The sequence below is a fragment of the Falcatimonas sp. MSJ-15 genome (genome assembly GCF_018918265.1).
Lineage (GTDB): Bacteria > Bacillota > Clostridia > Lachnospirales > Lachnospiraceae > Falcatimonas.
The window spans coordinates 1-57,671 of record NZ_JAHLQC010000010.1 but is presented as its reverse complement, the minus strand read 5'-3'; the positions used below and the strand labels follow the sequence as shown (position 1 = coordinate 57,671).

The window sequence follows — 57,671 nt, the reverse complement described above, 5'->3', positions numbered from 1 at the left end:
TAATACCGAGGTTACGGCTGTTAAGGAACAGTAAGAGAAATACTATATAATATAAAATCGCCATGAGAGCATGGGAAGCTGTAAAAATACTCATAAGTAAATCTCCTTTTATGTTTTAATAGATAATAAGCGAATGTAGAACTCATATTTAATAAGCAGACCTGCAAATATACTATATTGTAAGTAGTGTTTATTAAATATGAGTTGTAAAATCACCTAATACATATAAAATATCGGTATTTATGTAAAATATTGTAAGAAAAAATTAAAGTTTTATATAAGCTATACTGTTATAATTAGAAAAACATAGTGCAAAAATATATAATAGAGGAATACAATAGGTTATTCCGTATGACGAAGTAAGGAGAAAAAACCATGGCTGATGACAAAAAATCAAAGAAAAAGAAAATAGGATTTACTGTGCTTGCAATTGTAGTGGTTATTGCATTGTTTTTGCTGATATTTGGCAAGAAAATTTTTTATAAGATAGCAGCTCATTATATCTACAGTAATGTTAAGAAAGTTGAAGAACAGACAACGCCTGCCGCAGAAGTTGCTAATGAGACAGAATCTAATATAAGTGAGACAGAAGATGCCGGTATTGATATGACTGATATAGGAAGTGGAGAATATGATGTAAGAGATGAAGATTATATAACTAATTTTCTTATAATAGGTATAGAAGATATAGAAGGTGCATCTAATACAGATACAATGATTATTGCAACAGTTGATACAAAGACTGATGAGATTAAACTTACATCACTTATGAGAGACAGTTATGTAGAGATTCCCGGATATAAGAGTAATAAGCTCAATTCAGTATATTCAAAAGGTGGAATAGAGCTTTTAATTGATACGATAGAACTTAATTACAAGATTGCTATTGATGGATATGCAACAGTTAATCTTGAAGATTTTGAGAATGTAGTTGATGTTCTTGGAGGAATAGATATTGAACTTTCATCAGAAGAAGTTGAATATCTTAATACAACGAATTACATCTCAGATTATAGCAATCATACTTTAAGAAAAGGTATGAACCATTTGAACGGTAATCAGGTTGTTGGATATTGCAGAGTAAGAAAAGTTGCTACAATCGAAGGCGATGACAGTGATTATGGACGTACATTAAGACATAGAAAAGTTCTTCAGGCAATATTTGATCAATATATGTCTAATGATATATTTGAACTTTATAATATAACAGGCAAGTGCCTGTCTTATGTAACAACTGATCTGTCAGAGAGTGAGATTGAGAAAGTCATATCAGAAGTTGTTGATAATAAGATTATGACAATGGATACTTCAAGACTTCCGGTTGATGATGCATATACAGATACCAAAGAAGGTGGTCCAATACCATATTCACTTATATATGACTGGGATGTTAATGTGATTGAACTTTACAAATTTATCTACGATGATACTTATGAAGAAGCAGTTGATAAATATAATATGGTATTAAAATCAAGAGGCGAAGATACAATAGAAGCTACTTGTGAAGATACAGAAGATGATGATTTACAAGGTTCATCAGGAAGTAAGAAGAATAATGTAGAATCAGAAGAAAGTGGATATAAGAAAAAAGGTTATTAATCTGTGACAAGAATCCATAGGCTTGCCTGTGGGAGCACCAGTAGAATATAATCTACAATAAGAAGAACTAGGATAGAAATAGAATAAAAAATAAGAAAAATGCAGTATGCAAGTGTAATATAGTATATATACATTTGGATGCTGTATTTTTTATTGATTTTTAATGATATCAAAAAATATTAACAAGTTAATAAAATTTGTATATCATAATGTGTGTACTAAGAAAAAATATGTGGTAAGATAAAAGAAAAAAATATTTCCGGAGGCAGTCTATGAAAAAATTACTGATTTACCTAAGGGATTATAAAAAAGAATGTGTGCTTGCGCCTCTTTTTAAGATGCTTGAAGCATCATTTGAACTTATAGTTCCTCTTGTAATGGCAGTCATAATCGATAGTGGTATAGCAAAGTCAGACAAAGGACTTGTGGTTAGAATGTGTGGTGTGCTTGTACTACTTGGAATTATAGGACTTATAACATCCATTACAGCACAATATTTTGCAGCAAAAGCAGCGGTCGGATTTGCGACTAATCTGCGACATGCACTTTTTAAACATTTACAGAGTCTTTCATTTACAGAGATTGATACACTTGGAACATCGACCATGATTACAAGAATGACAAGCGATGTTAACCAGGCACAGACTGGTGTTAATATGGTGCTTAGATTATTTCTTCGTTCACCATTTGTTGTATTTGGTGCGATGATAATGGCATTTACAATAGATGTAAAGTCGGCACTTATATTTGTAGTAGCGATAATTCTTCTCTCTATAGTAGTATTTGGAATTATGTTAATCAATATCCCTATGCTAAAAGATGTTCAGAAGAAGCTTGATACAGTTCTTAATATTACAAGAGAGAATCTCTCAGGTGTAAGAGTAATAAGAGCTTTTTGTAAAGAAGAAGAGGAGATTGAGAGATTCACAAGAAAAAATGAGGAACTTACAGCCAAACAGCAAAAGTCAGGAAGTTTCTCAGCACTTATGAATCCGCTTACTTATGTAATAATTAATCTTGCAATTCTCTATCTTATATGGACAGGAGCATTACAGGTTCATGCAGGTGTTCTTACAAAAGGACAGGTTGTATCACTCTACAATTATATGTCACAGATATTAGTAGAACTCATAAAACTTGCCAACCTTATTATAACAGTTAATAAATCAGTTGCATGTGCGAACAGAATACAGGATGTATTTGAGATTAAGACAAGTATGCAATACAAAGAGAGTCTTAATGAGAATATGAAAGCTGATAATAGTAATGCAGTTGAATTTAAGCATGTGGCACTTACTTATAGTGGAGCAGGTGATGAATCACTTACAGATATTGATTTTACTGTTCGAAAAGGTGAGACAGTAGGTATTATCGGTGGTACAGGTTCCGGTAAGAGTTCACTTGTTAATATGATACCAAGATTCTATGATGCTACAAAAGGTGAAGTACTTATCGATGGTATTAATGTTAAGGATTATCCAAGAGAAGTACTTATGAAGAAAGTCGGAATAGTTCTTCAAAAAGCAGTTTTATTCAAAGGAACTATTGAGAGCAACATAAGATGGGGCAAAAAAGATGCAACTAGTGAAGATATTGCAAAAGCAGTAGAGATTGCACAGGCAGCAGATGTAGTTAATGCAAAAGGCGGAACAGATGCAGTTATAGCACAGGGAGGCAAGAATCTGTCAGGAGGACAGAGACAGAGAATGACAATCGCAAGAGCACTTGTAAAAAAGCCTGATATACTTATTCTTGATGACAGTGCATCAGCTCTTGATATGGCAACAGATGCAAGACTTAGAAAGTCTATTAAAGAGCTAGATTATAATCCGACAGTATTCATAGTATCACAGAGAACAGCAGCAATCCAGAATGCTGATAAGATAATAGTTCTTGATGATGGTAAGATTGTCGGAATGGGAACACATGATGAACTTATTAAAGATTGTGAGATATATAGTGAGATCTATTATTCACAGTATAGAAAAGGTGGTGAGAATAATGGCAGGTAATAAAAACAGTGTCACAAGTGGATCAAAAGACAGCTCAAAGAGACAGAAGAAACAGGAGACTTTATTAAAAGTACTAAGCTATGTAAAGAGATATATAGGACTTATGGTAACCTCTATTATTCTTGCAGGAATTGTTGTTGCACTTACACTCTATATACCAATAATAGTTGGTAATGCGATTGACTGTATAGTTGACAATAGAATTGATTTTGATGCGATAAAAGGTATTCTTCTAAAAGGTATTATACTTATTGCACTTACAGCACTCGCACAGTGGATTATGAATGTAATCAATAACAAAGTAACTTACAATGTAGTAAGAGATATAAGAAATGAAGCGATAAGAAAAATAGAGATTCTCCCATTAAAATATATTGATGGACATTCGTATGGTGAGGTCGTAAGTCGTGTAATAGCTGATGTTGATCAATTTGCAGATGGACTTTTAATGGGATTTACACAGTTGTTTACAGGAATTATAACAATACTTGGAACACTTGGATTTATGTTATATTTTAACGGATGGATAACACTTGTAGTTGTATGTATAACACCACTTTCACTTTTTGTTGCCAATTTTATAGCAAAAAAGACATTCTCGATGTTTAAATTACAGTCAGAGACAAGAGGTGAACAGACAGCACTTATAGATGAGATGATAGGTAATGCCAAAGTTGTCAAAGCATTTGGACATGAAGAAGATGCACTTAAGGAGTTTGATGAGATTAATGGAAGACTGCAAAAATGTTCACTTAGAGCTATATTCTTCTCATCAATAACTAATCCTGCGACACGTTTTGTTAATAGTGTTGTATATGCAGCAGTTGCACTTACAGGCGCACTTGTTGCGATAAGTGGAGGAATGACAGTTGGTACACTTTCATGTTTTCTAAGTTATGCAAGCCAGTATACCAAGCCATTTAACGAGATATCAGGAGTTGTAACAGAACTTCAGAATGCACTTGCATGTGCGGCAAGAGTATTTGAACTGATTGAAGAAGAACCACAAGTTCCGGAAGTGAATAATGCAGTTGTTCTTAATAATACAGAAGGCATTGTTGACTGCGAGAATGTTAACTTCTCTTATGTTCCTGATAAAAAACTTATTGAGAACTTTAATCTTCATGTAAAACAAGGTCAGAATATAGCTATTGTAGGACCTACAGGTTGTGGTAAGACTACAATAATCAATCTTCTTATGAGATTCTATGATGTGAATTCGGGTAAGATTAAAGTTGACGGTAATGACATACAGGAAGTAACAAGAAAAAGTCTTAGAAAGTCTTATGGAATGGTGCTTCAGGATACATGGCTTAAACAGGGTACTATAAGAGAGAATATTGTTATGGGTAAGCCTGATGCAACAGATGAAGAAGTAATAGCAGCAGCTAAAGCTGCCCATTCACATTCTTTTATAAAAAGACTTCCTAATGGATATAATACAGTAATTGGTGAAGATGGCGGAATGTTATCACAGGGACAAAAACAGCTTTTGTGTATCACAAGAGTAATGTTATCTCTGCCACCTATGCTTATTCTTGATGAAGCGACATCATCAATAGATACCCGTACAGAACTTAAGATACAGAGTGCGTTTGCAAAACTGATGGAAGGCAGAACAAGCTTCATAGTAGCACACAGACTGTCAACAATCCAGAATGCAGATATCATTCTTGTTATGAAAGATGGTAATATAATCGAACAGGGTAACCATGAAGAACTGCTAAAACTTAATGGATTCTATGCTAAGATGTATAATAGTTAGATAAATTAGTTAACTAGAATGTATGGATTAAGTAAGCAGATAAATAATTAATATACAGATAAAATGGGGCAGTTCATAGTGAACTGCCCCTTCATTATGTGTTTTTGTTTAGGTATTACGGAGCATCTTATCCCCCCTGGTGGGTGCCATTGTAACATGGATGTTTTGAGGGTGTCAAGGAAAATGTTACAAAAATGTTACATTTGTTTCTTACATTTGTTTTTCCACCATTTTTGATAAAAAATTAGAGCGTATAGGTTTTCCCATACACCCTAACGCTGTGTTGATATTTAGTTATGTGTGGTATTAGTGTTGCACCGACAAACTGAAAGTTTCACATCCTCGGAATTGGAATTTGTCAGTTCATTACTTTGTACCGTAATCGCAAATACGAGTTCTCTAAAACCACACATTCCTCTATTTTCAGTGCCCTCAACTGGGACAACTCGCTTTCAGACATCAACGATTGTCCATCAATCAGTGTTGATGTATCTTTGCCGCCTATTAAAACAGGTGCAACAACAACATCAACATAATCGAACAATTTTTCTCGAAGGAACAGACTATTCAATGTACCACCACTTTGTATGGTAATTCTCTCGCATCCGAACTCTGCTTTGAGTTTTGCAAGTGCATCTGATAATGATAATTGTTTTTGGCAAATGATATGCAAATTGCTTTCCTGAACACTAAAGGCTGGGTGAACAGCATTCGTTGTAATCAGCACGAATTCCTTTGATAAAGCACAAAAATAACGCACTCCATGTTCACTCAAATGCTTATTGTCAATCAACACAAAAGAGACTGGGGTTTTATCTGGTAGCGGCTTCGTATTGACACCCATTTTTTCTTGCACTCGTCCTGTGTTTAATGACCATAAATCCGTCGTTTGTTCAATTTCGTAATATTGATGTAAGCCTTCGCTTACCCCTGTAATTTTAGGAAAATCTTTGTCTACATCTAATTCATCTGTTGCACCTGTGCTGATTTTTCCGTCAACAGACATCAGCATAAATAGTGTTGTAATAGGTCTTTCCATCTCACTCCTCCAAATTCAAAGTTAACATTTATTATTTATAGCCATATATGGTATAGACTTCGTTTTCGCTATCATATTCATATGGAATATAATACTTGTCCATTAAGCAAAGAAACTCCTCTTCAAAATCGCAAAGTTCTTTGTCATCCTCGACCAACCTTCCATTATGTTTACTGACATAAAATTTCGGTTTAACCTTTACCCATTCAATTGCTTTTAATTTATATCCTAAATGCTCATCATCAAAACCCGCTGTAAAAAATGGACCCGATCCAAACAACGTCAAATAGTCACATGGTATCAACACGGGCATTTCCTCATTTATAGCCTTAATAAATTCCTTCCACTTCGTATTATTCATACATGCAGTTAACTTTCTGTCCCTGATAATTTCGGCTATCTTCTCACTCTCTGTTTTCTTATGGTCAAAATCTCCGTTCTCAATTTCATTCACCAAAAGTTGTATTTTGCGTAGAAGCGTTTCGTCATTCCTCTTAGCCCAATAACTGCTTGATACCTGTTCTCCATTTCGCAAAACATAATATAAATATTTACCAGACCATCTGTTCACACACAAAACAAAATGAACATCTTTTTTCCAGCGTACATCCAAAATTATACCATTATTGAATTGAACCTCATTTATTTCTCGAAGAATTCCATTTTTGAAATTTATCTTTTCGCAAACTTCACGTTTTATTTCTTCTGCGGTTTGTTCAAATGTGTTCTGGTCAATAATGTGACCATATTCGAATCTATTTCTTTCCATGTTCATTTTCTTATCCTTTCAGTGAAGAAACTTCAAATTTTCATGTGTTCGACAAACTGGAAGTTTCCATTTATTTCTTTTTGCGGTATTTGGGTTCAATACCTACTACATACGCTACCATAGCCGCAATACTAATAAGCATTGCACCCAATATAGGTATAATAATCAAACCCGAATTCTGCCCATCTAATAAAGGCAATCCAATTAACGTAAACAAAACACCATACACGCACCACAATATGCCCAAAGCACGATTATAGCCTTTCACATCTTCTATGGGCGCTACCTCAGCATTTGCCCAAAAACCGAAAGGTTTTGCTTTCTTGGAATTAAAATCATAAATGCCCATTACAATAAATAATACGCCGATTATTACCCAAATAACAAATGCTATTAATCTTCCTTCCATAATATGTATCCTTTCTTTGTAGTTCTGTAAATTCCGATTTGTAAATCTCTTTTTCCCATAATACCACACGTTTTTCATCATTGCACTGCTTGAGTTTCCGTACTTTTATCCACAAAGCCTCGTTTTCATAATCATCGTCATAAACAACTTTTAAAAAATGTCCAAAATATAAGGAATCCTTTCCTGTTTTGTAGTAAAATTAAGGTGTCTAATCAAAAAGATACTAAACAAAAATCAGGAGGACTCCTTATGCTTAATTCTATAACAAATACTTATACTTTGAAACGGGAAATTTTAACTTTTTCAAATAAAATTTCAAAAAACTGACAGATTGGTGCTTTGGGAAGATATAAGTATTAAAAAGTCAAGTATAAAAAATCTAAAATGATTATTTATAAAAAACTCTAAAATAATTATTAAAAGAGAATTATGGTCTTAAGCCCATACCACCTTCAAGTGTGATAGTCTCACCGTTCATATATTTGAAATCTGGTGATGCAAGCTGTACGCAGGCACGTCCGATTTCTGTCTCTACATTGCCATAATGACCGGCTGGTGGCATCTTAACGTTGGCATCGAATGCTTCAGGATAAGCCATCTTGAACTTCTCAAGCTGTGCAGTCCATGCAAGAGGACATACAACATTGACATTAATACCATCAGCACCCCATTCTGTGGCAGCAACTCGTGAAAGACCACGAATACCTTCTTTGGCAGCAGCATAAGCACACTGACCAAAGTTACCAAATAGACCTGCACCGGATGCGAAGTTGATTACAGAACCTTTTGTCTCTTTAAGGTATGGATAGCAGGCTTTCATATAATAGAATGCAGCATATAGACCTGAATATACAGCAAGGTCAAACTGCTCTGTTGTATGGTCAGCGATAGTTACGCCTGATGCAGATGCCTGTGCATTGTTAATTAATACATCAATGTGTCCAAATTCTTTAATAGCTTCTTCAACGACATGCTTAGTTACAGCTTCATTGTCAGCTTCCTTGCTTACATCTGCCTGAACTGGTAATACACGAATACCATATAGGCGTTCAAGTTCTTCCTTGGCATCAAGTAATTTTTGCATATTTCTTCCTGTTATAACTAAGTTAGCACCTTCTTTTGCATAAGCTGTTGCGATACCATATCCTATAGAACCACAACTTCCGTCTGTAAGAGTAGCACGTCCTCCTCCTGTTATGATAGCTGTCTTACCTTTCAAAAAACTCATGATGAAATCCTCCTTGTATTAAAATTATAATAATATAAAAACACACTTCCATTAAGTAAACCTTTATCGTATAACGACTGGGCTTATAAAAAAATAAAAATTCAGGTTATTGCAAAAGGTCACTTATTCGTTGCAATAATGTTAACAGAAAAAGTATGTGAAAGCAATATGAAATATTGATAATTTTCAGTCAATACTGTTAAAAAATTATTTTAAGGCGAATTGTAAAAGTAAAATATCTTGAAAAGGTTAGAATGCCACAATATAATTATATATAGCATATAGATTAGATAATAGAAAGGTTGTGTGAGATATATGGATAATAATGTAAGATATAATTGGGCAACTTATGGTGTAGGTGTGATTGGCAATGAGCTTGCAGGTGCGATGAAAGCACTTGGTGGTAATCTATATTCAGTTGGCAATCGTACACATGAGAAAGCAGTTTCTTTTGCCAAAAAATATGGAATTAGTAAGGTATATGATGATCCGGATGAGATGTTTGAAGATCCGAAAGTTGATATTATATATGTATCAACACCACATAATACACATATTGATATCTTAAGAAAAGCATTAAGTTCCGGTAAGCATGTTCTGTGTGAGAAGTCGATAACACTTAATTCGAAAGAACTGGAAGAAGCAGTAAGACTTGCTAAAGAGAATAATGTTATCCTTGCAGAAGCTATGACGCTATATCATATGCCGATTTATAATAAACTTAATGATATAATTAATACAGGCAGACTTGGAAATCTTAAGATCATTCAGATGAATTTTGGAAGCTACAAAGATTATGATATGAACAATCGATTTTTTAATCCAAATCTTGCAGGTGGCGCACTCCTTGATATTGGAGTATATGCTTTATCTTTTGTAAGAATGTTCATGGATAAGACACCAGATAAGATTGAGGCACAGGTGAAATATGCACCAACAGGTGTAGATGAACAGATGAGTATGCTTCTTATGAATGAATCAGGTCAGATGGCAACAGTAATCATATCACTTCATACCAAACAGCCAAAGAGAGGACTTCTTGCATTTGAAAATGGATATGTTGAGATATATGAATATCCAAGAGGTGAGAAGGCTGTGATAACATATACTGCAGACGGAAGTCGTGAAGTTATAGAAAGTGGAGAGACAAAGAGAGCACTTGAATATGAAGTACTTGATATGGAAGAAGCTGTAAGTGGTGGCATGAATAATATGAAGCTACAATATACAGAAGATGTGATGGAGATAATGACAGGACTTCGTGAGAAGTTTAAAATTGTATATCCGGAAGAAAAATAATATAAAGTTGTCTAGTTACTAGATAAAAAATGTCTAGTAACTAGATGAAATATTGTCTAGTCACTAGACAAAGAAAAATATATATAATACTAGGCGAGAATAATAAGCCACAAATTAGTATTAGAAGATAGTTAACTTCGCAACTTTTTTTCATTTTAATAGTTAGTTAAAAATTATATAATCTGTATCAACAGATAGCAAAAACGGGAATTGCAGGCAACTGTGAAATCCCGTTTTTTGTTAAAAATATAATTAAGGAGATTGAGATTATGCCAGATTTTAGAAAATTAATAGATTCAGACAGATATAGTTTTTTAAGAGATAATGACCGTTTAGCAGACAGAATTATAATTCTTGGACCAGGGGGAAGTTATGCTTATGGTACGAATAGGGAAGACAGTGATATAGACCTTAGAGGTGTAACATTGCAAAAGCCAACGGATCTTATAGGACTTACTTCATTTGAACAGTTTGAGGACAGAGAGACAGACACAGTAATATATTCATTTATGAAGATTATAAAGCTGCTTATTGAATGTAATCCTAATACTTGTGAGATACTTGGACTTCCAAGAGAAGAGTATGTAATACTTACACCGATTGGAGAAGAACTTATAGATAACACACATCTTTTTTTATCAAAAAGAGCGGCAAGATCATTTAGTGGATATGCCGGTGCACAGTTAAGACGTATGCAAAATGCACTCGCAAGAGGAAAGATGGAGCAAAGCGAAAAAGAAAAACATATAATGAATTCGGTGAGTAATTCACTTAATGATTTTAACAGAAAATATAATTCGTGCAGATATGGTGACATTAAGCTATATATAGATAAAAGTACTACACCCGGATTTGAGACAGAGATATACACAGATGCGGTATATACACATATGCCACTTAGAGAGTACAAGGCACTTCTTGAGACACTTGGCAATGTAGTGACAGATTATGATAAGATAGGCAAACGCAATAAGAAAAAAGATGATAATCATCTTAACAAACATGCGATGCACCTTATAAGACTGTATATTATGGCGATTGATATCTTTGAAAAAGAAGAGATTATAACAAGAAGAACAAAGGAACATGATCTTCTTATGAAGATTAGAAATGGTGGCTTTATGAAAGAAGATGGGAATTTTGATGCAGAATTCTATGATATTCTTAGCGAATATGAGACAAGACTCAATAAAGCCGTAAGACTAAGTACACTTCCTGATGAACCGGATATGCATGCGATAGAACAATTTGTATGTAGTATTAATAGAATTGCTATTAATAGATGACAGGAAGAAAAAAGAGGGTGATATTATGAGAGATATAGAAGAAGAGATTAAGCAAAAGCTTCTTGAGATAGAAGCAAAAGAATCAGTAAAGATACTAATTGCTGTAGAATCAGGAAGTCGTGCATGGAAAGTAGAATCAACTGACAGTGATTATGATGTAAGGTTTGTATATATAAGAAAAAGGGAAGAATATCTTAGAATCAATCCTGTAAAAGATCATATAGACTGGCAGCTTGATGAAGTATTTGATATCAATGGCTGGGATGTTAAAAAAGTACTTGCGAATGTGTATAAAAGTAATACAACTCCGTTTGAATGGGGAAAATCTCAAAAAATATATATAAAAGATCCGCTTTGGGATAAGATATATGAGAACTTTGCACCCTATTATAATAAAAAAAATGCTATATATCATTATCTTGGTGTCGCAAAAAGTACTTATACTAAATTTTTACAAGGAGATGAAGTGAAGTATAAGAAATATTTTTATGCATTGCGTCCGCTTTTAACATGCAGATATATAGAAGAAAAAAATGAAGTACCACCAATAGAATTCGACAGACTCTTAGACACAGATATAAAAGATGAATTAAGACAGGCAATAGACAGGTTGTTGATGATTAAAAAAGATACTAAAGAGAGTGATCTTAATCCTCAGATACCGGTTATTCTTGAATTTATTAAATCAGAGATAGAATATCACAGTGAGATATTAAAGCACATTGAGAGCAAATCAAACGTAGACATTACAGTGCTTGATAAGGTGTTTCTTGATAGCCTGGCAGTTACATTTTAAGATAATTGTTAAAAAATATTCAATTTAAAAATCTAAGAAAACGTAATTCACTTGCTTTTACTTGCTTTTATATGCTATACGTTGCATAATATGAGAAGTATTATGAATTAGTGGCACCCCCACAGGCTTGCCTATGGGAGTAGTCAGGATTACAATGTAAAGGCAGGTGAGATGTGATGGCTTATCAGGAGCTTATTAAGAACTTTGAGAATATCAGAGGATATATGAATGAATTCTTTATATATGGTTTTAAGACCAGGGAAGAATATCAGGATAAGAGCAGCAGAAGTTACGACAATGAGAGAAGAAGAATAAAAAGTTACCTTGGAGATCTTGTTACATTCACACAGAATGCAAAAGGACGAGGTGTATTCATATCGCTTGATGCAAGTGCAACGACACGCAATCCTTTGTATAAGGCATTTAAGTCAAAAAGTTTTACAGCAAAAGATATAACATTACATTTTATTATGCTTGATATATTGTCGGATAGAAGAAAACATACATTAAAAGAGATAATAGAGAGAATAGATTCAGTATACCTTGATGCGTTCGAAGAACCGGTATTTTTTGATGAATCGACACTTAGAAAAAAACTTAATGAGTATGCCACTCTTGGAATTGTAGAGATTACAAAAGAAGGAAGATGTGTATCATATCAGATAAGCGAAGATAATATAAGGCTTGCAGATTATAATGATGCAGTAAGATATTTTGCAGAGATTAATCCATTAGGGGTTGTAGGAAGCTATATCAGAGATAGATTAGATGATGAGAATGTGAATTCTATGGATATATTTTCCTTTAAAAATAATTATCTTATGAATGCTTATGACAGTGAGATACTTGAAAAAGTATTTGAAGGGATACATGAGAAGAAGATTATAGAATTTACTAATATTAATATGTCAAAGACGGAAACTGAATGGAAAGCAATACCGCTTAAACTATATATAAGTGCAGATGGCGGCAGGAACTATCTCATGGCTAAAGATATAGAGTATGGACAGATGAGAGCATTCCGCATTGATTATATAAGAAAAATAAAAGTATGTGATTATGCAATTAATTATAACAAAGCAATAGAGGATTTTGACAAGATAAAAGAACACATCTGGGGTGTATCATGCCAGAATAAGACATTTGAACATATTCAGATAGACATACATGTAGCAGAACATGAAGACTATATAGTATCACGTCTTAATCGTGAGAAGCGATGTGGCAAAGTTACAAGACTTAATGATACTACTTATAGATTTGAAGCTGATGTATGTGATTGCATAGAGATGTTGCCATGGATTAGAACTTTTTTTGGAAGAATAGAGGATATTAAGTGCGATAATAAGAGAGTAATAGAGATACTGCTTGATGATCTTATGAAGATGGGCATATAGAATAAGAATATGTAATTGTGAAATTATATTTTAGAAGAGAGAATTACAAGCCATTTTATTATATTATCAGGCTGTTTATTTAGTAAAATATAAGTTTTGTAAGTAATTAAAATCAAAATATAGAATATAGAAAGGAACATCAGATAAATTATGGTTTTTAATGAGATATATGGGTGCTATTACAATGCAGTTGCAAAGATGATTAGCCTTGCAATAGATGGAGAACTTACAGAAGAGAATATGTATGATATCGCAAGAAAATATTGCTTTGAAGAAAGTGCGCTTACAATAATTCCAGCTATTAAGAATGAAGAATGGAAAGTTATTAATAGAGAGCTTGAGACACCTATTCTTAACAAACCAGTGTTACCGGTAACAGAGATTGAGAAGAGATGGTTAAAGACTATACTTATGGATAAGAGAATTAAACTTTTTAAACTTGATAATGATAGATTAACAGATGTCGAACCACTGTATCTTCCTGAAGATGTAGTATATTTTGATAAGTATGCAGATGGAGATCCTTATGATAATGAAGAATATATTAAGATATTCAGAACTATATTGCAGGCGATTAAGCTTAAGAAAAAAGTTGATATAGAGTATGCACCGGCAAAAGGAGATATGATAAAGGCAAGAATGATCCCTATAAGGATCGAATATTCAGATAAAGAAGATAAATTCAGAGTAGTAACTGCATTTAATAATATGCGTAAGTTCAATATTGCGAGAATTACAAGATGTGAACTCACAGACGAAGATGCCACAGGAATATCAAGATATGAGAACAAGCAGAAGAAACTTGTATTTGAACTTACAGATGATAAAAACGCACTTGAACGAGCTATGCGTAAATTTGCAAGATATAAAAAAGAAGCAGAGAAGGTAGATGAAGACAAATATATTATCAATCTGTACTATGATGCAGATGATGAGACAGCAGTGCTGATAGAAGTGATGTCATTTGGCCCTGTGATACGAGTATTAGAACCTGTTAGTATTAAAAGAGAGATGCAAAAGAGGATAAGTAAGCAGAAAAGACTTTTTGCACATCTTTTTAATGATATTTGATGCCTACGAATTGCTTCGTGCTACGCACTCCCACAATTCTACCGAGTATTCACATATCGTGGGATTATTATCCCGCTTTTATGCTCATATCGGTTAATAATAAAATATTGATTTAGTATGCAGATTTATTTATCGCAGTCAGCACGTTAATAGGGAAAAATTAAAAAGTGAAAAAGCATATTGAATATATGCTATCAAACATTTATAATTATAGTAAAAATATGTCGAAAAAGTGGGAATAATTAAAAATATGACATATCAAAATATGAATAAGTGGGAGAGAGCATATGAAAAAATACAGGTCAGGTATAGTGATAGTATTGTCAGCATTAATATTATCAGGATGTCAGGGAAAAGATGTCATTAATGAAGTAAATCTTAAGATTGTAAAGAATATGGTAAGAGATAAAGATAGTATTGATCAATATGAAAGCCTTGAAGAACAAGGCGAGATTGATGAGAATGGCAGATATAAAAAAGCAGAAGAGATATTAGCTGAGGATGAGTCAGATGAAGCTAAGACAGATAAAACAGATGTAAAAGATGTTCATGTAACTCTTGCAAGTAATAATAATCTTGATATCACTTACTACTATGATGCAGATATGACTAAAGAGGTGACAGGTAGCTGTTATCTTAACAAAGGTGAAAGTCTATATGCCAAAGTAAGTTCTAAAAAAGATGTTTCGCAAGTATATCAATTTGAAAAATATAAAATATATGAATACAATAATGGCAACAGAGAAGAAGTTACATTAGAAACTGGAAGCGATAATACAGTGCTTACAATTCCAAAAGATTACGAAGGAAAAGAACTTAGTGTAATACCTATTGGAAACTACAAAGAAAAAGAGATTACACTTAGCGATTATTATATGGATGAATCGGATAATAGATGTGAGCTTGACGGTGTATGGCTTGTAGGAGATAAGGAGACTAAAGATGAGATTATAACGGCACAAGCATTATCTTCAGACGCTGTTTCATATACTTATGACAATAATTTATACTTTTTTGTGGGAGCGAATCCACCATGCAGATATCAGGACGATGAAAGTGGAGCGGTAGTATTTGATAAACCGGAGTCTAATACTTCTAATCTGGAATATCAGATAGAACTTCATAAATATCTGGAAACTGAGATAAAATCATCTAAAGAATTCAGCTATAAGATTAATGATGGAAAAGATTCAGGCAAAGAAAAGACGCATAAAATCACAGGATTGAGATATGGAGATGTAATAACACTTACATCAAAGAAGGAAACTACATTTGATTATGATGAAAAATTCCTAAAGATGAAAGATGTTCCGACAGAGACATCAAAAGGATATGAATATATTTTTACAGTGAAACAGAATAATGGAATAAGATTTAATCCTATGGATTACAAGTATGATAATGGAGACATAGTATTTACATATCATGGTAAAAAAGTTACTGATGAGATATATGTATCAGAAGGTGCTAAGATACAGTACTCGGCGGAGAATGTAAGTGAAGATTATAGACTTCCTGATGGTGAACATGAGATAATAGTAAGCGACCTTGATACATTACAAAAAGATCTTAAAAATATACGATTATATAAGGAAAAAGATGTAAAAATATATCTGCCACAGCCAAAAGCGGGCGGTGTAATCAATTATTATGTTGATGATAAAGAGATAGAAGAAGACAGCATAACTGTTAAAGCCGGAACAGTAATAAAGATAGGATTCGAAAGCTACAACGGTTGGAGATGTGATACAGGAGATGTGACATATACAGCAACTGAAGAAGATGAACAGGAGATTACTATTGATGGTAAGAATGTAGATAATATTTTTAAGGAAGAAGACGAACACAAGCCAGAGCTTGAACTTGTGCTTAATGAATCAATAGAAAAAGAGGATCTTACATTTGATATAAAGGCATCAAGCTATGAAAAGAGTGGAATAAAATATAAATCTCAGATGCTTAAGAAAAATTATACCTATGATAAAATTGGCAATATAGGCACAGATGAACCGGTAACAATTAGTATAAAAGGTGGTTCGTTAGATAGTGGCAAAGCACTTAAGGTAGTAACGACAAAGACAGGCAAAAAAGGAAGTGCAACAGTTAAAAGTACAGAATATATAGAAAAATTACCGGAAACACTTTCATTTAACATATATGATATAGATGATGTGACAGACAAGGTAGCATCTTATAAAGAAGTTACAATAAAAGTCAGTCTTGTTAATATCAATGAATATGCACAATGCGAAGTTGATAATGCAACCACAACTCTTATATATGCAGACACAAAAGCAGAAGTAAAAGATGGTGATACGATAGACAAGAATCGCAAAGTTATATTTACAATAACACCGGATGATGGATATTATATAGTAGATAATAAGTCAGTTAGTGATGGCATATATAGTAAGTCTATGACTTATGGAGAATATAAAAAGAACCTTGAAGACATCCTTACTAAGAACGAAGTTAAGCCTATCGGTACGATAACACTCGATACATCAGATCCTTATGGAACAGTGACTTATAAGATTGATGGAAAAGAAGTAAGCGGAACTGTTAAGATAAAAGAAAAGCAGAAGATAACCATGGAGTATACGATAACAGAAGATGGTTATAAAGTGAAGAATAAGAAGTACAAAATAAAGAAATCAGACAAGAAAAAAGAAGTTACAATAACAGTATCTGAAGATGACATAGGTACAACAATAACAAGAGCAGATTATATAGATGTTGTAAAAAAGGGAGAGTAAGAGATGGGTACTAATGTAAAGAGCAAAGATAATACTAAAGGTAAAGCAGCTAAAGACAATAAGACTAAAGCCAATAAAAAGAATACAATAGGATTAAGTGTGCTTGGAATACTAGTTGTAATAATAGTAATAGGTATCAGTATGGTAGCATCATCAATGGGAGGTACAGCCGGTAAATATATCGGTACAATACTCGGCGGGATAAAGGGAATAGCTGAGTATAGTGAGAATTATGAAGAAGGCAAAGCTGAAGGATTAAGTGCCAAAGATACGCAAGTTGAGATTGGTAATTCGATTAGAAATGTCGCTAATCTTGAAGTTATGGTAGCAAGCGTTAAGATTGATAATTATCATACTTATGGTAAAGAAGACAGTACCAAATATGAAGCACTCTATCTTATGAATGCAGATGCAGTATTTGCAGTAGATCTCTCATATGCAGAAACTACACTCGATGAAGAGAATCACAGTGTACATATAACACTTCCACAGCCTAATGTAGAAGTATATATAGATGACAGTAACAAAGAAAAAGTATATGAATATTATGCTAAATTTTTTGATGGAAGTGCAAAAGATGGAATTACAGCATATATTAACTCTTATAGTCAGCTTGATGAAAAGACTAAGAATTCAATAGCAAGTGATGGAAACCTTATGGAGAGTGCAAAAATATCGGCACAAACACAGATAGAAGAGCTTGTTAAGAGCATTAATACAGACATTAAGACAGTTGAGATTGATTGGGAGTAGGTGATATATATGAGAATGGGTAATAAGAATACTGATGATAATAATGAAGTTATTAATATAACAGATAATGCAGAAGTTAAATTAGCAGATGCAATTTTTAAGAATGGTAAAGGTAGCTCAAAAGGCAATAATCCTGTAAAAGGATTTTTTAAAAAAATAGGTAGAAAACCAAAGATAATAGCTGGATTAGTACTTATTGTATTAATACTTATTCCAACAGCCGGAATTGCATATAAAGCGGCATATGAAGGAGCAAAGGAAGAGAATAAGGATGCAGTATCACAACAAATAGGTGAAAAAGCATATAAAGATGGTGAAGCTAATAATCATGTGAAAAATGATGCAACAGCTGTAATAGAAGACATAAAAAGTGTATCAAAACTTGAAGTATTAAGAGTAGGAGATATAGAATATGTTAAGAGTGATAATGAAGATAATGGTGAAGGAATAACAACAATATTTAAAGTGCCGGGAACAGGTGTATATGCAGTTGACCTTAATCAGAGTGAGATTGTAGTAGATGCAGAGCGAGATTATATATATATAAAAGTTCCAAAGCCACAGATTACAGAATTTAAGGTTAATTATAGTGAAGTAGAGATGATGTGCTTTAAAAATAATGCCTTTAATGACAGTGTTAAAGTAGGAGAAGATATAGCACAGTCACTTATCAATGAAGCATACGTGCTTATGCAAAAAGAATTCGATTCTAATGCAAGATATTATGATAATGCTGAAAAATCAGCAAAAAGACTTATTGAAAATATAGTAAAAGGACTTAATAATAATGTAGAAAATTTGCAAGTAGATGTAGAATTTGCAGAATAAAAGTAAATGGATGATTACAATCAATTGTAGGCAGATATGGACTTTAACATTGTTTAGATATGCTTGTATAACTAAAAATATATAACACAGGGGGAACAAAAAATGAACAAAGACAGCATAACAGCTAAGATCAATGTAGTAAGAGACAATATAAGTTCTGTAATAGTAGGTAAGGAGCATATAACCAATCTTTTAATAACTTCACTTATAGCAGGTGGACATGTATTATTAGAAGATGTTCCGGGAACAGGTAAAACTGTACTTGCAAAATCACTTGCAAAGTCGGTTGAATGTGAATTCCAAAGAATACAGTTTACACCGGATCTTTTACCATCAGATGTAACAGGACTTAACTATTATAATCAGAAGGAAGGCGAGTTTGTATTCAGAAAAGGTCCAGTATTTGCAAATATTGTCTTAGCAGATGAGATTAATAGAGCAACACCAAGAACGCAGTCAAGTCTTCTTGAATGTATGGAAGAAAAACAGGTAACAATAGATGGTATAACACATAAGTTAGAAGAACCTTTTCTTGTAATAGCAACACAGAATCCAATAGAGACAGCAGGAACATTTCCACTTCCAGAAGCACAGCTTGACAGATTCCTTATGCAGATACATATGGGCAATCTCAATAAAGATGAAGAACTTGCTATAATAGAGAGATTTCTAACAGACAGTCCGCTTAATACACTTAATGCAGTATGCACAAAAGAAGATATAAGAGAGATGATGGCAGCATCAAAGGAAGTATATATTCATAATGACCTGAGAGAATATATAGTAGACATAGTAAATGCAACAAGAAAGTCAGCAGATATTGCAATGGGAGTAAGCCCAAGAGGAACACTCGCTTTTGTCAATGCAGTAAGAGCGTATGCACTTGTAAGTGGCAGAGATTATGTTACTCCGGAAGATATCAAAGCACTTGCAGTACCGGTATTAGCACACAGAATTATATTACAAAGAGGAAGAGTAGGTGCAAAAGGCAGCGATGCAAAGATCTTAGAGACTCTTGCAGAAATTAAAGTTCCAACAGAAGAATGGAATAAATAATAAAATAAAATCGCCGATATAAAAAATAAATTGCCCAGATCTTTTGTTTGGTGTATATTAGAATATAGAACCGGAGGTGTGATTGTGGACGTTTATGGAGATTTAAACAGAATACTTGTAAGTCTTTTTAATGATCTTATAGATATTGAAGAGAAAGCATTGATAGTTGATGAATTTAAGGATATATCAATTAATGATATGCATATTATTGAAGCAATCGGAACCGGTGAGCCAAAGAATATGTCAACAGTGGCAAAAGCTATAGATGTTACAGTTGGAACACTTACTATAGGCATTAACGGACTTGTAAAAAAAGGATATGTTATAAGAGAACGTGGCACAGCTGACAGACGAGTTGTATACATTTCACTGACAGACAAAGGACTTAGAGCATACAGACATCATGAGCAATTCCATAAGAATATGGCATTGTCAATAATGGACAGACTGGATGAAGATGAAGCGGTGGTATTAGTCCGCTCGCTTAATAAGATGACAGATTATTTTAATAATCTTAAAGTACATGATAAGTAGACAGGAAGCTAGAATATATGCTATATAAGTTGTATATATGAGATATGACAATGAATATGCAGTAATATATTAAGCGAATTCCTGATGCTGATAATATGAAAGGATGGCTATAAATGGATAATAATGATGATTTATTAAAAATGGATGACCTCGCAGATGTACTTAAACAGTTAAACCAGATGGAAGATGTAGCAGAAGAAACACCGGATGAAGAAGAGATTGCTTCTCAAAGGCGATATGAAGAGATAATTAAAAAAAGAAAACAAAATAAGTAATAGTAAAAAAATACTTCTTAATCATAACTATATGTGACTAAAAAAATGATTAGGAGGTCATTTTTTTGTTTTAAATCTAAAAAAGGTTACCGATAATATATAATAGAAACCATATAATTGAGAATAGCAGGCAATGGGGGTATTAGTTGTGGAAATTAAGAAGTGTCAACAAATTGAAAAAAGCAGAATTATATTTGTACTTGGACTTGTAATTATAGGATATTCAACATTTATATCACTACTCGGATTTGCAGATAAAACAGCGGATATGGCGGTTGTAACACCAAGAACCATAGCCATAGTATTAGTATTTGTAGTATTTATTATACTTCATTTTAAGATGAAGGATACACCTTATGCCAATGTGACAGGGCTTAGCTGTATAATAATAAGTTACGCAATAACAGTACTCACACAACGACATATATATATGTATGCGTTAGTATATCCAATAATGATTTTGTCTATTGTATATATGGATGTTAAACTGACTAAGATAACAGCGGGTATATGTACAGCACTTGTATTAGTTTCAGGAATTAAAAACTTTGTAGCATATCCAGATACACAGGATCAGAGTTTTATGCAGGTATTTTATACAATAATATTCTGTGCAGCAGTAGTAAAGACAGTTATGGTACTAGCAAAACATACAAAAGAAGATGCTGATGAACTATTAAAGCAGATGAAAGAGACAGAACAGATGTCAGATGCGATAATTAATAACTCTGAAAGACTTGTAAAGAGTCTTGATGAAGCTAAAGATAAGTCAAAACATCTTACAGAAAGTATGCATGCTACACAGAATTCTGTTGATGAGATAGCAAGAAGTGTAAAAGATACAGCAGAGGCACTTGAAGTGCAGACTTCAAAGACTAATGACATTCAGAAAAACATAGATAATGCCGGTAAAGAAACAGAAGAGATGAAAGATAATGCGTCAGATTCAAAGAACTCAATAAAAGATGGAGTCGATATGATAATCTCATTAAGAGAAAAAGCATTACAGACATCACAGATTACAAGACATACCAAAGAAAGCACATTAGAACTTGATAATAGTATCAAAGAAGTAGAATCAATTATTGCGACAATTCTTGGAATATCAGAGCAGACCAATCTGTTATCACTTAATGCGTCAATCGAGGCAGCAAGAGCTGGAGAAGCAGGCAAGGGATTTGCAGTAGTTGCAGATGAGATTAGAAAACTCTCTGACGAGACTAAAGGGGCAACAGAACAGATAACAACAATAATAGAGAAACTTACAGCAACAGTATTCGAAGCTTCAGGCAATATGGAAAAGTCAGCACAGTTCGTTGAAGAACAAAATGATATGATTGATACTACTAAAGTTACATTTGATACAGTGACAGAGAAGACAGACTTCCTGTATCGAACAATCGAGAATCTGACAGGTGAGATTAGCGAGATACTTGAAGCTAATGGACATATAACAGACAGTATTACTAATCTGTCAGCAACAAGTGAAGAACTTGCAGCATCATCAGATAATTGTGAGACTATGTGCAATGACAGTATGGATGCACTTATAGATATGAATAAGATCCTTAATGAGATATTTGAGATATCAGAAGATCTTAAAAAACTTGTAAATAACAATAAGTAAAAAAGAAAATAGATAACTACATTTTGATAAAATATTTCTGAAAAATAAAACAATAAATTAGTGGCGGATTTCCATAATATGTAAAGGAAATTCGCCACTTTTAGATTTGTTTCAACATATAGTTAATATTAATTAACTTGTATAAGTTATGTCTTACTACTCCATATTAAAGTCTACGTTTTTTATTATAAATTATAACTATAAAATATTAATTACAATATAGATTACAAAATTAATCTATACCAAGTTTAGCACCGGCATATTTTTCTACTATACTAAATGGTGCAGGACCTACGGATAGAATTGCATCGTGAAAATCCACAAGTGAGAAGTTTTCGCCTAACTTTTCACTGAACTTCTCTCTGAGACTTTCGAATTCAAGATATCCTATAGTATATCTTAAGTAGTTGGCAGGTTCGCTTATTACATACCAATATAGGTCAGAGGCATATTCACTTGAAAAACCGGCTCTGTCGAGATAATTACCAAGGTCATCTACAGTCCATCCATAATAATTAACACCAATATCAGATTTAGCATATATTAAAAGTGTAAGAATCTGGTTAAGTTTAAGACATTCAGCTATATTTTTATCAATACCACTGTATCCATAAGAATACATCTCGACATACGAAGCAAATCCCTCTGCATATCCATTAAAGTTAAGCAGGCTTCTGATTGCATGAGGATTAGACTGTGCAGTATAGATATTCTGATAGAGATGTCCGGGATATCCCTCATGGCACAGTGTAGTATACAGGCTCTCGTTAGACGTAAGACTTGCATCATTAAGATATATACTGTTATTGTAAGTATCATCAATAGTAGGAATTATGTAAAATGCAGGACTTAGGTATTCACTTAATGAAGGATGTACATGCTTAATTGTATATGAAGCATCAGGTGCAGCAGGAAAATCATTAAGCATCTTTTTCTGGAGATCATTAAGAATCTCGTTAGGATCAGTTAGTGGAAAAGTAACACTATCAGCTTTGTCAAATATACTTGAATCTTTAATATAAAGTTTTCTAAGAGCCATAATAGCATCATCAAAAGATTCATTAAGAAGATCATCAAGATCATCAATGCTTCTGTCAGAACCTGTATTAGAAGATACAAGATATTCATAATATTTTTTGCCATCAGTAAAATTACACAGACCACCATCATTAGTGCCACTTCCATATAACTCTTTTATTCCATTAATAAGAATATTATAAGCTGGTATGAGATCATTAATAATGACATCTTTATTCTGCTCTTTATAAGTGTTTTTGGCAGTATCATCAAGAAAAGTAACAGCATCAATCTTATCATTAAATACATCAATCATATAATTTTCTTCGGGATTCTCGATAAAAGATTCACATTGATCAATAACCTGATCACATATATGATCATTCATAAAAAGTCCTTCAGAAGATTTCTTTTTCTCAAATTCCATTACACTATTAAAATAGTCATCAACCTGAGAACACAGAGTAAGATAATCCGTAATATCTTTTTCACTATTAAAGTCATATTCTGCAAGCATAACAGGTATATTTGACTGTAAGCCAAGATTAGGGCTTAAGAATTCAGAATAATAAGGAGATATTGAATCAGCATCCTTAGAAAGTTCATAAGTATAGGAGAGAATATCATAAGTAAGCTTCTCACGATTGCTAAGAGTGTTATAATCAAACTTAGTAAGCTCATTAATATCAGATTCATAAGTGCTGCTATTCTCAATATCATCAAGTGTAAAAGAACCAAGTGTTACAGGATAGTCAGTTATTCCATATGCGGCAGGATCTTTTAATGTAAAATGCAACGTAATAGTATCACTTGTAACAGAATTACAAAAAAGATCATTAAGATACTGTTCAAAGTCGGAATTATCAGGTATATCAGAGACAATGTCAGTATTGCCTGTAGTATCGGTGTTAGTCTCGCCAGTAGTCGCATCTGCAGAGTCATTTTTGTTATTGTCAAATAAAGAATTAAGCGAATTATTGATAAGACTGTTGTTATCAGAAGATGAACAGGCTGTAAACATTAAGCAGCTACTCATAAGTAGACTTATTGAAAATTTAACAGTTTTTCTCATAAAATATATTCCTTTCCAAAAGTATATACTTATTATACTATTCATTTACAACTTTGGATAGTACGCAAGGGCATTAAAAAAAGAAAAATAGTACATTTTTCCTATATTTATGCTCCTTTTGTACGATTGTTAAATACCTATATGGATGATATTATGTATGAGTAATACAAAATATAACATTCTCTAACAAATAATATGTATTATAAGAAATACCCCCCCTCGAATCAGGAGCTTCCCGGCTCCTGATTTTTACGTTGTATGGGGATTTTTTGCATATAGTGTAAAGTGGTATGATAATAAAAATAAAATAAACTTCATAAGTCAGGTTGACACTAAAAAGATCTTGTGATAGTCTTACTCTATAATCAATTAAAGTTTATATCAATGACAAACACTATGAAAGAAAGAGTAGATACAAACCGTAACAACAGAGAGCCCTGCAAGCTGGAATAGGGTGTTATATGAGTATTGAACATGGTTCTGGAGTGGCGCACCGAGACAATATAAGTTTAGGCTGCGACAGCATCTGCCTGTTATAGCAGAGAGGTATTATTTAAGTACCTGCAGAGGTTTATTTCGTGAGAGATAAATGAATAGAAGTGGTAACACGATAACATCGTCTTCTAACGCCCAGCGTTAGAGGACTTTTTTTGTGCGATACAAGCAATACAAACTCATCAGATTTTCATGCTTGCATGAAAAATCAGATGAGCTTGTATTGCGAACGGACATGAGTATGTAGCAATTTACGGAGTAAATTAGCGGAATACGAATGACCGTAGGAATGCGGGAGCCGAAGGCGGAGCATTCCGTAGTATCGGATATGGTTATATACAAACTCATCAGATTTTCATGCTCGCATGAAAAATCGGATGAGCTTGTATTGCGAACGGACATGAGTATGTAGCAATTTACGAAGTAAATTAGCGGAATACGAATGGCCGTAGGAATGCGAGAGCCGAAGGCGAAGCATTCCGTGGTATCGGGTAAGCGTATATTGCGAACGGACATGAGTATGTAGCAATTTACGGAGTAAATTAGCGGAATACGAATGGCCGTAGGAACAGATGAGCATATATTGCTTGTATCGCAGTAAATTTAGAAAGGAAAGATATTTTATGTGTACAAATTGTAAAAAACCATACTACATTTCAACAGCTATTGCCTATACATCAGGCAAACCTCATATCGGTAATACTTATGAGATAGTTCTTGCAGACAGTATTGCAAGATATAAGAGATTCGAAGGATATGATGTATATTTCCAAACAGGAACAGATGAACATGGACAGAAGATAGAATTAAAAGCAGAAGAAGCCGGAATTACACCAAAAGAATTCGTAGACAATATATCAGGTGAGATTAAGAGAATCTGGGATCTTATGAATTCATCATACGACAAGTTCATAAGAACAACAGACGAATATCATGAAAAACAAGTACAGAAGATATTCAAAAAATTATATGATCAGGGAGATATCTACAAAGGCGAATACGAAGGAATGTATTGTACACCTTGTGAATCATTCTTCACAGCAAGCCAGCTTGTAGACGGAAAATGTCCGGACTGTGGTCGTGAAGTTCAGCCGGCAAAAGAAGAAGCATACTTCCTAAAACTTGGAAAATATACAGACAGATTAATTGAACACATTAAGACACATCCTGATTTTATACAGCCGGAATCAAGAAAAAATGAGATGATGAACAACTTCATTCTTGCAGGACTTCAGGATCTATGTGTATCAAGAACATCATTCAAATGGGGAATTCCTGTAGATTTTGATGATAAACATGTCATATATGTATGGATTGATGCATTAAGCAACTATATCACAGGATTAGGCTATAATCTTGATGGCAATTCAGACGACAAATTCAATAAATACTGGCCAGCAGACCTTCATCTTATCGGAAAAGATATATTAAGATTCCATACAATCTATTGGCCAATCATGCTTATGGCACTAGATCTTCCACTTCCAAAACAGATTTTTGGACATCCATGGTTATTACAGGGTGATGGTAAGATGAGTAAATCAAAAGGAAATGTAATATACGCAGATGATCTTGTAGAACTCTTTGGCGTAGATGCAGTAAGATTCTTTGTTTTACACGAGATGCCATTTGATAATGATGGTGTTATATCATACGATCTTATGGTAGAGAGAATCAATTCAGAACTTGCTAATACACTTGGTAACCTTGTTAACAGAACAATCTCAATGTCTAACAAATATTTTGGCGGTGTTGTAACTAATACAGGTGTGTCAGAAGATCCAGATGATGATTTAAAGAAAGTTGTTACAGGAACACTTGCAAAAGTTCAGGAAAAAATGGACAAATTAAGAGTTGCAGATGCAATGACAGAGATATTTACATTATTTAAGAGATGTAACAAATATATTGATGAGACAATGCCATGGGCACTTGCAAAAGACGAGACTAAGAAAGACAGACTTGAAACAGTACTTTATAACTTAGTAGAGAGTATTGTAATAGGAACATCAATGCTTGAACCATATATGCCAGAGACAGCATCTAAGATATATGCACAGTTAAATACAAAAGCAAGAACATACGAAGAACTTGATAAATTCGGTCTTTACGAATCAGGCAACAAAGTAACAGATAAGCCAGAGATCTTATTTGCAAGATTAGACTTAAATGAAGTTATGGAAAAAGTAGAAGCTAAGAAAGCAGCTATGAAAAAAGAAGAAGAAAAACCAGCAGGTCCTGTAATAGACATAGAACCAAAAGAAGAGATTACATTTGAAGACTTTGGTAAGATGCAATTTCAGGTAGGCGAGATTATCGCATGTGAAGAAGTTAAAAAATCAAAGAAACTTCTCTGCTCACAGGTAAGAATCGGAAGCGAAGTTAAACAGATAGTATCAGGAATCAAAGCACACTATACACCAGAACAGATGGTAGGTAAAAAAGTAATGGTACTTGTTAACTTAAAACCAGCAAAACTTGCAGGAGTATTATCAGAAGGTATGTTATTATGTGCTGAAGGTGAAGATGGAGAACTCTCACTTATGGTTCCAGAAAAAGATATGCCGGCAGGAGCTGAGATATGCTAAATAAGATATTTGATACTCATGCACATTATGATGATGAAGCATTTGATACAGACAGAGATATACTTATAAGAAGTCTTAAAGAAAGTGGAATTATTAATGTTGTTAATGTAGGAGCGAGTATTGAAAGCTGTAAGAAGACAATAGAAGTAGTAAGACAATATGATTTTTTCTATGGAGCATTAGGTGTCCATCCATCGGACACCGCTCCACTTACAGAAGAAGATATGAAGTGGCTTCATGATGAACTTCTTAATGACAAGATGGTAGCAGTCGGTGAGATTGGACTTGATTATTATTGGGATGAACCATCAAGAGATATTCAGAAAAAGTGGTTTGTAAGGCAGTTAGAGCTTGCAAGAGAAGTGAACAAACCGGTAATAATTCACTCAAGAGATGCAGCAGCAGATACACTAGACATAATGAAAGCCGAGAAGTGCCATGAGATAGGAGGAGTAATACATTGCTTCTCATATTCAAAAGAGATGGCAAGAGAATACCTTGATATGGGATTCTATATAGGAATTGGTGGAGTTGTTACATTTAACAATGCTAAGAAAGTAAAAGAAGTTGCAGAATATGTTCCACTTGAGAGCATAGTTCTAGAGACAGACTGCCCTTATCTTGCACCTGTTCCAAACAGAGGAAAGCGCAATTCATCGATTAATCTTCCTTATGTAGTTGACGAAATAAGCCGTATAAAAGGTATTGAGCCAGACGAAGTTATTAATCAGACATATAATAATGCGTTGAGATTATACAGAATATAGATAGTATGGTAAAATTATAGAGGAATTTAGCTGCGAATGAATTAGGCAGCTACCTGATAATAATATATAAGGTAAGGTGAGATATGGGAACTTTAGGTAATCCAAAGAGTACTTTGGAGATTATTAATAAATATGAATTTGCTTTTCAAAAGAAGTTTGGACAGAACTTTTTAATTGATTCAAATATTGTTGAGAAGATAGTAAGAGATGCCGGAGTTACAAAAGATGATTTTGTTCTAGAGATAGGACCTGGTATCGGAACAATGACACAGTATCTGTGCGAATCGGCTAGAGAAGTGGTTGCAGTTGAGATAGATACTAAGCTTATACCTATTCTTAAGGATACACTTGGAGCATATAATAATGTATCAGTTATCAACGAAGACATTCTTAAGGTTGATATAAAAAAACTTGCAGAAGAGAGAAATGGTGGCAGACCAATTAAGGTTGTTGCCAATCTTCCATATTATATAACAACTCCGATTATAATGGGACTTTTTGAAAGCCATGTACCAATAGACAGTATAACCATAATGGTACAAAAAGAAGTTGCAGACAGAATGCAAGTAGGACCTGGAACTAAAGACTATGGAGCATTATCTCTTGCAGTGCAATATTATGCTAAACCACAGATATTAATTAACGTACCTCCAACATGCTTTATGCCAAAGCCTAATGTTGGTTCAGCAGTTATTAAGCTACAAAGATATGACAATCCACCGGTAACTGTTAAGAATGAAAAATTGATGTTTGACATAATAAGAGCATCATTCAACCAGAGAAGAAAAACTCTTCAGAATGGACTTAACAATGCACCAAATATCAATTATTCCAAGGAACAGATAGTAACAGCAATAGAGAAACTTGGAGTAGTGGCAACAGTAAGAGGCGAAGCACTCACACTAGAGCAGTTTGCAAAATTAAGTGACATATTATATGAGATGAAATAAATAGAAGAATATTCGGTAATACTAATCCCTCCTTCCGCATATATTGCAACTAGGTAATTACAAAATTATAATTTCGCTAGAGAACGCAAAAACTTTACTATATTACCACAGTAGGCGCTCTCGCTTCGTTGCAAACGCAACAGTACTAAGTTCGCTATACATCAAGATGTACAGCTTACTAAGTACTGGCGATTGCAAAGACTACTGTTTATAATATAGTATAGTTTTTGCTGTATGTTTGCAAATATAAGTTTTGTAATTATCTGATATTGCAGCATCAATTGTCAATATATGTTAGTAGGAGGGATTTCTATATGTCTGAGTATAGAAGACTGATATCATACCTGTATGCGTATGATGCAGGAGTCAAGACAATAAATGTAGGTTTTGCCAAAGCAGAATTAAGAAATGGAAGGTTGAAACTTATTGTAGATGTGAAAAATGTTATGTTTGGACAGAATAAGGCAGATATAAACTTTTTTTACAGAAAAAACAGCGAAGATGCAATAAAAAAAGAATATAATAAGATACGCATAGGTGAACTTAACCTTAATAGCGGACAGGGGCAGATGCAGACAAGAATAGATGAAAGTGAACTTGCGTCACATGGAATAATATTCGAGAATATAGCGGGAATACTTATAACAGAGAATGATAATATAGACTATGCTATAATATCATCATGGGGCGAAGAAAATATTAATCCTTATGAACTTGTTAAAAAAACAGATATTTATAGAGAAAATTATAATGGAAAAGAAAGCAAAAAAGAAACCGGAAAAGAAGAATTTTATAAAGAAAATTATAACGAAAAAGAAACTAGAAAAGAAGATATTTATAAAGAAAATCATAACGAAAAACAAAGCGAGAAAGAAGATTTTTATAAAGAAAATTATAATGAAAAACAAAACGAAAAAGAACAATTTTACAGAGAAAAATATAATGAGAAAGAAAAAGAAGAAACTTACAGAGAAAACTACAATGAAAGAGAAATATCAAAAATAATGGAAACTCCACTAAAAATAGAAAAATTACAAAAGCCAGATGAATTAAAACAATCGGCAATAGTAGAAAATTCAAATCAGAAAGATACATTAAAACCTAAAACTAATCAAGAGACAAAATTAAATACTGATAGTATCAGCTATATCAATAATTCAAATTGTAATATGGAAGTTACAAGTGATAAAGATATAGATAGATTACAATCAGATAAGGAAACTACCGACGATGAATCCATATATGAAGCGGCAGTGATAAAAGAGAATAATATGTTCTCAGACAGTGCAGTATATGAACTTAAGAAGATAAAACCTGATGAGCTTATGGAAACTGTATTAGGAGATATGAGCCAGATGGAAGCTATGAGTTTAAAACAGGATGCAAAAACAGGTGACATAAGTATAGTGAATAAAATAGACCATATTGTTAATAATAGTTTCTTAATGCATGGATATTATAATTATGATCATATTATAGTTGGTAAGAAATATGATAATGACAAAGATAAGGAACTTATATTAATAGGTGTCCCTGGAATATTCCATGAAAAAGAGCAATTTATGGCATCAATGTTTGGATTTCCACAGTTTGAAAAGATAGATAATGATTCATCCAAAGAAGAATATAATGGATATTGGTATACATATCTTGAGACTTGATAGTGGCAAAAACCCACTACCTTTAGGTGGTGGGTTTTCGCCACTTTGGCAATCTTATCATTTAATTTTGTCATTTTAGAATTCATAAAGTACATTGTTCTATAATGAATATTAAAATAAAGTTTTGTTAAAATACATTATTTATAATTTAAATATGTCATCATCCGGTGCAATATAGACATATCTTAAGTGATCATGCCATCCACTGGCAAGTCTTGCATATTTAAATGCCATTCCTTCACTTATAAATCCGACTTTTTTTGCAAGATTAACAGAAGCTATATTATCGGGGAGAATATAAGCCTCAATTCGGTGGATATTCATCTCATCTATTGCAATCTGAACAGCTTTTTTAACACTTTCGGTAGCATATCCTCTGTGAAGCTTGTTCTTGTCAAACTTGTATCCTATCTGGCAATTATGAAAAGCACCTCTGTTAATTGCATTAAAAGATATAGTGCCTATAATTTCATTAGGGCAGTCCTTTGTAAATACAAAAAAACGTACACTTTTTCCGGCAAGAAAATTCTTAAGCTCTGCACTAAGAAGCTTTCCCTGATACTTTTCAGTATAGAAATTTTCATCTTTTGGAGGCTCAAGAGGTTCAAAAATCTTTCTATTATTTTTATAAAATTCAAGCACAGATCTCGCACTGTCTTGTTGTAATACTTTTAAAAACAGACGATCAGTCTCGTAACAAAATAGCATGGCATTACCTCATTTCGCATAATTTTATGTATATAAAAACCTGATGTCCCAATAAATGCAAAATTATTTGGATCTTGTTTATGTATATAGTATCGACATACGAAAAAATAATTATTACGGAAAGTTTGCATAATAATAATATATGTGATACAAATAATTAAGCATAAAAGCATAAGATTTTAAAGCAAAATGTCAGAAACACTAAAAAGTTATAGGTTCGAAAGATGAATTGCATAAATCTAAGGTTATAAATTAGTGGTAAAGACACATTGTATAATCAGTTGTAATATAGTTAAAATATTAAAAGTGAGTCAAAAGGATGATGATATATTATATGGAGACACTTGATGAAAAGTACATGAAAATGGCTCTTAAATGTGCCAAAAAAGCATCTGACATTGACGAGACGCCTATAGGCTGCGTCATAGTCTATGAAGGACGTGTCATAGCGAGAGGTTATAATAGAAGAAATACAGACAGATCGACACTTGCACATGCTGAGATTCAGGCGATTAAAAAAGCAACAAAAGTACTTGGTGACTGGCGGCTTAGCGGATGTACAATGTATGTGACACTCGAACCGTGTCAGATGTGTGCAGGTGCACTTGTGCAGGCAAGAATTGACAGAGTAGTAATTGGAAGTATGAATAAGAAAGCCGGCTGTGTGGGAAGTATCATTAATATTCTTCAGATGTCAGAATTTAACCATCAGGCAGAAGTTACAAGAGGTGTACTTGAAGAAGAATGTAGTGAATTAATGAGTAGTTTTTTTAAAAAATTAAGAGAAAAGAAAAAAGAGACAGATATGATAAAAAAGACTCTTGCAACAATGACATTAACAATAGCTGGAAGAGGTGATAATAAGCCATACGGAATTATCAATGAATGTAAGGACAGAGGTAATGATTGTAAAGCATATTTTTTCCCAAAAGATAATAAGCAATACAAGGCAGGAGAAATTCTTCATGTGAAAGTAATAGGCGTTGCAATAACAGAGACAGAGAACATTATGATAGCAGTAAAAAGCGACAGAATGGTAGAATCACTTAGTGAGCTTACAACTAATGAGAGAATAAGACTTAACCAGATGTTCGCAATAAGCAACATCCAAAATGCATCTGCTAATGAAGAAACTATTGTATATGGTGATGTTTTTTATGATATGGAATATGCGAGAAGACTTATGTGGAAAAATAGCGAAAGTTAAGGGATACACAAGAAGAAAAATATAGAAAATGCTTTGCACCTAATGTGGGAAAATAGTGAAAGCTAAGATTTGGTAAATATAAGTGTAAAGCTAGGTGAAAGCTAGGAAAGCGAAGGGAAAATGAGGTGAAAGTGAGGTCCCTTAATATACAGAATTTAACATCTTTACATATTATAAAAAATATGGTATAATGTAGTTCACTGAATTTGTCATAAAACTTCCGTGCAGCCGGGGAGCTAGCGGTGCCCTGTACCTACAATCCGCTATAGATGGGGTGATATCCCGCCTAGGGTTTTCTATTGTAGAGCTGCCCGCTATAAGTGGCGTTGACGTTTGGGTCTTACGCAACAGGAATCCATGAACCATGTCAGGTCGGGAACGAAGCAGCATTAAGTGGAAGCTCTTGTGTGCCGTAAGGGTGCCTGGACTGAGTTAACTGTAGTGGTAACGTCTATGGTAATTACACGAAGCGGGATGCACGGATTATAATATATTGAACATCTTAGAGATGTTCTTTTTTTACAGATAGTACTCGAACACATGTACCATAAGTATGCTTAATAACTAATTCACAATATATTGGCACAATCTATTATATGATATAACATGACGATAAATAGTGTGATATTTAAGCAGGAAGCACTGAAACTTTAGCTTTATGTGCAATTTACGAATAATGCTTACAAAAAAATGTTTTTGACACCTTAAGGATGGACATACTATAATAAGATAACAGGAAAAAGCATTACAAAATAATAGAAGATAGGATGTGTTGGTTTATGAAAAGAATTGGTATGTTAACAAGTGGCGGAGACTGCCAAAGCCTCAATGCAGCTATGAGAGGTGTAGCCAAAGCACTGTATGGAAGCGGCGAAGAAGTAGAGATTATAGGATTTGAAGATGGTTATAAAGGTCTGATATATAGTAATTACCACGTTATGGAACAGAGAGAATTCTCAGGGATACTCACAATTGGTGGAACAATATTAGGCTCATCAAGACAGCCATTCAAACTTATGAGAGTTCCTGATCAGGATGGAATTGATAAAGTAGAAGCGATGAAGGCAACTTATCACAAACTAAAACTTGATTGTCTTGTAATACTTGGTGGTAATGGTACACATAAGACAGCTAATCTTCTAAGTGAAGAAGGTCTTAATATTGTTACACTGCCAAAGACTATAGATAATGACCTCTGGGGAACTGATATGACATTCGGTTTTCAAAGTGCAGTTAATATAGCAGCCAATGCAATAGATTGTATACACACAACAGCAGCATCACATGGACGAGTATTCATAGTAGAAGTAATGGGTCACAAAGTAGGATGGTTAACACTTCATGCAGGAATTGCAAGTGGTGCGGATATCATTCTTATACCAGAGATACCTTATAAGATAGATTCAGTTGTTGAAGCAATTAATAGAAGAACTAAACAGGGCAAGAGATTCTCAATTCTTGCTGTTGCAGAAGGCGCAATCTCTTATGAAGATTCACTTTTGTCAAAGAAAGATCTAAAAGAAAAGAGAAAAAAGAATCAATATCCTTCAATTTCGTATGAGATAGGTCATGAGATTGAAGAAAAGACCGGTCAGGAGATAAGAATAACAGTTCCTGGACATATGCAAAGAGGTGGAGATCCATGTCCATATGACAGAGTTCTCTCATCAAGACTTGGAGCAGCGGCAGCAAGTCTTATATTAAAAGATGATTATGGTAAGATGGTAGGAATTAAGAATGGAGAGATAGTAGGTGTTCCATTAAGCGAAGTTGCAGGCAAGCTTAAGATGGTATCACCTGATTCATCTATTGTAAAAGAAGCAAAACTTCTTGGAATAAGTTTTGGTGATTAATAAATAGTATACTAATAAATTAGAAACAGATTTATAACTATAAAAATATATATGTGTTAGAAATGAGGTAATTATTATGTCGTATATGGCCCTTTACAGAAAGTGGAGACCTGACGAATTTGAAGATGTTAAGGGACAGGAGCATATCGTAACGACGCTTAAGAATCAGATTAATGCAGACAGGGTAGGTCATGCATATTTGTTCTGTGGAACAAGAGGTACAGGTAAGACTACAATAGCCAAACTTTTTGCAAAAGCGGTTAACTGCGAGAATCCAAAGGATGGAAGTCCATGTGGTGAATGTGAGAGTTGTAAGGCAATAAAAGCCGGAAATAGTATGAATGTTATCGAGATAGATGCTGCGTCTAATAATGGCGTTGATAATATCAGAGAGATAAGAGAAGAAGTAGCTTACAGACCAACTCAAGGCAAGTATAAAGTATATATTATTGATGAAGTTCATATGCTTTCGATAGGAGCATTTAATGCACTTTTAAAGACACTTGAAGAACCACCATCATATGTAATATTCATACTTGCGACAACTGAAGTTAATAAGATCCCTATAACAATTCTGTCAAGGTGTCAGCGTTATGATTTTAAGAGAATCAGTGTTGATACAATCGCAGACAGGCTAAGAGAACTTATGACAGCAGAACAGATAGATGTTGAAGATAAAGCACTTATGTATATAGCTAAGACGGCAGATGGTTCATTAAGAGATGCATTAAGTCTCCTTGAACAGTGTATATCATTTAACTATGGCAAGACGCTTACTTATGAAGCGGCACTTGATGTTCTTGGAGCAGTTGATGCATCTGTATTTGCAGATATGCTTAAATATATACTTGCACAGGATACTGCAAAAGCAATATCTTTACTTGATGATGTTATAATGCAGGGACGAGAGATAAGTCAGTTTGTTAATGACTTTACATGGTATTTAAGAAATATTCTGCTTATTAAGAATGCAGGTGACAATACAGACATTGTAGATATGTCAAAAGAAAATCTTTTAGTACTTATGGAGATTGGAAAGAGCATAAGTGATAATACACTTATGAGATACATAAGGATTCTGTCAGAACTTTCCGGTCAGATTAAGTTTGCAATGCAAAAGAGAATACTTGTAGAGATTGCAATTATTAAGATGATAAAGCCACCAATGGAAGAGAATCTTGAAGCACTTATTAACAGAGTTGAGAATCTTGAGAGACAGCTTGAAGAAGGCGTTGTCCTTAAGTCTAAGGATGCCAGTTATGCTGACAGAGAAGATAATATAAGAGAAGAACAGGTTAAGAAGATTGATATTAATGATATACCACAGGCAAGCAGAGAAGATATACTTAAGGTAGCTGATAAGTGGGCTGATATAATATCAACATTCGCTATGCCTACATCAAGATTTTTAAAAGCATCAAAGACAGCACTTGGCGATAATGGTAATATTATGCTTAATTTTAGCGATGAAATGGGATATAATTATTGCAACAAAGAGAGTGTTATTAATGAATTAAAAGGGTATATTGCGGCTAAATGTGGTGTAAGCGTAGAGATACAGATGAAGCTTAATACAGATAAGACGCAGAGAACAGAAGATTTATTTACAAATCTTAAAGAATGCGTTAAAATGGATATAACTGTCGATGACGATGATAAGGAGGATTTTTTTTAGATGGCTAAACGTGGAGGTTTCCCAGGCGGAGGAATGCCTGGAAGTATGAATAATCTAATGAAGCAGGCTCAGAAGATGCAAAAACAGATGGAAGAAGCAACAAAAGAGCTTGAAGAAAAAGAAGTAACAGGTAAAGCAGGTGGCGGAGCTGTTGAAGTAACAGTTTCAGGTAAAAAAGAGATTACTGCTGTTAAGATATCAAAAGACTGTGTAGATCCTGATGATGTTGAGATGCTTGAAGATCTTATTATGGCAGCTACTAATGAAGCATTACGCCAGATTGAAGAATTTTCACAGAATTCAATGAGTAAGATTACAGGAGGCCTTGGTGGTCTTGGAGGAGGCTTTCCATTCTAATGGAGTATTTTAGCAGCCACATAAGTAAACTTATCGAGGAGTTCCAAAGACTTCCCGGAGTAGGTGCGAAGTCTGCACAGAGGCTGGCATTTCATGTGATTAATATGCCAAAAGACGAAGTTATGGGTCTTGCAAAGTCTATTATAGATGCCAAGGAGAATGTATGTTACTGTGAGAAGTGTTTTACACTTACAGATACTAATATATGTCCAATATGTCGTAATCCAAAGCGAGATGCATCTACAATAATGGTTGTTGAGACTACAAGAGATCTTGCAGCTTATGAAAAAACTGCCAAGTATGATGGAGTATATCATGTTCTTCATGGAGCAATATCGCCAATGCTTGGAATAGGACCTAATGACATAAAGTTAAAAGAGCTGATGGCAAGGCTTACAAAAGATGATATTAAGGAAGTTATAATTGCAACTAATTCAAGCCTTGAAGGTGAGACAACAGCAATGTATATCAGTAAACTTGTAAAACCTACAGGAATAAAAGTGACCAGAATAGCAAGCGGTGTTCCGGTTGGAGGAGATCTTGAATATATTGACGAGGTTACACTTCTAAGAGCATTAGAAGGAAGAGTAGAATTATAGATTATCAGAATATCAGGATGGGGGCATCCGCTTAGTGCGGGTGCCCTTTTTTACGCAAACTAAGAATATTGACATTTTATGCAAATTAAGATTGATAACATTTGATATAATTGTTGCTTAGAAAATATAACAGACTAATAGATTTATCAAAAAATAGTATTTTACACAATTTTGCTGAATAATTCACTGAGAAATATAAGTCAGTAATTATTTATTATAGAAATAGGGAGGAAAAAGCGTGAGTGAAGAATATACTCTTATACAAGAGATAGTTGAAGAGCATAAAGAGAGAATGATGAATATAAGAAAATATTATCCATTTTTCAAACTTTCATCAATTCAATTTACAAATTATAAAGATGGTGCCTATGATATGCTTGATATGGGGTATATTGTGATGGCAGTCCTTAGATTTTTTATAGAACAGAATAATTTTAATGATCAGGATGTTACATATTCAGAGTATGAAGAATTTACTGCGAGATGTTTAAAGAGAGATTTTAATATAGAATATAAAAATATAGAAGATGAAAAAGAACTTATAGCATATATATTTGATAAGATACGTAACGATGGAAGACCTTTTTCGTATGAATATTATGATCCTTATGAGAAAGAGAAAAAAATATCAAGGATAAGGCTTATTGAAAGCCATGTTACAGAGAATTCACTGTTTTATTCGATAACTTCTGATGGAATAGAATTCTACCTTGATACTAAAGAGATTAAGGATGAGAGTACAATAAGTGTGCAGCAGCTTCTTTTACAGAAGATGATAAAAGCACAGAATTTTAAGGGTGGAACAGAAGTAATTAAGAGAATTAATAATGAAGTAAGAAAATTGATGCTTCGTAAAAATGAAGTTTTAAATATACTTGGTAATGATATATATGAAGGTCTTGAAGCTTATGAAGATTTTGTTGAGACAGGCATAAAGTGGTTTGATGATGAACAGAGGCTTTTTGCACAGAATACAGAACTTATTGAGATGGCACTTAAAAGAGCAGAAGGCGGAGTATATGAGCAGGGAAGTTTTATGGCACAGACTGTTGAAGATATACATAATCTTGAGAATGAATTAAAAAGAGCGACCAACAGACATGCTTCACTTCTTAGCGCATGTACTGATCTGCAGATAAAAGTAGATGATATGGTAAGACGTGCCAAAGTTAACAGACTTAAAAATACAATGGATTTTAAGAGTATTCTTAATAAGATAATAAGACAAGACAGACCGGAACTTCTCTATGAGATGGTAAGACCACTTATGGGAATTAAGACAAAAAAGACATTTGATACAAAGAAGATAGATGATATACTCACATATCGTTATGAAAAGGAAGAACAGGGAGAACTTATACAGGAACAGACAGAGTCAGAGATAAAGTTTGATGATGAGATAGAAGATGAACGAATCGAGAACAATTATGTCCTTATAATGTCTGCATTATTATATTGTATAAGCAGAAAAGAACGTATAAGCCTTGTAGAATTCAATGAATATCTTAAGAAGAGTTTTGGAGAGAAGATATTTAAGAATGGAGATTATTATTCTTTTATTATTCATCTATGCCAGAAAAAAGAATATAATCTTGCAGAACTTAATAGAGAACCGGATACTTTTCTTGAAGGAATTATTAATAATAATATGAGAAGAAAAGTCTATGATGAGTATATGAATCTGCATTTTATAATAGAATTTGCAGATGGTGAAGAAAAGACAGTTAAGATTAATGATATGTTTGAGATAAGTAATATAGAATTTGTGAGAAAGGATGACTAATATGGAAGATCGCAATCTTGAGACAGCACTTCTTATAGCTTCAAAACTTATTAATGGTGAAGAGATAAGTAAAAATGGTGATAATGTAGCACTTTATGAGAAATATTCAACTAATGCACAGGTATATGACATTCTTATGTCTGTTATGAAGAACTTTAATCTTAATTTTTATGATTACAATGGAAAACTTTTTGTTACAGCAGGTGAGAATAACAGAGTATTTGGATATTCTAATGAAGAACTAAAGAGAATACTCGGTTTAAGACTTAATAAAGAATTGTTTATGTGCTATCTGATTATATATAGTGTTATGACACTTTTTTATAATGATTCAGCTAATTATACATATCTTGAGAATACAACAGCACCTCAGATATTAGATAGTGTGGATACACTTGTAGCAACACTTACATCTGAAAAGGAAGTGTTTAATATGACACAGACAGAATCAGAGGGATTTAAGGCGATATGCCTTCTTTGGAATGAACTTCCAAGGATAGCAGGAGATGATATAAACCAGGTGAGGGCATCTAAGAATTCAAGAGCAGGATATATAAAACTTGTAATGAATTTTCTTATGACACAGGATCTATTTATTGAAGAGAATGACAGATATTATCCAAAAGACAGAATGAGAGCACTTATAGAGAATTATTTTGAAGAATATAAGGGAAGAATATACGAGATTCTTAATGGAGAGGAGAAAGAGAATGCCACACATTAACAGAATAAGAGTAAATAATGTAAAATACAATTTTGGAACGCAGATATATGACGATTTTGTAATGAGATTTTCATGTAAGAATACAATATATGATCTTGCCAATGGTGGTGGTAAGAGTGTACTTATGCTACTATTATTACAGAATCTGATACCTAATTCAACACTTGATGAGAAACAGCCAATAGAGAAACTGTTCAGATCAGGCAATGATAATACTGTAATACATTCACTTATAGAGTGGAAACTTGATAATTGTTATGTAAAAAATGGTTATAAGTATATGACAACAGGATTCTGTGCAAGAAAAGGACGTGAGAGTGCAGATGAAAGTGAAGAGAATACTAAGAATGTAGAAACTGCCACAATAGAATATTTTAACTATGTAATATTCTATAGAGAATTCAATGATAATGATATGCGTAATCTTCCGCTTAATAATGGAACAGAGAAGATTACATATTCCGGTCTTAAGAACTATCTTAAAGAATTAGAACGTAAGAATTTCAGCCTTGAAGTTAAGATATTTGAGAAAAAAGGGGAATATCAGAACTTCATAAGCAGATATGGACTCTATGAGAGTGAATGGGAGATTATAAGAGGAATTAATAAGACTGAAGGTCATGTAAGAACTTACTTTGAGACTAATTACAGAACTACAAGAAAAGTAGTTGAGGATCTGCTTATCGAAGAGATAATAGAGAAATCCTACAATAATAAGATTAATTCAGGCGAAGACAATGTAAGTGATATAGCACAGGTACTTATAGATATTAAGGATAAGCTTATGGAATTGTCTAAGAAAAAAGATGAGATAGACAGATATGATATGCAGATAGCACTTATAGATGAATTTGCAGATGAATTCGCAGATCTTAGGAATGTCTATGTAAGAAAAGCAGATCTTGAAGAGAAGATAACATCATATTTTATTGCCGCTAAACAGAACCTTTTGAAAAAAGAAGGAGAAAAAGAGCAGATTCTTAAGACAATAAGTGAACTTAATTATAAGACTGATGAAGAAGAAAAAAACATAATGCGTGCAAAAGTCAAAGAAGAGATAGTAGCAGGTGAGGAGATAGACAGACTTGTAGCTGATACTCAGAGTGATATAGATAATATGTCACAGGAAAAATCAGAATATGAGAAGAATATCTCTATAAGAGAAGCAGCTAATGAATACAGCGACTATATAAAATATCAGGATAAGAGTAGAGAGATTAAGACACTTATCGATAATCAGAAAAAAGATAATAAAGAGATAACTGACGAGCTTAGACTACTTGCACTTGTAAAACATGATGAGAATGAGCAGATACTAAAGACATTAAGAGACGATCTTATGCAAAAACAAAAAGCAGACGGGGAAAATCGCACAAGATATGAAAAATACAAAGAAGAAGAGAAAAATTGTGACAGAACCATAGCTGTAATGGAAGGTGATATAAAACGTCTTAAGAATGAATGTGAAGTTCTAGAAAAGAAAGTATCAGCTTTAAGAGCAGGCACAGATGTACTTGTGCTTGATAATATAGATGCCAATATTGCAGCTTGCGAGAACGAGATTAAGAGACTTACTGATATGGAGAGTGATTATGAACTTAATAAAAATGGCATAATTACAGACATAGATGAATATAATAGCAAAATCAGTGCCATAGAAGTAAAAAAAGAATATTTGGCAAAAGAGATTATCGCAAAAAAAGAAGTTATAGCAAAATCAGAATCAAATAGAAAGAAAATAGATAATCTTATGTCTGTATATGATGTTACAGAAGAAGACAGGCTTATAACTAAGATAGATGATACATACATTAATGTAGTAATGGAGCTTAATTCTCTTTTAGAAAAAGTGACAGAATATAATGAATATGTACAGAGCCTTAATAATGGAGATATACCAAAAATATGTGAGGAACTTAATCACGTAAAAGAGTATATGATAAGGATTTTTGGCGATAAAGTAGTTACAGGAAGCGAATATCTTGAAGAATATGACGCAATGAAACGTAAAAAACTCTTACAGGAAAAACCGTATATTCCTTTTTCGCTAATAATAAAAGAAGACTTTTGTGATATAATGTCAGCGGTTGATAATCGTATAATGGGAGATAAACTTGATTTTATTGCATTTATTGATAAGAATAGCCTTGAAGATGGTGATGAACTTATAGATGGCAACAAGATATCGCTTATGGTAAGAAATGGTGGAATCCTATATGACGAAGAGTTAAAAGAGGATGAGATAAAAAACACTGTTAAAAAAATCGCTGATACAGAAGAAAAAATCACTGTTTTATCACAAAAGAGTGCGATAATAAAAGAAGACTATAATTTTATAAGCAGATATTATAACAGTTACAAAGATATTGTTGTGGAAAAGAAACTGCTTACAGAATTAGAAAAAGAACTTCTTAACGTGAAAGAAGATGAAAAAGCAGCAAAAGATAATGCAGATGCATGTAAAAAAGAACTTGATACAGTTAATAAGAATATTAAAAAGAATATTCTTCAGTTAAAAACTGCCAGAGAGTACGCAGAGCTTCTTGCTGATATAAAGAAAAATTATAATATTTTAAATGCTAAATATAATGAACTTAATGACCTTAAAGATGCTGTTAATGAGAGCAAAAAGAACTATGACAGATTACATAGAGAGATTAGCAGATTTGAAGACAGTATGGTTGATTATAATGAGCAGATATATGATATAAAAGCGAAGATAGATGACATTAATAATACTTTTAAAGAGGTATTTGCAGAGTATTATGATGAAGATATCAGAAAAAATATAAAAGAAGCTGATATTCTTAAAAGGATAAGCAATGAAGATACAGAAGCAAGATTTAGAGGACTTAAGGCTGTTATAGACAGGGAAAATGCAGATCTTGGAGATAAGATAGCACTTATGAATAACTATAATGAGCAGGCAGATAAGATTATTAAGAATCTTGAATATCGCAATGTTAACATAGAAGAACTTAAAGAGTTAAGTAAGAATAACAGACTTATTATTACACCTAATGAAGAACTTCTTAAGATAAGAGATAAGATATCTAAAGTTAACAAGGAGATAAATGCCAAAGAGAAGATTCTTGATGCACAAAGTGCAGATAGAAACAGACTTTTAGGAAGTATCGCACATGCTATAAAATCTATAGAAGAAAAATATGGTATGTATGAAGAATTAAAAGATGTTGATAATCTTACAAGATATATTGAAGAGAGAAACAGGCTTAAGAATTCACTTAACAGTAAGATAAGCATAGAGAATAAGAATGTCAAAGAATGTGATGCCCTGTGTATGAAATATAGAGTTATGGAAAAAGATCTTGAAAGATATATTGAAGATGCAGAGATTAACATAACACAGAGTATGTTAGAACGTAGCATAGATATGCCACAACTTGATTATGAAGAAGTGCAAAAGAGCTATCAGGCTATTAAGAAAGAACAGAATAAGTTAATGGACAATCTTACAAAGAGCAGACTTAAACTTACTGAATCACTTGAGAAGCTTGGAGTGTATGAACTCTCAGATGAGATAAAGCGTTCTGTAGATATTCCATATAAACTTGATGGAATAGATGAACTTACGCATAATCTTCATGAGACGACAAGTTTAATTGCACTTGAAAAAGAGAGAATCGGCAAGAGCATAAAAGATATGGAGCAGATTAAACAGAACTTTGAAAATCAGTGTATACAGACATGTACACTTATAAAAGGAGAACTTGATAAGCTGTCAAAACTTTCAAGAATAAATATGGAAGATGAGATTATATCAATAATTAATCTACAGATACCATATATTAAGGATGAATTCTATGAACAGAGAATGGGAGAATATATTGATGATACAATAGCTAATGCAGAGAATTTTACAACTGCACAAGATAGAGTGAAATATATAAGAACCAGACTTTCATGGAAGAAACTTTTTTCAGCAATAGTTACAGATATGAATGCGATAAGGCTTAATCTTTATAAGAGAGAGAGAATAAAGAGCCAGAGCAGATATCTAAAATATGAAGAAGCAGTAGGAAGTACAGGACAGTCACAGGGTATATATATACAGTTTTTAATTGCAATAATTAACTATATAACAAGTATTAATGCAACTGGAAGGGAACAGGGGGTTTTAACAAAAGTTATTTTTATCGATAATCCATTTGGAGCAGCGAAAGATGTATATATATGGGAACCGATATTCAAACTCCTAAAGACTAATAATGTACAGCTTATCGTACCGGCAAGAGGTGCAACACCTGCTATAACCGGAAGATTTGATGTTAATTATGTGCTTGGACAGAAACTTGTTGATAAGAGACAGCAGACAGTGGTAGTTGACTATAGAAGTCAGGTAAATAATGACGATATGGAATATGAGAGACTAAGTTATACGCAAAGCTCATTTGTGTTCTAGGTGGTGCGAGAACGCATTGCAAGTCTGCCATATTATCGCAAGGGATGCTCTCGCTTCGTTGTAAACGTAGCGGTACTAAGTCCGCTTTACATCTTTGATGTATAGCGAACTAAGTGCCGACGATTACAAGGACCCTTGCTTGAAATATGTCAGACTTGCAAAGCTGTTTTATTGCTGATTTGAAAGTTGCAATTGTTTAGAAGTTTTTAGGATAGCTTATAAGAAGTTTGCAATTAAAGGTTATATATATGAACTTATAAGAGCTTTGCAGGCATTGGCAGCATGAGGGGGTTATTGTGTGGCTTGGTATAGTAATAGATGCTGTGCAGATATAATAACAAAACAGACTTAAAAAGACAGGTGGTTATAATGGATAAATACGAATTTAATATTAAACTTGAGCAGATTAAAAAGTTAAGAGACAGAAAAGATTATGAGACATGTGCCAAAATAGCAGATACTATTGAGTGGAGAAAAGTTAAGCAGTGGCAGGTTCTTAAGATGGCAGCAGAATGTTATGAGGCAGCAGGCAAGTATGAAGAAGCAAGAGACCTTAGAATTCTTGGCTATAATAAAAACATGGGCGGTAAGAGCAATGTATACAAGATGGTAGAGCTGTATGTCAAGACAGGTGATTTTGATGAAGCTATGGATCTGTATAATGAATATGTTGAGAACTGGCCAAAAGATATAGAGAGATATATGCTCTTGTATACAATAAAATATGCAAAAGATGCACCTTATACAGAACTTATAGATATTCTTGAGAAGTATCTTGCAGAAGACCTTGATGAGAAGATAATGTATGAATTATGCGAACTGTATGAGAAGACAGGTCAGATTGATAAGTGTATAAAAGAATGTGATGAGTTGTTTATGTGGTTTGGAGAGGGCGTATTTGTAGATGCAGCACTTGAGATGAAAAAAGCACATGCAACACTTACACCACGTCAGCAGGATGCGTATGATACATTGCAATTAACAATAGAGAGTGCACCAGATACTCTTTATGATGAAGATATATACGATGAAGATGCGAATAGTTTCTTTGACTTTGATGAGACAGAGATTAAAGATGATAAGAGAGAAGAAGTTGAAGCAAAGAGACAGATAAGTGATATATCAGATAGACAGGCAGAAGTTACACAAGAGAATAATGCTAAGGATATGCCAGAAAGTGTGATATTACAAGAGAATATTGCTAAGAATATGCCGGAAAGTGTGACATTACAAGAGAATAATGCTAAGAATATGGCAGAAAGTGTGATATTACAAGAGAATATTGCCAAAGATATGCCAGAAAGTGCATCATCACAAGAGAGCAATATATATGATACACAATCGAATAATATGCATGATATACCAGAAACTGTAATGACACAAGAGAATAATACACAGGATATAAGTGGTTCTCAGACAGCAGGTGAATATGATATAGACAATATATCAGAGAATGTACAGGCTGGCATACAGGAGGAAGAATATAATCTACAGCCTGAAGCAGAAGCTGATAGAGATAATGTAGATGTTAAAGTTGATGAGCCTAAGGAGATAAAAGAGCCTCTTATCAAGTCAACTACAATAAGACTTCCGGACCCTGAAGAGATTAGAAGATATGCCATAGAGCAACAGCGCAATAAGATGGAAGAGTTAAGAGCTAAGAATACTCAGGATGAAGATGAATCACAGGATATAGACGAGAACATCGAACAATCAGATGATGATAAAGAATTCATAGGAATTATTCATAAAGAAGCAGGAGAATTTGCTTTTGTGAATGAGCAAGAGGAGAGAAGCCTTAATGGATTCGAAGAAGGGGAAGTATTCAAAGAGAGAAGATATGATAATCTTAGAGAATTCATGGATAATGAAGAATTATCAGTGCAGATAATTAATCTTCTAAAACAGATAGATGAGGCGATAGCATCAGGAAAAGGCTTATCACATATGAACATAATCATAGCCGGTAATGGCTCGGTTAACAGACAGGAACTGGTTCTTGCACTTGTTAAGAGTATATTTGAATCAGATGGTTCAATGACGAGAAAGATAGCAAGAATTAATGGTGATGCACTTAATAAAAAAGGTATAGTGAAAGTAAAGGATAAGTTATCAGGAACAATTCTTATAATAGAATCAGCCGGAAGTGCGAATATGGGAAGAATTGATGAACTTACACAAGTTATGACAGAACTTGATAATCCACCATTTGTAATACTTGAAGATTCTGCAGAGAGAATAGATATACTACTTAGAAGAAATCCGCTTATACAGGATTATTTTGGTGGACGAATTGAACTTATGGAATATTCCGTTAATGATATGGTAACGATGGCTAAGAGCTTTGCACATCAAAAAGGTTATGGAATTAACGATAAGGCACTTTTACAGCTCTATCTGATAATTGATACGATGCATTCAAAAGCTGGCGGAATTGATGAAAGTTCAGTTGAGAATATAATCGATAAAGCTATTGCAAACTCTGATAAAAAAGGTGTCAATAAAGTTAGAAAAAGACTTCCAAGAGCACTTAACGGAAAAGGCGTTATAATGTTAACAGAGAGTGACTTTAAGTAAAATATAAAAAAGTTTAAAAAAATATAAAAAAATTTCAATTATACACTTGTGCATACATATGTACAAGTGTATAATGCTTTTAGGAGATATTTTTAGAAAAGAATCAGGAGAAGGAAGATTATGAGTTTCATAAATATCTAGAAATTGTACTAGGGAAGGAGGATTATCAGTATGAAGACAGATAATGGAAAAGCCAAGTATTATATAGTAATGGAAGCTATAAAAGAACAGATAGATAAAGGAATCTTAAAGCCTAAAGAGAAACTTCCATCAGAAAATCAGCTTTCAGAAAAATATGGAATAAGCAGACATACAATAAGAAAAGCTATTGGAATACTTGAGAATGAGGGATATGTAGTAGCGGAACATGGCAAAGGTACATTTGTTGCAGACAGAAGAAAAGAGAAGGTATCGTCTAAGAACATAGCAGTTGTCACAACATATATATCCGACTACATATTTCCAAGAATTATACAGGGAATTGACAGAGTGCTAACAGCTAATGGTTACAGCATTATGCTTAAGAATACCGGGAACAGCAGGTCAGGAGAAGGCAGATGTCTTAAGGATATTATTGAGAAGAATGTTGATGGAGCGATAATAGAACCCAGCAAGAGCGCACTGTGCTGTCTTAATGACAAACAGTATGAGGAGATGGATGAACTTGGAATTCCTTATATTTTTATACAGGGAACATATCTTGGAAGAGAGGGACATCCGTCGGTTGTTATGGATGACGTTAAGGGCGCAAGCCTTGTGACAGAATATCTTATATCGCTTGGACACAGGAATATTCTTGGAATATTCAAGGCAGATGATACGCAGGGACTTGCAAGACATAAGGGTTATGTGCAGGCACTTGGTGAGGCAGGAATAGACTACAATCCTGATAATGTTATATGGTTTCATACAGAGGATCGCAATATTAAACCGGCAGAAGCAGTTAATTCTATGATAGATGCAGGACGTTCATTTGATGCGATTGTGTGCTACAACGATATGATTGCAGCAGAGATAATAGATTCGCTTGCAGTAAGAGATATACACGTTCCTGAGGATGTATCGGTGACAGGATATGATAATCTGTCGGCGGTAAGCAGGATGGAGATAACCACTATAGAACACCCGAAGGAGAAGTTAGGAGAGATGGCAGCAGAGCTGTTAATTGAGAAGATAAAAGGGATCTCTGATAAGGACAGCAGGGTAAAAAGGGTGATAGAACCTGTTCTTGTCATAGGAGAATCATGTAAAAAGAGAGACTGAGACAGATACTATATATAGCAGATGGAATATTATATGTGACAATATATAGTCAGAGCAGCAACGAGATAGTATCTGAACAGATATATTTTAGCAAAACTATAAAGTAGAAGTGTAAAATGGAGGCATATTGTGGGGAACAAAGAGATTATCAAAGAAGCGATTAATGACGGACGTACAGCACTTGGTATTGAATTCGGCTCAACAAGAATTAAAGCAGTGCTTGTAACAGATACTAATGAACCTGTGGCACAGGGCGCACATGATTGGGAGAACCGTTATGAGAACGGTATCTGGACATATAGCCTTGATGATATATATACAGGTCTAAGACATTGTTATTCGGAACTTAGAGAAGATGTAGAGAAGAAATATGGAATAACGCTTACGACAATAGGAGCAATAGGATTTTCAGCTATGATGCATGGATATATGGCATTTAATGAGAATGATGAACTTCTTGTACCATTTAGAACATGGAGAAATACAATAACAGAACAGGCATCAGAAGAACTTACAAAGTTATTTAATTATCATATTCCACAGAGATGGAGTATTGCACATCTCTATCAGGCAGTGCTTAATAATGAGACACATGTAGGAGATATAAGATTTATCACAACACTTGCAGGATTCATACATTATAAATTGTCAGGTGAGAAAGTTCTTGGTGTAGGAGAAGCATCAGGAATGTTCCCTATAGACATTAATACAAAAGATTTTAATAATGCAATGATTAGTCAGTTTGATGAGAGAATAAGCGACAGACATTTCACATGGAAACTTAGAGACATTCTTCCAAAAGTACTTCTTGCAGGAGATAAGGCAGGTGTACTTACAGAAGAAGGTGCAAAACTCTTAGATGAGAGTGGCAATCTTAGAGCAGGAATTCCTATGTGTCCACCTGAAGGTGACGCAGGCACAGGAATGACAGCAACTAATTCAGTTGCAAAGCGAACAGGTAATGTATCAGCAGGTACAAGTGTATTTGCTATGGCAGTTCTTGAAAAAGAACTTACAAAAGTATATGACGAGATAGATCTTGTAACAACACCAACAGGTAATCTTGTAGCTATGGTTCACTGTAACAACTGTACATCAGATCTTAATGCATGGGTTAATATTTTTAAAGAATTTGCAGAGAGCTTTGGAATGAAAGTTGATATGAATGAATTGTTCGGAACATTATATCGTAAAGCGTTAGAAGCAGACAAAGACTGCGGCGGATTACTTGCATATAACTATTTTTCAGGTGAACATATAACAGGATTTGAAGAAGGAAGACCACTGTTTGTGAGAACACCAGACAGTACATTCAATCTTGCTAACTTCATAAGAGTTAATCTATATACAGCACTTGGTGCATTAAAAGTCGGACTTGATATTCTATTTAAGGAAGAACATGTAACACTTGACAAGATATTAGGACATGGTGGACTGTTTAAGACACCGGTTGTCGGACAGAAGATTATGGCAGCAGCGATAGACGTTCCGGTATCAGTAATGGAGACAGCCGGTGAAGGCGGTGCATGGGGAATGGCACTTCTTGCTTCTTATATGATTAACAGAGAAGAGAATGAGACACTTGATGATTTCCTTAATAATAGAGTATTTGCAGGTCAAAAAGAAGTAACAGTAGAACCTGATAAGGAAGATGTAGCAGGATTTGATAAATTTATAGAGAGATATAAAAAAGGACTTGAGATAGAGAGAGCAGCAGTTAAGAGCCTGTAAACTGCAGCCTCATATTATGAGGTTTAATCTTTTTATAAGCTAGAGCGTAAAACCCACTGCCTTTAGGTGATGGGTAGTTCATAAGATGGCTAGAGCATAGGCAAATCTGCAATTATTAGAATAATGCTAATTGGGAGGTAAAAGTAGATGTTAGAAGCATTAAAAAAAGAAGTCTATGAAGCTAATATGGAACTTGTAGAAAAAGGAATGGTTATCTATACATGGGGTAATGTAAGCGGAATAGACAGAGAAAAAGGACTTGTTGTAATAAAACCAAGTGGTGTTGATTATGACAAGATGACACCAGAAGATATGGTAGTCGTAGATATGGAAGGTAATGTCGTTGAAGGCAAGTATAAGCCATCATCAGACACAGCAACACATCTTGTATTATATAAGACATATAAAGACATTGGTGGTGTTGTGCATACACATTCAACATGGGCAGTAACATTTGCACAGGCAGGACTTGATATACCGGCATTTGGAACTACACATGCAGATTACTTCTATGGAGATATTCCATGTACAAGAGATCTCACAAAAGAAGAGATTGAAGAAGCCTACGAACTTAATACAGGTAATGTAATTGTTGAGACAATAGGTGATGCAGATCCTATGGCAATTCCTGGAATTGTAGTTAAGAATCATGGACCATTTGCATGGGGAAGAAGTCCAAAAGGTTCTGTATATAATGCAGTAGTGCTTGATAAAGTAGCAGAGATGGCATATAAGACAATGACACTTAATCCAAGAGTAAAGCGAGTTCCACAGTATCTTCTGGATAAACACTATTTTAGAAAACATGGTGCGAATGCATACTATGGACAGGGTTCGGAGGATCATTAATTATTAGAATACATAACCAGACATTAAAATGTAAAAAAATCATACAAAAAATGATTTTTAAATATAAACTATATGAACATTGGGGTCGTATAGTGATATAGTTTAGCTAGTAAACTAATTAATAGCATAACTAACAGCATATTTTTAGGAGGAAAAGGATAATGAGATTTTTCGTAGACACAGCAAAAATTGAGGACATTAAAAAAGCTAATGAGATGGGAGTAATCTGTGGGGTAACAACTAACCCATCACTTATAGCAAAAGAGGGCGGAAGAAGTCAGGAAGAAGTATTAAAAGAGATAGCTTCAATTGTAGACGGACCAATTAGTGGCGAAGTTAAAGCTACAACAGTTGACGCCGAAGGAATGATAAAAGAAGGACGAGAGATTGCAAAACTTCATAAGAACATGGTAGTTAAGATTCCTATGACAGTAGAAGGTCTTAAAGCAGTAAAAGTTCTCTCAGCAGAAGGAATCAAGACAAACGTAACATTAATCTTCTCAGCTAATCAGGCATTACTAGCAGCAAGAGCAGGAGCAACATATGTATCACCATTCCTTGGAAGACTTGATGATATATCACAGCCGGGTATTGATCTTATCAGAGATATTGCAGAGATATTCAGTATTCATGGAATTGAGACACAGATTATAGCAGCAAGTGTTCGTAATCCAATTCATGTAACAGACTGTGCATTAGCAGGAGCAGACATAGCAACAGTTCCATACAAAGTTATAGAACAGATGACACACCATCCACTTACAGATCAGGGTATTGCAAAGTTCCAGGCAGATTATAAAGCTGTTTTTGGAGAATAATTGATTTAAACTATTGAAGAAAGCTGTTGATATGTGATAGACTTAAATTCGGTAAAATTGTAACCTTTGCGGTTTAGGAGGAAAATAGAATGAATAATATCGATACTATGTCAGTTAATGCTATTCGTGTTCTTGCAGCAGATGCAGTACAGAAAGCTAACTCAGGACATCCAGGACTTCCACTTGGCTCTGCAGCCATGGCGTATGAACTTTGGGCAAAACATATGAAACACAACCCACAGTCACCAGAATGGGCAGACAGAGACAGATTTATCTTATCAGGTGGACACGGTTCAACACTACTATATTCATTACTTCATTTATTTGGATATGGTAACTTATCAGTAGAAGATTTGGCACAGTTCCGTCAGGACGGATCACTTACACCCGGACATCCTGAATATGGTCATACAGTTGGTATTGAAGCAACAACAGGACCTTTAGGACAGGGTATGGCTATGGCAGTAGGTATGGCTATGGCAGAGAGACACCTTGCAGCAGTATTTAACAAAGAAGGATATCCTGTAGTAGATCACTATACATATGTACTTGGTGGTGACGGATGTATGATGGAAGGTATCTCATCAGAAGCATTCTCACTTGCAGGTACACTTGGACTTGGTAAATTAATCGTATTATATGATTCTAATAAAATATCAATCGAAGGAAGCACAGATATAGCATTCACAGAAGACGTTAAGAAACGTTTTGAAGCATTTGGTTTCCAGACATTAGTAGTAGAAGATGGTAATAACTTAGAAGAAATCGGTAAAGCAATCGAAGAAGCTAAAGCTGATACAACACGTCCTACAATGATTACAGTAAAGACTAAGATAGGTTATGGCTGTCCTGCAAAAGAAGGAAAAGCAAGTGCACATGGTGAACCACTTGGTGTTGATAATGTAAAAGCACTTAAAGAGAACCTTAACTGGCCATCACAGGAACCATTCTATGTTCCAGAAGAAGTATATGATAACTATAGAAATATTGCAAAAGAGAATGCAAAAGTTAATGATGCATGGAATGCAATGTTTGAAGAATATTGTGCTAAGTTCCCTGAGATGAAAGAATTATGGGATACATACCATGATGAAAATCTTGGTGAAAAAGTACTCGATACAGAAGATTTCTGGGCTTATGAAGATAAAGCAGAAGCAACAAGAAGTCTTTCAGGTAAGATGATCAACAGAATTAAGACAAAGATGCCTAACTTAATTGGTGGTTCAGCGGATCTTGCACCATCAACTAAGACATATATGTCAGATATGGGTGACTTCTCAAAAGAAAACTATGCAGGACGTAATCTACACTTTGGTGTAAGAGAAGCAGCTATGACAGCTATTGGCAACGGACTTATGCTTCATGGTGGATTAAGAGCATTCGTATCAACATTCTTTGTATTCAGTGATTATGTAAAACCAATGGCAAGACTTTCATCACTTATGGAACTTCCTCTTACATTTGTACTTACACATGATAGTATTGGTGTTGGTGAGGACGGACCTACACACGAACCAATTGAACAGCTTGCTGAGTTCCGTTCAATGCCTAACTTCACAGTATATAGACCATGTGATGCAACAGAGACAGCAGCAGCATGGTATTATGCAGCAACATCTAAGAAGACACCTACAGCTTTAGTACTTACAAGACAGAACCTTCCACAGATTCCTGGTTCATCAAGAGAAGCATTAAAAGGTGCTTATGTAATTGCTGATTCAGCTAAAGAGACACCAGATGCAATTATTATTGCTACAGGTTCAGAAGTATCACTTGCAATAGAAGCAAAAGCTCTTCTTAAAGAAGAAGGAGTAGATGTAAGTGTTGTAAGTATGCCATCAATGGATGTATTTGAAGAACAGTCAGCAGAATATAAAGAATCAGTATTACCATCAGCAGTAAGAAAGAGAGTAGCAGTAGAAGCACTTTCAGACTTTGGATGGGGCAGATATGTAGGACTTGATGGAGCATATGTTACAATGAAAGGCTTTGGAGCAAGTGCACCAGCAGCTACATTATTTAAGAAATTCGGATTTACAGCAGAGAATGTAGCTAATACAGTAAAATCCATATTATAATATAGATAAAAATAATACTAAAAACGCAGGTTACAATTTAATTTGTGCCTGCGTTTTTTAGATAGTATAAATAAATGCTCTATATTTGATAATAAATCATCTTTTTCAAATGAGAATATTTGAAAAACAGCAAATGATTTTGCAAAAAATAAACAAGTGCAATTAAGCCTTGGCAACGATTTTACAGTTAATTCGTATGCAAACTATATTGGTGGAGATATATGCGATTATTTTGAACGGTAAGAATCTACTTAAATGGAAACAAAAAAGTTTCTATTTAAGTAGATTTACTTTTTAGTAATAAAGGTGTATTATAAAATACGGTAATACGGTAATATCTTAAAAATCAAAAACATGGGGGACAGAGAGATGAAAAAGAGATGTAGAATATTATCAGTACTCTTATTTACAGTAGTGATGATGCTTACATGTGCTATGCCGTTACGGGGAATACAGACGGTAAGTGCAGCAGGAAAAGTGGATCAGAAAGTACTTGAGGCACAGAAGTGGCTTAACAGAACCTATTCAGGAAAATATTGTTACAAAACAATACCTGAAGATGGACATACGGGTAATAAAGTAGTAACAGCGCTTACACAGGCGCTGCAGATAGAACTGGGATTTGGAAACAGTTCAACAGGTAATTTTGGCAACGGAACAATGAGTAGGTGTCCGACCATATCAATGAGTAATCCAGGTAATAACAAAAACATAATAATAATACTGCAGCATGCACTGTTCTGTAAGGGATATGGGGAATATGACGATTACGGAACATTCGGACCGCAGACATCTGCAGCAGTAAGAAGAGTACAGTCGGATGCAGGACTTGATGCAACGGGAACAGTAAGTCCGATGCTCTTTAAGGCAATTCTTAATACGGATGGACTTGTGTTAAACAGGACACAGGGAGATCCAACAGTCAGAACAATTCAGCAGGCATTAAACAGAAAATATAACAGTTACTTCGGCATAAAACCATGTGACGGAGTATATGGAAGATCAACCAACCAGGCACTTATATATGCGCTTCAGGCGGAAGAGGGAATGGACACACAGACAGCCAATGGTAACTTTGGCAATGGAACAATATCAAGATGTCCGTCGCTGACATATGGCGATACAAGGAGTAACTATGTAACACTTCTACAGTATGCACTCTACTGCAACGGATATAATCCGGGTGCATTTGACGGAGTATATTCAGCAGAAGTTAAGCGTCAGGTGGCAAAGTTCCAGAGATTCATGTGTCTTAATGAGACTGGTGATGCGGACAGGGGAACATTAATGTCACTGTTTACAACATGTGGTGATACAACAAGAAGTGCGCAGGCATGTGATACAAGCACAAGACTTGACAGTGCCAAGGTAAAGACACTTAAGGACGCAGGATACAGTTATGTAGGAAGATATCTTACCAATTCAAAGAGTGGCAAGCTTGATAAGAAGATGACTACAGAAGAAGTAAAGACAATACTTGACGGTGGACTTAAGATATTCCCTATATATCAGACATACGGAGGGGAGGCTGCGTATTATACGGCAGAGCAGGGCAATGAGGATGCAGTAAGTGCCGTAACAGCAGCTGTGAATCTTGGAATACCATCAGGAAGCACAATATATTTTGCAGTTGATTATGATGCATATGACTATCAGGTAACAGAGAACATAATTCCATACTTTGAACAGGTAAGCAGCAGGGTAAAGGCACTTAACGAAGGCTACAGCGTAGGAATATATGCACCACGAAATGTGTGCAACAGGGTATATCAGAAAGGATATGCGAAATACTGTTTTGTAAGTGATGCATCCAAGGGATACAGCGGCAACCTTGGATATCTTATGCCGGCAGCATGGACATTCGACCAGTATAAAACAGACATAACCATAGGAAGCGGCAGTGGCAAAGTAAGTATAGACAAAGTGGCATATTCTGGAAGAGATGCAGCAGTATCATGCATGGATGACACACGAATAACAGAAGAACTGTCAAATCAGCCGTCACAGCCACAGACAAACAGTTACTGGGCAGATCCGGTTAACCTTGCCACAGGAGCGCATGATATAGAACATGAGCTTATAAGTGTAAACGGAGCGCAGAATGTTGGAATAACTCTCTCCTACAGTTCCGCAGGAACAGGAAAGGGAATATTCGGAAGAGGATTCTCATGGAATTATGAGAGCAGAACAGAAGAAAAAGACGGAAAACTGAGAGTATACAGAACACCATCGTCATATACGGAATATGAGAAACAGGAAGACGGAACATATATATCAGCAGTTCAGGGAAGAAGCAGGGAGAAGATAACAGCCACAGAAGAAGGAGGATATCTTCTTGATACAGGTTCATCACAGTATATATATGACAGCAATGGAAGGCTCATCAGAGAGAAGAATGCAGAAGGACTTGAAGTAATAATAACATATGCAGACGGCATAACTCAGATAGAGGACGGTTCATCAGGGCAGAAGATAACACTCACACACAACAGTGAAGGACTTGTCACACAGGCAGAAGACGGATGTGGCAACAGAGCTGTACTCACATACGGAAGTGACGGAACACTTACGGGAATAACGACACCGGACGGATACACAACACATTATACATATGATGAATATACGAGAATAACATCTGGAACAGACGGAGAAGAAGTATGCTATTTTAAGGACAGCTACGACAGCCTTGGACGTATCATAAAACAGGAAGATGCACAGTCAGGCGTAACATATTTTGAATATGACGACAGTGCATGTGACGGAACAACCACAGTAACTGTTACAGACAGGGAAGGCGGAGTAAAGAGCTATGTGTACAGTCCGTTAAAACAGCTTCTCTCAGAGACAGACCAGAACGGAAATACAGTAAGATATACATATGACAGTGAAGGAAGACTTGCGGCTGTAACCGATGCGGCAGGAAACAGTGTGATAAAAGAGTATACGGAAGATGGACTTCTTAAGACACAGACAGCATCAGACGGAGCAGAAACGAAATATGAATATGATGACAGCGACAATGTTACATGCATAACATATCCTGACGGAGGAACAGTAAGATATACATACGATGATTATGGAAGAAGAAAGACAGTAACAGACCAGAGAGGAACAGTAACAGAGTATGTCTATAATGAAAAAGGATATCTCGCAGAGACGGTAACCGGAGACAGGGTAACAGAATATACCTACGAAAACGGACAGGTTAAGACAGTTAAGGATCCGGAAGGAGCAGTGATAACAACCACATATGATGCAGCCGGAAGTGTTACAGGGACAACAGATCCGCTCGGCAACACAGTTGCGCAGACAGTCACACCGTCACAGAGAGTAAAGAGCATGACAGATGCTCTCGGATATACATCATACTATGAATACAACAGTCGTGGAGAGATAACAAAAGAGACAGATCCGGAAGGCAACAGTATCACATATACATACGACGGCAACGGCAACCTTAAGACCAAAAAAGACAGGAACGGTGCAGTAACAGCATATGAGTATGACAGGGAAGACAGACTTGTAAAGACAACATATCCTGACGGAAGTAAGAGCAGTATTACATATGATCCGGCTGGAAGAGTCATAAGGATGCAGGACAGCGAAGGCGGCATAACAGAATACGAATATGACAGTACAGGAAGCATAACATGTGAAAAAGGACCTGAAGGAAAGACAGTAAGATATACATACGACAGTACAGGAAGAAAAAAGAGTGTAACAGACAGTGACGGACATACAACGTCATACAGTTATGACAAAGCCGGAAGAATGATATCACAGACAGATCCGGACGGAGGAGTAACAGAATATACATACAGTACAGCAGGAGATCTTCTTGCCCAGACAGATGCACTTGGAAGAACAACACAGTATACATATGATGCATACGGCAACTGTACATCAGTGACAGATGCACAGTCACACACATCATATACAGAATACGATCTGTGCGGAAGAATAACAAAAAGCACAGA

General features: G+C 34.4%; 41 protein-coding genes, 1 other RNA gene and 1 other annotated feature (1 of these 43 running past the window's edge). Of the genes, 35 read left to right on the top strand and 7 right to left on the bottom strand.

Annotated features, from left to right (window positions below; genetic code table 11):
- Positions 1 to 94, bottom strand: partial view of an EAL domain-containing protein gene (locus tag KQI85_RS09130; RefSeq protein ID WP_216575789.1) — the start only. 1,835 nt of this gene lie to the left of the window's left edge; the window shows 94 of its 1,929 coding nt (coding positions 1-94); it begins with the start codon at positions 92 to 94; its stop codon lies off the left edge, out of view.
- A gap of 281 nt (positions 95 to 375) precedes the next feature.
- Between KQI85_RS09130 and KQI85_RS09125 the strand changes: the two genes are divergently transcribed.
- From KQI85_RS09125 to KQI85_RS09115, 3 genes are all read left to right on the top strand, one after another.
- A complete protein-coding gene (locus KQI85_RS09125; protein ID WP_216575788.1) occupies positions 376 to 1,599 on the top strand; it encodes an LCP family protein in 1,224 nt (407 codons plus the stop codon).
- A 272-nt stretch (positions 1,600 to 1,871) separates the two neighbouring features.
- Positions 1,872 to 3,611, top strand: coding sequence for an ABC transporter ATP-binding protein (locus KQI85_RS09120; RefSeq protein WP_216575787.1), 1,740 nt, complete (start codon positions 1,872 to 1,874; stop codon positions 3,609 to 3,611).
- Positions 3,601 to 5,376, top strand: a complete 1,776-nt coding sequence (locus tag KQI85_RS09115; RefSeq protein WP_216575786.1) for an ABC transporter ATP-binding protein — start codon at positions 3,601 to 3,603, stop codon at positions 5,374 to 5,376. The genes KQI85_RS09120 and KQI85_RS09115 overlap by 11 nt, the downstream gene beginning before the upstream one ends.
- Positions 5,377 to 5,734: 358 nt before the next feature.
- Here KQI85_RS09115 and KQI85_RS09110 read toward each other — a convergent pair whose 3' ends face one another.
- The 4 genes from KQI85_RS09110 to KQI85_RS09095 all read right to left on the bottom strand — a co-directional run bounded on the left by KQI85_RS09110 (position 5,735) and on the right by KQI85_RS09095 (position 8,821).
- Entirely contained in the window at positions 5,735 to 6,415 is a 681-nt protein-coding gene (locus KQI85_RS09110; RefSeq protein ID WP_024853523.1) for a dihydrofolate reductase family protein, read from the bottom strand.
- A gap of 31 nt (positions 6,416 to 6,446) precedes the next feature.
- Positions 6,447 to 7,190 (bottom strand): DUF6678 family protein, encoded by a 744-nt coding sequence (locus KQI85_RS09105; RefSeq protein WP_216575785.1) that lies wholly within the window; start codon positions 7,188 to 7,190, stop codon positions 6,447 to 6,449.
- A gap of 64 nt (positions 7,191 to 7,254) precedes the next feature.
- The gene (locus tag KQI85_RS09100) at positions 7,255 to 7,593 is read right to left on the bottom strand and encodes a hypothetical protein (RefSeq protein ID WP_117684373.1); all 339 of its coding nucleotides are present in this window, start codon (positions 7,591 to 7,593) and stop codon (positions 7,255 to 7,257) included.
- A 427-nt stretch (positions 7,594 to 8,020) separates the two neighbouring features.
- Positions 8,021 to 8,821, bottom strand: coding sequence for an SDR family NAD(P)-dependent oxidoreductase (locus tag KQI85_RS09095; protein ID WP_216575784.1), 801 nt, complete (start codon positions 8,819 to 8,821; stop codon positions 8,021 to 8,023).
- A 315-nt stretch (positions 8,822 to 9,136) separates the two neighbouring features.
- Between KQI85_RS09095 and KQI85_RS09090 the strand changes: the two genes are divergently transcribed.
- The 12 genes from KQI85_RS09090 to KQI85_RS16940 all read left to right on the top strand — a co-directional run bounded on the left by KQI85_RS09090 (position 9,137) and on the right by KQI85_RS16940 (position 22,499).
- Complete coding sequence (locus KQI85_RS09090) at positions 9,137 to 10,120, top strand: Gfo/Idh/MocA family protein (protein ID WP_216575783.1); 984 nt, start codon at positions 9,137 to 9,139, stop codon at positions 10,118 to 10,120.
- 269 nt (positions 10,121 to 10,389) lie between these two features.
- Positions 10,390 to 11,406 carry a DNA polymerase beta superfamily protein gene (locus tag KQI85_RS09085; protein ID WP_216575782.1) on the top strand — a complete coding sequence of 339 codons (1,017 nt, stop codon included), beginning with the start codon at positions 10,390 to 10,392 and terminating at the stop codon, positions 11,404 to 11,406.
- Positions 11,407 to 11,431: 25 nt separating this feature from the next.
- Entirely contained in the window at positions 11,432 to 12,202 is a 771-nt protein-coding gene (locus tag KQI85_RS09080) for a nucleotidyltransferase domain-containing protein (RefSeq protein ID WP_216575781.1), read from the top strand.
- A gap of 176 nt (positions 12,203 to 12,378) precedes the next feature.
- Positions 12,379 to 13,599: a YafY family protein gene (locus KQI85_RS09075; protein WP_216575780.1), complete on the top strand. Its 1,221-nt coding sequence runs from the start codon at positions 12,379 to 12,381 to the stop codon at positions 13,597 to 13,599.
- Between the two features lie 150 nt (positions 13,600 to 13,749).
- On the top strand, positions 13,750 to 14,670 hold the full coding sequence (locus tag KQI85_RS09070; RefSeq protein ID WP_216575779.1) for a WYL domain-containing protein: 921 nt from the start codon (positions 13,750 to 13,752) through the stop codon (positions 14,668 to 14,670).
- A gap of 287 nt (positions 14,671 to 14,957) precedes the next feature.
- Complete coding sequence (locus KQI85_RS09065; protein ID WP_216575778.1) at positions 14,958 to 17,426, top strand: hypothetical protein; 2,469 nt, start codon at positions 14,958 to 14,960, stop codon at positions 17,424 to 17,426.
- Positions 17,427 to 17,429: 3 nt separating this feature from the next.
- The gene (locus KQI85_RS09060; RefSeq protein ID WP_216575777.1) at positions 17,430 to 18,179 is read left to right on the top strand and encodes a DUF4230 domain-containing protein; all 750 of its coding nucleotides are present in this window, start codon (positions 17,430 to 17,432) and stop codon (positions 18,177 to 18,179) included.
- Between the two features lie 9 nt (positions 18,180 to 18,188).
- Positions 18,189 to 19,007 (top strand): DUF4230 domain-containing protein, encoded by an 819-nt coding sequence (locus KQI85_RS09055; protein ID WP_216575776.1) that lies wholly within the window; start codon positions 18,189 to 18,191, stop codon positions 19,005 to 19,007.
- 102 nt (positions 19,008 to 19,109) lie between these two features.
- Positions 19,110 to 20,063 carry a MoxR family ATPase gene (locus tag KQI85_RS09050; RefSeq protein WP_216575775.1) on the top strand — a complete coding sequence of 318 codons (954 nt, stop codon included), beginning with the start codon at positions 19,110 to 19,112 and terminating at the stop codon, positions 20,061 to 20,063.
- Positions 20,064 to 20,147: 84 nt separating this feature from the next.
- On the top strand, positions 20,148 to 20,597 hold the full coding sequence (locus KQI85_RS09045; RefSeq protein ID WP_216575774.1) for a MarR family transcriptional regulator: 450 nt from the start codon (positions 20,148 to 20,150) through the stop codon (positions 20,595 to 20,597).
- 113 nt (positions 20,598 to 20,710) lie between these two features.
- The gene (locus tag KQI85_RS09040; protein WP_216575773.1) at positions 20,711 to 20,872 is read left to right on the top strand and encodes a hypothetical protein; all 162 of its coding nucleotides are present in this window, start codon (positions 20,711 to 20,713) and stop codon (positions 20,870 to 20,872) included.
- A gap of 148 nt (positions 20,873 to 21,020) precedes the next feature.
- The gene (locus KQI85_RS16940; protein WP_216575772.1) at positions 21,021 to 22,499 is read left to right on the top strand and encodes a methyl-accepting chemotaxis protein; all 1,479 of its coding nucleotides are present in this window, start codon (positions 21,021 to 21,023) and stop codon (positions 22,497 to 22,499) included.
- 232 nt (positions 22,500 to 22,731) lie between these two features.
- Here the strand turns inward: KQI85_RS16940 and KQI85_RS09030 are convergent, their stop codons facing one another.
- Entirely contained in the window at positions 22,732 to 24,588 is a 1,857-nt protein-coding gene (locus tag KQI85_RS09030; protein ID WP_216575771.1) for a DUF885 domain-containing protein, read from the bottom strand.
- A gap of 387 nt (positions 24,589 to 24,975) precedes the next feature.
- Positions 24,976 to 25,215: a binding site (T-box leader), on the top strand.
- A gap of 491 nt (positions 25,216 to 25,706) precedes the next feature.
- On the opposite strand from KQI85_RS09030, the gene metG reads away from it, so the two are divergent.
- The 4 genes from metG to KQI85_RS16935 all read left to right on the top strand — a co-directional run bounded on the left by metG (position 25,707) and on the right by KQI85_RS16935 (position 31,049).
- Positions 25,707 to 27,671 (top strand): methionine--tRNA ligase, encoded by a 1,965-nt coding sequence (metG, locus tag KQI85_RS09025; RefSeq protein ID WP_216575770.1) that lies wholly within the window; start codon positions 25,707 to 25,709, stop codon positions 27,669 to 27,671.
- Positions 27,665 to 28,438 (top strand): TatD family hydrolase, encoded by a 774-nt coding sequence (locus KQI85_RS09020; protein ID WP_216575769.1) that lies wholly within the window; start codon positions 27,665 to 27,667, stop codon positions 28,436 to 28,438. The genes metG and KQI85_RS09020 overlap by 7 nt, the downstream gene beginning before the upstream one ends.
- Positions 28,439 to 28,521: 83 nt before the next feature.
- Positions 28,522 to 29,388: a 16S rRNA (adenine(1518)-N(6)/adenine(1519)-N(6))-dimethyltransferase RsmA gene (rsmA, locus tag KQI85_RS09015; protein ID WP_216575768.1), complete on the top strand. Its 867-nt coding sequence runs from the start codon at positions 28,522 to 28,524 to the stop codon at positions 29,386 to 29,388.
- A gap of 314 nt (positions 29,389 to 29,702) precedes the next feature.
- Positions 29,703 to 31,049, top strand: coding sequence for a DUF6128 domain-containing protein (locus KQI85_RS16935; protein WP_216575767.1), 1,347 nt, complete (start codon positions 29,703 to 29,705; stop codon positions 31,047 to 31,049).
- 141 nt (positions 31,050 to 31,190) lie between these two features.
- On the opposite strand, the gene KQI85_RS09005 is transcribed toward KQI85_RS16935, so the two are convergent.
- Positions 31,191 to 31,757 carry a GNAT family N-acetyltransferase gene (locus tag KQI85_RS09005; RefSeq protein WP_216575766.1) on the bottom strand — a complete coding sequence of 189 codons (567 nt, stop codon included), beginning with the start codon at positions 31,755 to 31,757 and terminating at the stop codon, positions 31,191 to 31,193.
- Positions 31,758 to 32,076: 319 nt separating this feature from the next.
- Between KQI85_RS09005 and tadA the strand changes: the two genes are divergently transcribed.
- The 16 genes from tadA to KQI85_RS08925 all read left to right on the top strand — a co-directional run.
- On the top strand, positions 32,077 to 32,964 hold the full coding sequence (gene tadA, locus KQI85_RS16930; protein WP_371820583.1) for a tRNA adenosine(34) deaminase TadA: 888 nt from the start codon (positions 32,077 to 32,079) through the stop codon (positions 32,962 to 32,964).
- Positions 32,965 to 33,184: 220 nt separating this feature from the next.
- Positions 33,185 to 33,446: signal recognition particle sRNA large type (gene ffs / locus KQI85_RS08995), an RNA gene on the top strand.
- A gap of 297 nt (positions 33,447 to 33,743) precedes the next feature.
- Positions 33,744 to 34,817: a 6-phosphofructokinase gene (locus KQI85_RS08990; RefSeq protein WP_216575765.1), complete on the top strand. Its 1,074-nt coding sequence runs from the start codon at positions 33,744 to 33,746 to the stop codon at positions 34,815 to 34,817.
- A 76-nt stretch (positions 34,818 to 34,893) separates the two neighbouring features.
- Positions 34,894 to 36,492: a DNA polymerase III subunit gamma/tau gene (dnaX, locus tag KQI85_RS08985; RefSeq protein ID WP_216575764.1), complete on the top strand. Its 1,599-nt coding sequence runs from the start codon at positions 34,894 to 34,896 to the stop codon at positions 36,490 to 36,492.
- On the top strand, positions 36,493 to 36,849 hold the full coding sequence (locus tag KQI85_RS08980) for a YbaB/EbfC family nucleoid-associated protein (RefSeq protein WP_216575763.1): 357 nt from the start codon (positions 36,493 to 36,495) through the stop codon (positions 36,847 to 36,849).
- Positions 36,849 to 37,448, top strand: a complete 600-nt coding sequence (recR, locus tag KQI85_RS08975) for a recombination mediator RecR (protein WP_216575762.1) — start codon at positions 36,849 to 36,851, stop codon at positions 37,446 to 37,448. The genes KQI85_RS08980 and recR overlap by 1 nt, the downstream gene beginning before the upstream one ends.
- A 238-nt stretch (positions 37,449 to 37,686) precedes the next feature.
- Positions 37,687 to 39,231: a hypothetical protein gene (locus tag KQI85_RS08970; RefSeq protein WP_216575761.1), complete on the top strand. Its 1,545-nt coding sequence runs from the start codon at positions 37,687 to 37,689 to the stop codon at positions 39,229 to 39,231.
- A 1-nt stretch (position 39,232) separates the two neighbouring features.
- Complete coding sequence (locus KQI85_RS08965; RefSeq protein ID WP_216575760.1) at positions 39,233 to 39,955, top strand: DUF6063 family protein; 723 nt, start codon at positions 39,233 to 39,235, stop codon at positions 39,953 to 39,955.
- A complete protein-coding gene (locus KQI85_RS08960) occupies positions 39,942 to 44,378 on the top strand; it encodes a hypothetical protein (RefSeq protein ID WP_216575759.1) in 4,437 nt (1,478 codons plus the stop codon). Before KQI85_RS08965 ends, KQI85_RS08960 begins: the two co-directional genes overlap by 14 nt.
- Before the next feature lie 369 nt (positions 44,379 to 44,747).
- Positions 44,748 to 46,955 carry a lipopolysaccharide assembly protein LapB gene (locus tag KQI85_RS08955; RefSeq protein ID WP_216575758.1) on the top strand — a complete coding sequence of 736 codons (2,208 nt, stop codon included), beginning with the start codon at positions 44,748 to 44,750 and terminating at the stop codon, positions 46,953 to 46,955.
- A 171-nt stretch (positions 46,956 to 47,126) separates the two neighbouring features.
- Positions 47,127 to 48,218: a GntR family transcriptional regulator gene (locus KQI85_RS08950; RefSeq protein WP_216575757.1), complete on the top strand. Its 1,092-nt coding sequence runs from the start codon at positions 47,127 to 47,129 to the stop codon at positions 48,216 to 48,218.
- 129 nt (positions 48,219 to 48,347) lie between these two features.
- Entirely contained in the window at positions 48,348 to 49,949 is a 1,602-nt protein-coding gene (locus KQI85_RS08945) for a xylulokinase (protein WP_371820582.1), read from the top strand.
- A gap of 147 nt (positions 49,950 to 50,096) precedes the next feature.
- Positions 50,097 to 50,798, top strand: a complete 702-nt coding sequence (locus tag KQI85_RS08940; RefSeq protein ID WP_216575756.1) for an L-ribulose-5-phosphate 4-epimerase — start codon at positions 50,097 to 50,099, stop codon at positions 50,796 to 50,798.
- A gap of 161 nt (positions 50,799 to 50,959) precedes the next feature.
- A complete protein-coding gene (gene fsa, locus KQI85_RS08935; protein WP_216575755.1) occupies positions 50,960 to 51,616 on the top strand; it encodes a fructose-6-phosphate aldolase in 657 nt (218 codons plus the stop codon).
- Positions 51,617 to 51,705: 89 nt separating this feature from the next.
- On the top strand, positions 51,706 to 53,694 hold the full coding sequence (tkt, locus tag KQI85_RS08930) for a transketolase (RefSeq protein ID WP_216575754.1): 1,989 nt from the start codon (positions 51,706 to 51,708) through the stop codon (positions 53,692 to 53,694).
- Positions 53,695 to 54,063: 369 nt separating this feature from the next.
- Positions 54,064 to 57,671 (top strand): glycoside hydrolase domain-containing protein (locus KQI85_RS08925; protein ID WP_216575753.1); only part of this gene is annotated, 3,608 nt, incomplete at its 3' end.

Coding starts and splice junctions, on each gene's coding strand:
- KQI85_RS09125 (WP_216575788.1), top strand. CDS start 376: ATGGCTGATGACAAAAAATCAAAGAAAAAGAAAATAGGATTTACTGTG.
- KQI85_RS09120 (WP_216575787.1), top strand. CDS start 1,872: ATGAAAAAATTACTGATTTACCTAAGGGATTATAAAAAAGAATGTGTG.
- KQI85_RS09115 (WP_216575786.1), top strand. CDS start 3,601: ATGGCAGGTAATAAAAACAGTGTCACAAGTGGATCAAAAGACAGCTCA.
- KQI85_RS09110 (WP_024853523.1), bottom strand. CDS start 6,415: ATGGAAAGACCTATTACAACACTATTTATGCTGATGTCTGTTGACGGA.
- KQI85_RS09105 (WP_216575785.1), bottom strand. CDS start 7,190: ATGAACATGGAAAGAAATAGATTCGAATATGGTCACATTATTGACCAG.
- KQI85_RS09100 (WP_117684373.1), bottom strand. CDS start 7,593: ATGGAAGGAAGATTAATAGCATTTGTTATTTGGGTAATAATCGGCGTA.
- KQI85_RS09095 (WP_216575784.1), bottom strand. CDS start 8,821: ATGAGTTTTTTGAAAGGTAAGACAGCTATCATAACAGGAGGAGGACGT.
- KQI85_RS09090 (WP_216575783.1), top strand. CDS start 9,137: ATGGATAATAATGTAAGATATAATTGGGCAACTTATGGTGTAGGTGTG.
- KQI85_RS09085 (WP_216575782.1), top strand. CDS start 10,390: ATGCCAGATTTTAGAAAATTAATAGATTCAGACAGATATAGTTTTTTA.
- KQI85_RS09080 (WP_216575781.1), top strand. CDS start 11,432: ATGAGAGATATAGAAGAAGAGATTAAGCAAAAGCTTCTTGAGATAGAA.
- KQI85_RS09075 (WP_216575780.1), top strand. CDS start 12,379: ATGGCTTATCAGGAGCTTATTAAGAACTTTGAGAATATCAGAGGATAT.
- KQI85_RS09070 (WP_216575779.1), top strand. CDS start 13,750: ATGGTTTTTAATGAGATATATGGGTGCTATTACAATGCAGTTGCAAAG.
- KQI85_RS09065 (WP_216575778.1), top strand. CDS start 14,958: ATGAAAAAATACAGGTCAGGTATAGTGATAGTATTGTCAGCATTAATA.
- KQI85_RS09060 (WP_216575777.1), top strand. CDS start 17,430: ATGGGTACTAATGTAAAGAGCAAAGATAATACTAAAGGTAAAGCAGCT.
- KQI85_RS09055 (WP_216575776.1), top strand. CDS start 18,189: ATGAGAATGGGTAATAAGAATACTGATGATAATAATGAAGTTATTAAT.
- KQI85_RS09050 (WP_216575775.1), top strand. CDS start 19,110: ATGAACAAAGACAGCATAACAGCTAAGATCAATGTAGTAAGAGACAAT.
- KQI85_RS09040 (WP_216575773.1), top strand. CDS start 20,711: ATGGATAATAATGATGATTTATTAAAAATGGATGACCTCGCAGATGTA.
- KQI85_RS09030 (WP_216575771.1), bottom strand. CDS start 24,588: ATGAGAAAAACTGTTAAATTTTCAATAAGTCTACTTATGAGTAGCTGC.
- metG (WP_216575770.1), top strand. CDS start 25,707: ATGTGTACAAATTGTAAAAAACCATACTACATTTCAACAGCTATTGCC.
- KQI85_RS09020 (WP_216575769.1), top strand. CDS start 27,665: ATGCTAAATAAGATATTTGATACTCATGCACATTATGATGATGAAGCA.
- rsmA (WP_216575768.1), top strand. CDS start 28,522: ATGGGAACTTTAGGTAATCCAAAGAGTACTTTGGAGATTATTAATAAA.
- KQI85_RS16935 (WP_216575767.1), top strand. CDS start 29,703: ATGTCTGAGTATAGAAGACTGATATCATACCTGTATGCGTATGATGCA.
- KQI85_RS09005 (WP_216575766.1), bottom strand. CDS start 31,757: ATGCTATTTTGTTACGAGACTGATCGTCTGTTTTTAAAAGTATTACAA.
- tadA (WP_371820583.1), top strand. CDS start 32,077: ATGATGATATATTATATGGAGACACTTGATGAAAAGTACATGAAAATG.
- KQI85_RS08990 (WP_216575765.1), top strand. CDS start 33,744: ATGAAAAGAATTGGTATGTTAACAAGTGGCGGAGACTGCCAAAGCCTC.
- dnaX (WP_216575764.1), top strand. CDS start 34,894: ATGTCGTATATGGCCCTTTACAGAAAGTGGAGACCTGACGAATTTGAA.
- KQI85_RS08980 (WP_216575763.1), top strand. CDS start 36,493: ATGGCTAAACGTGGAGGTTTCCCAGGCGGAGGAATGCCTGGAAGTATG.
- recR (WP_216575762.1), top strand. CDS start 36,849: ATGGAGTATTTTAGCAGCCACATAAGTAAACTTATCGAGGAGTTCCAA.
- KQI85_RS08965 (WP_216575760.1), top strand. CDS start 39,233: ATGGAAGATCGCAATCTTGAGACAGCACTTCTTATAGCTTCAAAACTT.
- KQI85_RS08960 (WP_216575759.1), top strand. CDS start 39,942: ATGCCACACATTAACAGAATAAGAGTAAATAATGTAAAATACAATTTT.
- KQI85_RS08955 (WP_216575758.1), top strand. CDS start 44,748: ATGGATAAATACGAATTTAATATTAAACTTGAGCAGATTAAAAAGTTA.
- KQI85_RS08950 (WP_216575757.1), top strand. CDS start 47,127: ATGAAGACAGATAATGGAAAAGCCAAGTATTATATAGTAATGGAAGCT.
- KQI85_RS08940 (WP_216575756.1), top strand. CDS start 50,097: ATGTTAGAAGCATTAAAAAAAGAAGTCTATGAAGCTAATATGGAACTT.
- fsa (WP_216575755.1), top strand. CDS start 50,960: ATGAGATTTTTCGTAGACACAGCAAAAATTGAGGACATTAAAAAAGCT.
- tkt (WP_216575754.1), top strand. CDS start 51,706: ATGAATAATATCGATACTATGTCAGTTAATGCTATTCGTGTTCTTGCA.